The organism is Paenibacillus sp. NEAU-GSW1 (assembly GCF_009737085.1).
Classification (GTDB): domain Bacteria; phylum Bacillota; class Bacilli; order Paenibacillales; family Paenibacillaceae; genus Pristimantibacillus.
On record NZ_WOVL01000033.1, the window covers coordinates 1 to 55,173 of the forward strand.

The 55,173-nt window shown below is 43.0% G+C and carries 52 protein-coding genes and 5 pseudogenes; 14 read left to right on the top strand and 43 right to left on the bottom strand.

All coding sequences use genetic code 11. The annotated features are described in order from the left end of the window. Positions 1 to 383: 383 nt before the first annotated feature. From GOM71_RS20665 to pgsA, 5 genes are all read right to left on the bottom strand, one after another. A complete protein-coding gene (locus GOM71_RS20665) occupies positions 384 to 1,169 on the bottom strand; it encodes a helix-turn-helix transcriptional regulator (RefSeq protein WP_156284516.1) in 786 nt (261 codons plus the stop codon). Positions 1,170 to 1,272: 103 nt separating this feature from the next. Further along, positions 1,273 to 2,418 carry a winged helix DNA-binding domain-containing protein gene (locus GOM71_RS20670; RefSeq protein WP_156284518.1) on the bottom strand — a complete coding sequence of 382 codons (1,146 nt, stop codon included), beginning with the start codon at positions 2,416 to 2,418 and terminating at the stop codon, positions 1,273 to 1,275. A 43-nt stretch (positions 2,419 to 2,461) separates the two neighbouring features. After that, the gene (locus GOM71_RS20675) at positions 2,462 to 3,628 is read right to left on the bottom strand and encodes an epoxide hydrolase family protein (RefSeq protein WP_156284520.1); all 1,167 of its coding nucleotides are present in this window, start codon (positions 3,626 to 3,628) and stop codon (positions 2,462 to 2,464) included. A 248-nt stretch (positions 3,629 to 3,876) separates the two neighbouring features. Beyond that, positions 3,877 to 4,464, bottom strand: coding sequence for a hypothetical protein (locus GOM71_RS20680; protein ID WP_156284522.1), 588 nt, complete (start codon positions 4,462 to 4,464; stop codon positions 3,877 to 3,879). Positions 4,465 to 4,765: 301 nt separating this feature from the next. After that, on the bottom strand, positions 4,766 to 5,353 hold the full coding sequence (gene pgsA / locus GOM71_RS20685) for a CDP-diacylglycerol--glycerol-3-phosphate 3-phosphatidyltransferase (protein ID WP_156284524.1): 588 nt from the start codon (positions 5,351 to 5,353) through the stop codon (positions 4,766 to 4,768). 275 nt (positions 5,354 to 5,628) lie between these two features. On the opposite strand from pgsA, the pseudogene GOM71_RS20690 reads away from it, so the two are divergent. The 3 genes and pseudogenes from GOM71_RS20690 to GOM71_RS24550 all read left to right on the top strand — a co-directional run. Further along, a pseudogene (locus tag GOM71_RS20690) lies at positions 5,629 to 5,728 on the top strand (IS1595 family transposase); the annotation flags it as partial. 120 nt (positions 5,729 to 5,848) lie between these two features. Continuing rightward, on the top strand, positions 5,849 to 6,370 hold the full coding sequence (locus tag GOM71_RS20695) for a hypothetical protein (RefSeq protein WP_156284526.1): 522 nt from the start codon (positions 5,849 to 5,851) through the stop codon (positions 6,368 to 6,370). Positions 6,371 to 6,602: 232 nt separating this feature from the next. Next, positions 6,603 to 6,779 (top strand): annotated as a pseudogene (locus tag GOM71_RS24550) (IS110 family RNA-guided transposase); the annotation flags it as partial. Here GOM71_RS24550 and GOM71_RS20700 read toward each other — a convergent pair. The 9 genes from GOM71_RS20700 to GOM71_RS20740 all read right to left on the bottom strand — a co-directional run bounded on the left by GOM71_RS20700 (position 6,707) and on the right by GOM71_RS20740 (position 14,108). After that, positions 6,707 to 6,928 (bottom strand): transposase, encoded by a 222-nt coding sequence (locus GOM71_RS20700; RefSeq protein WP_156284528.1) that lies wholly within the window; start codon positions 6,926 to 6,928, stop codon positions 6,707 to 6,709. The pseudogene GOM71_RS24550 and the gene GOM71_RS20700 sit on opposite strands and share 73 nt — an antisense overlap. Before the next feature lie 139 nt (positions 6,929 to 7,067). Next, entirely contained in the window at positions 7,068 to 7,643 is a 576-nt protein-coding gene (locus GOM71_RS20705; RefSeq protein WP_156284530.1) for a hypothetical protein, read from the bottom strand. A gap of 294 nt (positions 7,644 to 7,937) precedes the next feature. Further along, a complete protein-coding gene (locus tag GOM71_RS20710) occupies positions 7,938 to 8,210 on the bottom strand; it encodes a hypothetical protein (RefSeq protein WP_156284532.1) in 273 nt (90 codons plus the stop codon). A gap of 164 nt (positions 8,211 to 8,374) precedes the next feature. Next, positions 8,375 to 8,866, bottom strand: coding sequence for an immunity 26/phosphotriesterase HocA family protein (locus tag GOM71_RS20715; protein WP_156284534.1), 492 nt, complete (start codon positions 8,864 to 8,866; stop codon positions 8,375 to 8,377). A gap of 357 nt (positions 8,867 to 9,223) precedes the next feature. Further along, a complete protein-coding gene (locus tag GOM71_RS20720) occupies positions 9,224 to 11,476 on the bottom strand; it encodes an ABC transporter permease (protein ID WP_216651791.1) in 2,253 nt (750 codons plus the stop codon). Continuing rightward, positions 11,470 to 12,168 carry an ABC transporter ATP-binding protein gene (locus GOM71_RS20725; protein WP_156284537.1) on the bottom strand — a complete coding sequence of 233 codons (699 nt, stop codon included), beginning with the start codon at positions 12,166 to 12,168 and terminating at the stop codon, positions 11,470 to 11,472. Before GOM71_RS20725 ends, GOM71_RS20720 begins: the two co-directional genes overlap by 7 nt. Continuing rightward, positions 12,169 to 12,813, bottom strand: coding sequence for a TetR/AcrR family transcriptional regulator (locus tag GOM71_RS20730; RefSeq protein WP_156284539.1), 645 nt, complete (start codon positions 12,811 to 12,813; stop codon positions 12,169 to 12,171). Positions 12,814 to 13,434: 621 nt separating this feature from the next. Beyond that, a complete protein-coding gene (locus GOM71_RS20735) occupies positions 13,435 to 13,638 on the bottom strand; it encodes a helix-turn-helix domain-containing protein (protein WP_156284541.1) in 204 nt (67 codons plus the stop codon). Continuing rightward, entirely contained in the window at positions 13,635 to 14,108 is a 474-nt protein-coding gene (locus GOM71_RS20740; RefSeq protein ID WP_156284543.1) for a DUF2975 domain-containing protein, read from the bottom strand. The genes GOM71_RS20735 and GOM71_RS20740 overlap by 4 nt, the downstream gene beginning before the upstream one ends. Positions 14,109 to 14,709: 601 nt before the next feature. Here GOM71_RS20740 and GOM71_RS20745 point away from each other — a divergent pair. Beyond that, positions 14,710 to 15,405, top strand: a pseudogene (locus GOM71_RS20745) (IS110 family transposase); the annotation flags it as partial. 392 nt (positions 15,406 to 15,797) lie between these two features. On the opposite strand, the gene GOM71_RS20750 reads toward GOM71_RS20745, so the two are convergent. The 5 genes from GOM71_RS20750 to GOM71_RS20770 form a co-directional block, all read right to left on the bottom strand. Beyond that, positions 15,798 to 16,223 carry a GNAT family N-acetyltransferase gene (locus tag GOM71_RS20750; protein ID WP_216651792.1) on the bottom strand — a complete coding sequence of 142 codons (426 nt, stop codon included), beginning with the start codon at positions 16,221 to 16,223 and terminating at the stop codon, positions 15,798 to 15,800. Positions 16,224 to 17,096: 873 nt separating this feature from the next. Beyond that, on the bottom strand, positions 17,097 to 17,591 hold the full coding sequence (locus tag GOM71_RS20755; RefSeq protein WP_156284545.1) for a GNAT family N-acetyltransferase: 495 nt from the start codon (positions 17,589 to 17,591) through the stop codon (positions 17,097 to 17,099). 318 nt (positions 17,592 to 17,909) lie between these two features. After that, a complete protein-coding gene (locus GOM71_RS20760; RefSeq protein ID WP_156284547.1) occupies positions 17,910 to 20,111 on the bottom strand; it encodes a protein kinase family protein in 2,202 nt (733 codons plus the stop codon). A gap of 4 nt (positions 20,112 to 20,115) precedes the next feature. Continuing rightward, positions 20,116 to 20,889, bottom strand: coding sequence for a hypothetical protein (locus tag GOM71_RS20765; RefSeq protein ID WP_156284549.1), 774 nt, complete (start codon positions 20,887 to 20,889; stop codon positions 20,116 to 20,118). Between the two features lie 11 nt (positions 20,890 to 20,900). Then, positions 20,901 to 21,731, bottom strand: coding sequence for a vWA domain-containing protein (locus tag GOM71_RS20770; protein ID WP_156284551.1), 831 nt, complete (start codon positions 21,729 to 21,731; stop codon positions 20,901 to 20,903). A 333-nt stretch (positions 21,732 to 22,064) separates the two neighbouring features. On the opposite strand from GOM71_RS20770, the gene GOM71_RS20775 reads away from it, so the two are divergent. From GOM71_RS20775 to GOM71_RS25205, 5 genes and pseudogenes are all read left to right on the top strand, one after another. Then, entirely contained in the window at positions 22,065 to 22,424 is a 360-nt protein-coding gene (locus GOM71_RS20775; RefSeq protein WP_156284553.1) for a hypothetical protein, read from the top strand. Positions 22,425 to 22,750: 326 nt separating this feature from the next. After that, on the top strand, positions 22,751 to 23,059 hold the full coding sequence (locus tag GOM71_RS20780) for an ArsR/SmtB family transcription factor (protein ID WP_156284555.1): 309 nt from the start codon (positions 22,751 to 22,753) through the stop codon (positions 23,057 to 23,059). 13 nt (positions 23,060 to 23,072) lie between these two features. Then, positions 23,073 to 24,365: an arsenic transporter gene (locus tag GOM71_RS20785; protein ID WP_156284557.1), complete on the top strand. Its 1,293-nt coding sequence runs from the start codon at positions 23,073 to 23,075 to the stop codon at positions 24,363 to 24,365. Between the two features lie 36 nt (positions 24,366 to 24,401). After that, positions 24,402 to 24,827 carry an arsenate reductase (thioredoxin) gene (gene arsC, locus GOM71_RS20790; protein ID WP_156284559.1) on the top strand — a complete coding sequence of 142 codons (426 nt, stop codon included), beginning with the start codon at positions 24,402 to 24,404 and terminating at the stop codon, positions 24,825 to 24,827. A 17-nt stretch (positions 24,828 to 24,844) separates the two neighbouring features. After that, positions 24,845 to 24,989, top strand: a pseudogene (locus GOM71_RS25205) (ArsI/CadI family heavy metal resistance metalloenzyme); the annotation flags it as partial. A 467-nt stretch (positions 24,990 to 25,456) separates the two neighbouring features. Here GOM71_RS25205 and GOM71_RS20795 read toward each other — a convergent pair. The 3 genes from GOM71_RS20795 to GOM71_RS20805 all read right to left on the bottom strand — a co-directional run bounded on the left by GOM71_RS20795 (position 25,457) and on the right by GOM71_RS20805 (position 27,384). Continuing rightward, positions 25,457 to 25,804: a ribonuclease E inhibitor RraB gene (locus GOM71_RS20795; RefSeq protein WP_156284561.1), complete on the bottom strand. Its 348-nt coding sequence runs from the start codon at positions 25,802 to 25,804 to the stop codon at positions 25,457 to 25,459. 309 nt (positions 25,805 to 26,113) lie between these two features. Then, entirely contained in the window at positions 26,114 to 26,725 is a 612-nt protein-coding gene (locus GOM71_RS20800; RefSeq protein ID WP_156284563.1) for a TetR/AcrR family transcriptional regulator, read from the bottom strand. A 302-nt stretch (positions 26,726 to 27,027) separates the two neighbouring features. Further along, the gene (locus GOM71_RS20805) at positions 27,028 to 27,384 is read right to left on the bottom strand and encodes a hypothetical protein (RefSeq protein ID WP_156284565.1); all 357 of its coding nucleotides are present in this window, start codon (positions 27,382 to 27,384) and stop codon (positions 27,028 to 27,030) included. A 49-nt stretch (positions 27,385 to 27,433) separates the two neighbouring features. Between GOM71_RS20805 and GOM71_RS20810 the strand changes: the two genes are divergently transcribed. Both GOM71_RS20810 and GOM71_RS20815 read left to right on the top strand, forming a co-directional pair. Beyond that, on the top strand, positions 27,434 to 27,847 hold the full coding sequence (locus GOM71_RS20810; RefSeq protein WP_156284567.1) for a DUF2231 domain-containing protein: 414 nt from the start codon (positions 27,434 to 27,436) through the stop codon (positions 27,845 to 27,847). A 70-nt stretch (positions 27,848 to 27,917) separates the two neighbouring features. Beyond that, positions 27,918 to 30,227, top strand: coding sequence for an MMPL family transporter (locus GOM71_RS20815; protein WP_156284570.1), 2,310 nt, complete (start codon positions 27,918 to 27,920; stop codon positions 30,225 to 30,227). 225 nt (positions 30,228 to 30,452) lie between these two features. Here the strand turns inward: GOM71_RS20815 and GOM71_RS20820 are convergent, their stop codons facing one another. From GOM71_RS20820 to GOM71_RS20870, 11 genes are all read right to left on the bottom strand, one after another. Next, entirely contained in the window at positions 30,453 to 30,815 is a 363-nt protein-coding gene (locus tag GOM71_RS20820) for a DUF5412 family protein (protein ID WP_156284572.1), read from the bottom strand. A gap of 231 nt (positions 30,816 to 31,046) precedes the next feature. Continuing rightward, on the bottom strand, positions 31,047 to 31,679 hold the full coding sequence (locus GOM71_RS20825) for a TVP38/TMEM64 family protein (protein WP_156284574.1): 633 nt from the start codon (positions 31,677 to 31,679) through the stop codon (positions 31,047 to 31,049). A gap of 848 nt (positions 31,680 to 32,527) precedes the next feature. Then, positions 32,528 to 33,019 (bottom strand): immunity 26/phosphotriesterase HocA family protein, encoded by a 492-nt coding sequence (locus GOM71_RS20830; RefSeq protein WP_156284576.1) that lies wholly within the window; start codon positions 33,017 to 33,019, stop codon positions 32,528 to 32,530. Between the two features lie 158 nt (positions 33,020 to 33,177). Next, positions 33,178 to 33,537 carry a hypothetical protein gene (locus GOM71_RS20835; protein ID WP_156284578.1) on the bottom strand — a complete coding sequence of 120 codons (360 nt, stop codon included), beginning with the start codon at positions 33,535 to 33,537 and terminating at the stop codon, positions 33,178 to 33,180. A 312-nt stretch (positions 33,538 to 33,849) separates the two neighbouring features. Continuing rightward, the gene (locus GOM71_RS20840; protein ID WP_156284580.1) at positions 33,850 to 34,905 is read right to left on the bottom strand and encodes a hypothetical protein; all 1,056 of its coding nucleotides are present in this window, start codon (positions 34,903 to 34,905) and stop codon (positions 33,850 to 33,852) included. Then, the gene (locus GOM71_RS20845) at positions 34,889 to 35,404 is read right to left on the bottom strand and encodes an RNA polymerase sigma factor (protein WP_156284582.1); all 516 of its coding nucleotides are present in this window, start codon (positions 35,402 to 35,404) and stop codon (positions 34,889 to 34,891) included. Before GOM71_RS20845 ends, GOM71_RS20840 begins: the two co-directional genes overlap by 17 nt. A 300-nt stretch (positions 35,405 to 35,704) precedes the next feature. Then, on the bottom strand, positions 35,705 to 36,742 hold the full coding sequence (locus tag GOM71_RS20850; protein WP_156284584.1) for an MBL fold metallo-hydrolase: 1,038 nt from the start codon (positions 36,740 to 36,742) through the stop codon (positions 35,705 to 35,707). Between the two features lie 34 nt (positions 36,743 to 36,776). After that, a complete protein-coding gene (locus tag GOM71_RS20855) occupies positions 36,777 to 38,468 on the bottom strand; it encodes an MFS transporter (protein WP_253944960.1) in 1,692 nt (563 codons plus the stop codon). 87 nt (positions 38,469 to 38,555) lie between these two features. Then, the gene (locus tag GOM71_RS20860) at positions 38,556 to 39,161 is read right to left on the bottom strand and encodes a TetR/AcrR family transcriptional regulator (protein ID WP_156284589.1); all 606 of its coding nucleotides are present in this window, start codon (positions 39,159 to 39,161) and stop codon (positions 38,556 to 38,558) included. A 641-nt stretch (positions 39,162 to 39,802) separates the two neighbouring features. Beyond that, positions 39,803 to 41,401 carry a xylulokinase gene (locus GOM71_RS20865; protein ID WP_156284591.1) on the bottom strand — a complete coding sequence of 533 codons (1,599 nt, stop codon included), beginning with the start codon at positions 41,399 to 41,401 and terminating at the stop codon, positions 39,803 to 39,805. 389 nt (positions 41,402 to 41,790) lie between these two features. Continuing rightward, positions 41,791 to 46,062 (bottom strand): carbohydrate binding domain-containing protein, encoded by a 4,272-nt coding sequence (locus tag GOM71_RS20870; protein ID WP_156284593.1) that lies wholly within the window; start codon positions 46,060 to 46,062, stop codon positions 41,791 to 41,793. A 605-nt stretch (positions 46,063 to 46,667) separates the two neighbouring features. Here GOM71_RS20870 and GOM71_RS20875 point away from each other — a divergent pair. Then, entirely contained in the window at positions 46,668 to 47,219 is a 552-nt protein-coding gene (locus tag GOM71_RS20875; RefSeq protein WP_156284595.1) for a putative immunity protein, read from the top strand. Positions 47,220 to 48,081: 862 nt separating this feature from the next. On the opposite strand, the gene GOM71_RS20880 is transcribed toward GOM71_RS20875, so the two are convergent. The 5 genes and pseudogenes from GOM71_RS20880 to GOM71_RS24555 all read right to left on the bottom strand — a co-directional run. Continuing rightward, positions 48,082 to 49,029 (bottom strand): methylenetetrahydrofolate reductase, encoded by a 948-nt coding sequence (locus GOM71_RS20880; protein ID WP_156284597.1) that lies wholly within the window; start codon positions 49,027 to 49,029, stop codon positions 48,082 to 48,084. Between the two features lie 247 nt (positions 49,030 to 49,276). Continuing rightward, positions 49,277 to 49,591, bottom strand: coding sequence for a DUF1048 domain-containing protein (locus tag GOM71_RS20885; RefSeq protein WP_156284599.1), 315 nt, complete (start codon positions 49,589 to 49,591; stop codon positions 49,277 to 49,279). Between the two features lie 9 nt (positions 49,592 to 49,600). Next, entirely contained in the window at positions 49,601 to 49,948 is a 348-nt protein-coding gene (locus GOM71_RS20890) for a DUF1048 domain-containing protein (protein WP_156284601.1), read from the bottom strand. Next, complete coding sequence (locus GOM71_RS20895) at positions 49,945 to 50,253, bottom strand: PadR family transcriptional regulator (protein ID WP_156284619.1); 309 nt, start codon at positions 50,251 to 50,253, stop codon at positions 49,945 to 49,947. The genes GOM71_RS20890 and GOM71_RS20895 overlap by 4 nt, the downstream gene beginning before the upstream one ends. Positions 50,254 to 50,527: 274 nt before the next feature. After that, a pseudogene (locus tag GOM71_RS24555) lies at positions 50,528 to 50,611 on the bottom strand (hypothetical protein); the annotation flags it as partial. On the opposite strand from GOM71_RS24555, the gene GOM71_RS25050 reads away from it, so the two are divergent. Both GOM71_RS25050 and GOM71_RS20910 read left to right on the top strand, forming a co-directional pair. Then, a complete protein-coding gene (locus GOM71_RS25050) occupies positions 50,607 to 50,735 on the top strand; it encodes an NAD(P)-dependent oxidoreductase (protein ID WP_367649732.1) in 129 nt (42 codons plus the stop codon). The pseudogene GOM71_RS24555 and the gene GOM71_RS25050 overlap by 5 nt on opposite strands. 237 nt (positions 50,736 to 50,972) lie before the next feature. Continuing rightward, complete coding sequence (locus GOM71_RS20910) at positions 50,973 to 51,698, top strand: YheC/YheD family protein (RefSeq protein ID WP_156284607.1); 726 nt, start codon at positions 50,973 to 50,975, stop codon at positions 51,696 to 51,698. 84 nt (positions 51,699 to 51,782) lie between these two features. Here the strand turns inward: GOM71_RS20910 and GOM71_RS24170 are convergent, their stop codons facing one another. From GOM71_RS24170 to GOM71_RS20930, 5 genes are all read right to left on the bottom strand, one after another. After that, complete coding sequence (locus GOM71_RS24170) at positions 51,783 to 51,944, bottom strand: hypothetical protein (protein WP_216651793.1); 162 nt, start codon at positions 51,942 to 51,944, stop codon at positions 51,783 to 51,785. A gap of 367 nt (positions 51,945 to 52,311) precedes the next feature. Then, positions 52,312 to 52,455: a hypothetical protein gene (locus GOM71_RS20915; RefSeq protein ID WP_216651794.1), complete on the bottom strand. Its 144-nt coding sequence runs from the start codon at positions 52,453 to 52,455 to the stop codon at positions 52,312 to 52,314. A gap of 109 nt (positions 52,456 to 52,564) precedes the next feature. Next, positions 52,565 to 52,804: a hypothetical protein gene (locus GOM71_RS20920; protein WP_253944957.1), complete on the bottom strand. Its 240-nt coding sequence runs from the start codon at positions 52,802 to 52,804 to the stop codon at positions 52,565 to 52,567. A gap of 91 nt (positions 52,805 to 52,895) precedes the next feature. Continuing rightward, a complete protein-coding gene (locus tag GOM71_RS20925) occupies positions 52,896 to 54,158 on the bottom strand; it encodes an acyltransferase family protein (RefSeq protein WP_156284611.1) in 1,263 nt (420 codons plus the stop codon). Positions 54,159 to 54,175: 17 nt separating this feature from the next. Beyond that, positions 54,176 to 54,757, bottom strand: coding sequence for a YdcF family protein (locus GOM71_RS20930; protein ID WP_156284613.1), 582 nt, complete (start codon positions 54,755 to 54,757; stop codon positions 54,176 to 54,178). Between the last annotated feature and the right edge of the window lie 416 nt (positions 54,758 to 55,173).

Genomic DNA, 55,173 nt, shown 5'->3' on the forward strand with positions numbered 1-55,173 from the left:
AAAGATACCTATCAACAGCAGCTTAGAAAACGGGAATGAATTAAAATTCCGACTCATCCGCTCCACATCGGAATCGGAATTTTAGTATATGGGTGTTTTCAAACTGCACTTTTTTTGACAACTCCACCCCTATTATCACCAACAATCTCCACAATACGGTAAGTAGTTTAAGTTGATTCATTTTATTCGCCCTCACTTACAAATACTCTTAGCACGAAAAACTAACCTTATTCCATAAGTAATGTACCCCAACACTTATTCAACTATCCTGCCAGTTAGCTTAATAAATCAAAGGAGCAGTTGCTGTAGCAATCTGCTCCTTCTGTCGTTGAACTATCGTCTCCGTTAGCTTAATGAAAAAAGCTTATTCTTCCCATGGGAACTTAAGTCCACCCATATCCATATATACTTTTTATTTGATCAATATAATCCTGTTTATCGAAATGGAACGTAGTTAGTGACAAGGTATCTTCCGAATTCATGAGGAGTTGGTCGAATCCGAATTCATCACGCACCCGGGTTTTCATCTCTGATTGAAAGAGTAATACCGCTTGTACTTTTTTAAAATCGGCTCGATTCATGAATTGTTTTTCGACATCTTGAAGTGTATAGTCTCTTCTCAGCTGTCCTATACGAGACAAGCGGAATACGCGGATGTTCATTCGTGTCAGACAATAGCCGTAAAGATACCAAATATATCCTTTAAGGAAAAGCCCCATCGGTTCAACTTTCCGCTCGGTCTCCGCACCATTGTTATCTAAGTATTTGAATGCCATATGCACTTTGTCGTTTGGTGCTGGCTTGAAATCGAAATCCAGATAATACTGATCTCTGGTATTTTGACCCGGCATTAACGCACCAATGCGTTCAATTAATCGATCTATTTCGATGTGATCCGTCGCGGACCGTACTCCTCTCAAGGCTGAATAGATTGAAGAGAAATCATCCAAAGATAATACCTGCTTTTCCAATCGGTAGCCCTGCATAATCTCATATCCTCCATCCGATCCGGCGAAAGACACAATGGGTATTCCTGCTTGATTTATAGCTTCCATGTCACGATAGATCGTTCGCAGAGAAACTTCAAATCGCTTGGACAGGTCAGTAGCACTGACGCGAGGTTGATTTAATAATGTCATGGTAATCGCGAGCAAGCGATCCAGTTTCATAGAACGACCAACCTCCATTATATTACAGGAATCCGAGAACAAGGAAATATAATCCATTCCTTATTCTACATATGAATGCCCGCACCTTCTTTGACCTCATGGGTTAGTGAAAAATAATTTCTGAGGCAGCCGATTGCGGAACTGCGAAATGTAGCATACGGGTCCCCTCCTCAAACAGAGCACCCAGCTCTTGTTTGGTAAGTTCACGAAATGGTTCTATGTGTAAAGCAGCATCCTTACTCCCACATGTCAGCTTCCAAGTTCCAGCGACAAAGCCGTCGATAAGAAAAGTTGCACGGATGATCCCGTTCGATGTGAAAACACGTTTACGGTACACCTCATCCATGATCCGGCTGCGGTCCGCATAGGACAGCAGCATATTATCGAACTCGCCAAGAAACCTAGGTTCAGATGGCGTATCAGCATTAGGACGAGGAGCATCCGGCAGATCGAACAATTCCTCACCACGTTCGTTCCGGAATGTGATGAGATTCGGACGAAGAGTTTTTATAACCTCAGAAATACGTGTGAGTCCAGACCAAGCCTGAATATCCTTGACTGTAGCCGGTCCAAATGCAGCCAAATAACTTCGGAAGAGCCTCTCCGGATCGGGTGATGAGGATAAAGGTTGGCCTAACCATACTTCAACCGATGTATGTATGGCCTGCCCACTTTCCCCCCATATGCCCCGTGGCGGTATTTGCACTAACGGCACCCTATTCCGAACCGCTCCCGCTGCGGCCTCCGGATTGAGCCCAGACCAATGTTCACATAGGCGCCTGCCCAATTCTTGAAAAGTCATTGGCTCCTTTTCGACCATCTCCCTTCCTGCTGCAACAAGAACTTCTTGGTCTATTCCATTTAACTGCTTTCCGAAGGCTCCCTTCAAGCCTCGGTCCATAACGGGCTGCAGCAAGGGACGCAGCTGCAATGCGTCACGCGCAGAGACCAGGTGCAAGGTCGAACGCATCAGCGCCATGCGAACAACCTGTTTTTCCTGCAATAGCCCGGACAGTTCTTCGTGCCGAAAAGCATCAATCCGCGACCACAATCCGAAATAAGGTGCAATCGGGGATTGTGCCTGCATCCCAGCCAGCTTCTCGATGACCTCCAAGACGGGGAGCTTCACACGAATAAGCAGCATTTGCCTTGCCAGCAGCGCGCGATTTAACTGTCTGTTACTGAATATTTTACTGGCTTCTATTTCGGTTGCTGCTTCTTGGATTTTCGCTTTTTTCACTTTATTCATGTTTATAGCCCCCCTCTTGTTTAAACATCAGTTTCGTTTACCGTTAACGGAATCTCCGGAAGAAAGCTTGGATGTCAGGAATTAGAAGATCCGGCGCATCCATTGCGGCAAAATGGGTTCCACGTTCAAATTCTGACCATTGCACAATATTCGTGTTGTCACGTTCAGCATAACGCTTTATTGATTTAAAATCATGTCCGAACACAGCCACTCCTGTTGGAGTCGTATTTGGTCCCTGCGGATCCTCCCCGTGATTGTGCGCATTCTCATAATACAAGCGACTGGACGATTCTGCCGTATTGGTCAACCAATACAAAGTAACATTAGTCAAGAATGCATCTCGATCGATAAAATCGACATGATCGCCAAAGCCGCAAAATAACTCGGCTATCCATGCAAGTTGACCTGACGGCGAGTCCGCCAGCCCATAGGAGAGTGTCTGCGGGCGTGTCGATTGGATTGAATTAAAGCCCGCCCGTTCATGAAAATTAGCCAGGAATTGAAGTTTCTGCTGATCTTCATCTGATAAGTCGGCCATCTCTGCCGGATCTCCGGAAGGGAAAGAAAACAGCTGCAGCACATGAATGCCGCGCAGACCTTCAGGCTTCTGAATTCCCAGCTCTCTGGACGCAAGTGAGCCGCAATCACTGCCATGTGCACCATATTCCGTATATCCCAAGCGCTTCATTAAGACATCCCATGCCCTTGCTATGCGAGCTATATCCCATCCGGCTTCAAGTACTGGCCCTGAAAACCCAAATCCAGGTACGGAAGGAATAACCAAATGGAATGCCTGAGCCGGATCGCCGCCATGGCTGCGCGGATCACTGAGCGGACCGATTAGTTCCAGGAACTCAACAATCGAACTCGGCCATGCGTGGGTCAACAGGAGAGGAAATGCGTCAGGTTCAGGTGAACGAACATGTAAAAAATGAATGTTTGCACCATCGATATTCGTAGTGAATTGATTGAACTCATTCATGCGAGATTCGAATTTGCGCCAATCATATTCTTTCTGCCAGTAGACTGCTAACTCTTTTACATAGTCCAGCGAAACCCCATATTTCCAGTCTGCTCCGCCTAACGCGTCAGGCCAACGAGTCCGAGACAACCGGTTCCGTAGATCCTCAAGATCACTTTGCGGCACGGATATGTGGAACGGCCGAATTTCTTGGCTTACCTTGGAAATCATATGACTTGAATTTGTCATGGGAATGTCCCCCTTGTAACAGGTATATTTGTTTTGCTTACAATACCTATCTTAATCCATGCACCCTGACAACATTATGTCAGGGTGTATGGATTGCGAAATTTTTTACCGTCAGATTCAGTAAATAAGTTTTTAGATCAACTTAGAAATAAGAACAGCGACAGCTGAGGACGAGAAAAAAGTCCTAGACTGTCGCTGTTCCATTTAACAAACGTTCTCCGTTAGCTCAATCATAAAGTATGGACAAGTTAATGTAACGGTTCTCCATCTGATTTTAAGAATTTGCGCATTAGCTTATCGGATAGCGCCAAAGCTTCCTCACGTGTTGATGCGGGTGCAGATAACATCATTCCATTCTCAGAACTCCATGCAGTTTGAGTATTTCCATCTTCAGAAACGGACTGTTGATCAGAATTGTTGAGAAGCAACGTAACCTGACTGAAGTCTTTGTTTGCGAATATTGAATGTGACTGATATATATCTGAACTTATTGTAGCTCCACGTTCGTCATATACAAAATAAGGGTATGAGATGGATCCCCAGCCATCTTTGGAGAAATGAATTTCTACCTTACGTTGATCCTGAGGCACTGGAATTTGTTCACCTACAATCTGAACTTCACCTTTAAATACTCGCTCATTTTTCAAGCTTGTATATAACTTGCCTTGAATGACAACAGTTGCAGGTTCCGTCTCCAATTTCGCCCCTTCCGAACCTAACTGATACTTTACACCTGCCAGCTCTAAATCAATGTTACGGGAGTGCTTAACATACATGATCCAAGCGACGCAGATGATGATCACAATCAAGCCGAACGGTAAGATCCATTTTTTCATCTATAACTAGCCTCCTAATTTTATGGAATCCGCTTACTTTTCATCTAAATTTATACGTTCATTGTTCACTGAAGTTGCGCTAACCTGCCCGTTAGTTTAATAACTCGATCTAATGTTTTTGGGGATCACGGCCTTGTATAGAAGTTCTTGTCTTGAGCTCACGACAAGAACTTCTATACAAAAACGACATGAACTTCTATACATACCTGTTACGCAATGAAGCTGCCGATTGAGCCGGCAGCTTCGTCCTGGTTGCTTATTGAACTAACGTTCCCGTTAGAGCGTAATGACATAATAACTTTTATAGTTCCAGTTGTAGTTTACGGTAATTGTTTTTCATATACTTGTAACCAGAATATACGGTCAAAACTACAGCCATAATCATGATAGTCAGGTCAATTGGAAACTTCGTAAAATACGAAAATGGGAAATTCCCTAATAACACAGCAATGATAGCGACTACTTGGAGTACTAACTTAAATTTTCCATGTTTATCCGCTGCAAGTGCAGTTCCCTTTGCTGCAGCCAGGACGCGGATTCCAGATACCATAACTTCGCGACCGATAATTACAACTGCAATCCAAGAAGGAATCATTTTTTGCTGTACCATCATAATTAAAGCAGCTGAAACTAAAAGCTTATCTGCGAGTGGATCCAGCAACTTTCCCAAATTGGTTATCTGGTTATATTTACGAGCTATGTATCCATCTAGTTTGTCCGTAGCAGATGCAAAAACAAAAATTCCAACTGCCCAATACAAACCATTATGATTTATGTAATTCAGAAATCCTACTTGCTCTGCTATCCACGATGGATATTGTTGAAAAGCTAAAAGAAACAGTGGAATCATACCAATTCTTACTATTGTAATTTTATTCGCGAGGCTCAATTATTCATCACCATCCACATATGTTTTATCTTACATCTTAAGAATACCACATTTATACAGGTGTTAATGCTCTTAATTTAAATGTATATAAAACTATTCTGCTCTTTTAATGCGATGAGAGAAAGAAACAGCTACCTATTATTCTTGCCGGTAGCTGTATTCTTGGTTGTATGAAGCTAACGTATCCCGTTAGCGTAAAACCGTTATCAAGGAGTTGGCATGCATATGTCGAAAGCGATGGGGGTATACTTTCGCTTCAATTTCTCGCCGATGACCGCTATAATGGCGTCGCAACCAAGTATTTGCAACATTATTTGGCTTGGTTCCGTTATGTAGACAGCAAGGAATATGAAAATACAACGTCGAATAAAAAAGCATGTTAGTTGAATCGTGTTTGTTTCCAATTAACGAAACAAATCTAAAAACTACGCCAAACGTCATGTTCTTTGTGAAAATTCGAGTGAGAGGTACTTATAAGAAAGTGAGTGTATAATCTTGAATAATATTAAGAAAGTTCTTCTTTATACTCTTGTAATCTTACTTATAGGTTTTGGAACATATTTGGCTTTCAAAGTTTATGTAAATTTGGGTCCTCGGAATGCTCATTATTTGACCGTAAAAACAACACATCTTGACCAAGAGAGTATTGGAAATTTGTCACTGAATCAGAGCATTAATGATTTGAAGCCTACCCCAAATGCAGATAAAAACAATTCTCTTTTTGAATACTACACTTGGGAGAATGAAACGAAATTCGCAACAAACTTTAACGATGATAAAATAATTCGAATTATTGTTTATAAGAGTAGTTCATTTTCAACTTCAAAGGGAATTCAAGTTGGAGATTCCAAAGAAAAAATCATTCATGCTTATGGAAACAATTTTTACAAAAGAGTTGAGCAAGGATTTGATATTATGGGCTACGTTGATAAGAATTTAAACCGAACAATTGAGTTTTGGTTAACAAACGATAATAATATTTATTCAATTCGATTAGACAAAGGCTCAATGGATTGACCGCCCTTAACGGGCGGTTATTTTTTTAGATATAATCAACATTTAAGTTAAACATAGCTTAATTTTAAAGGTCTCCAAACCTCCAAAAATCGAATTGAATAGCCTAAGAGTATGTCTAGTTCATCGCACTTGATTTTACCCTAACTGCCCTTTCCTGGATGGCTGAACTATCGTCTCCGTTAGCATTCCTGTAGATGGATTAATTCATCATTGCGAAAAGAAAAGCGCCTAAGAGCTGCGTGTCTATCTATCAAACCGCGACTCTGTCGTGACGAGACTCGTTAGTGCTAAAAACCAGATTCATCACTGGGTAGACGTTGTTTTCCCCGAACTGCGTCAGGTCTTTAAGAGCCTGATATGTGTCGGTTCGTTGGCAACTCTTCGTCTGTTCCCTACATCTGAAGAACTCTGTATGTCTTTCTTGTATTCTGCCATCCAGCGATACAGGGTGATTTCGCTTATCCCCAGTTCGCGGGCTACCTGCGCCACCGTTTTTCCTTCTTCTTGAATAAGTCGTACGGTGTTCATTTTGAATTCTCTGTCGTACTTTTTTTTCATGTCTTACACCTCGATTAAGAATGCATTTATTGTCGCACTCTCGGTTCGATATGTCCAATTAAAAGTCTAGCATCAAAATGGCAACTGATCACCTGGATCAGCTGCCATTTTGTCTTTCTTAATTTAATGCCCTGGTTAGTTAATCATCAGCAATGAATTCAAATTTAAGATCTTTTGCATCGATATAAATGGTTTCAAACTCACTTTCCCTTTTACTTCCTGTTACCTCGCTCACAATTTCAATTTCTACATAATTAAAATGGACTTTTGCGGTTTCTTCCTTTTTAATGCCTCCTGTTAAAAAGTTGATACCGTCACCAAATGATTTAAAAATTAAAAGTGCTCCCTCAAAATGTACCTTACTTATATTCACCCACTCAAAATTATTGAAAACAGCTAAAGAATCCTTGATCGGAATGCACTCTATATGGCATTTCCCATGATATGAAGAGAGAGTAAATTCATACGCATGTACATCTTCTGGGGTCAATGTTATGCCATATTTATAAGAGAAAGACTGATATACCATTTCATAAAATAATGGAATTACTATGTCATCCCATGCATCGTAGGCGAATGCATTAATGGGGATTAAATATGGATATAAGCTAGTTAACGCATTATTGAAATTAATAAGTATTTCAGTGTCGGAGACATGGTTAAGATCATCTTCAATATCATGATTAAAAAGCTTGATTTTCCTTCGATCGATCATTATGTCCTCCCATAGCCTATACTTATTTCAATACCATATCGCCACGCTATTGTTCTTCGTTAGAATTCCTGTAAAACGAATAATTTGGAGTTTGAACAAAAACGAGCGCCTCCAATAAAATGGGGTTGCACACGAGGTCAAAAGCCTCAAAAAGCCCATCAGGAGGTCGCTCTACTATTCCGCTCGAGTTCGGTAACCATCGTGAAGGGTTCAATCTGTTCGAACGCTGGAATCAAGATCTCGATTGTCTTTTTTGCCATGCAAATGAGTATCATATACTCGCCTCACCTTGTTTCATTGTCTATCTGGACGCTTAACGAACTTTATCATCAATACCCCCTCTTGCAGTTCGGCAGAATAACAATTTTCGTTTACATTTTCAGTTGAAAATTGATATTCAAGAATGGCATCAGCCATTTCTTGAGTGAATCTCCCTTTAAAATACGGTATATTTAACTTAGTTCCAACTTGAAATTCTTCATCACAACAATTAATATCAATGTGTTCTATTATCGTTTTAACTGGATCGTTTAGATCAGCCCATTTTAAATTACATTTATTATTCATTACTCTCCTTCTCCTTCTCTTATCTTTTTATTGTATACTAGGCATCTTCTTTTTGGTCGGATCTTCCACGTCTAAAACCGGATAACCCATTAACGAACGCCATTCCTCGTGCAAATCAGCACTACCTTTATGTCGGGTTGACAAGAACTCCATCTCTTACCTACTTAATGATACTCTTTTCCGTACAGCACTCGATGAACTTCTCTTCCGACATATCCATAACTTGCCAGGCCATGAAAACGTGTATAACGAGGTTTATAAAGCATGCGATCTCCTTCCAAATTGTAAAACTTATCTTGATTCTCGAAATCATCAAAAAAACCGAAGTCCATATTTGATTCTTTCTTTGTTATAGGCTGATTTTCCACCGTTTCAAAGTACCCCTGTAACCAACCTTGAAAATTCACTACAGTTGGCGGTAACAATAATTCAGACTCATCTAATTCAGAGGGTATCTCTTTATTAATTGAAAGACAATTATATACAAATATTAAGTTCATATTTGAAAACATGATATTTTTACTTACTATCTTCGTTTTGATTACCTTGCCAAAATAATAATGATTTTCCTTTGGTTGAATGACGAACACATCACCTTCCAACGGTTTCTTTCGAGACTTCTGCATGGCGATTAGTTCCGAAAACTCATCTGACATCCTTAGATTCTCCTCTCCAATAACTTATTTAGTTCTCCCCTTAATAAAACTTTCAGCCCATGCAACGAGTGGTCATTCTAATATTGGTTCTATAGATAGATATGCTATTTACTTTTATTCTGAAGTTGGCCGCCGTTCTTTATCATACCATTACTTATCAATATTATACTGCTCCATAGGCTCAACAGAAAGCAAGTCAACAGGCTCGACAAAAGGCTCGTAATCGTCTTAAATAGTATAAAAATGAGAAAAAGACGAGCAAGCAGCTCGTCTTTTTCAGACCATACATTCAGTTTACCCCACTACTGTTGGCTGAGTTCATTAAGAACTACTTCTATTTGATCGAGATCCTTTTCCCTATTCCACTCTCGATTTTAACGCATCTGCCATTGAAATCCGCGCGATTTTCTTTTTGCTTAATGCTTTTGATAATTCAAAGATCAGATAAATCATGACGAATCCGACAGCTACGTAAACATAATCTACCTTCACGGGCATAATAAAGCTCGTTGAAGCAGCTATAGAGCCGTACATTGCCTTTAAGGAAGAGAGCAGCAACGGTACACCGATGATGAATCCAAGCAGTACGATGATCGTGGAGCTGTTAAGAATAAGGGAATAAACCTCTTTCTTCCGATAGCCCAGCACCTTCATTAGCGAGATGTTGTCCTTGTTCTCCTCGATGATTAGAGATGTAACGACGTAGATCACGAACAGCCCGATGATAAAGGATAGGATGGAAATGACGCCGAACATCGCCTGCATCGGTCCGGTCAAGGATTTGAATGCCTGTTGAAGTTCGTCGGAAGACGAAGTGCTTAGCAGACTGTCCTCTGCCAATTCGAGCGGCTGCTGACTCCATAGTCCTAAATAGCTGTCCGCAGGGTACCCCAGCATCTCGTTAAATGCCGACAGAGGCAGATAGATAAATTCACCAATATAGCTGTCGGCTATCGCTTCGATCGTAATCGTGTAGGATTTGGAATCCAATTTGCCTGCGATTTCGATCGGTTCATGAAGCTTGATTTTCAGCCGGTCTGCCAACGGTTTCGTAACGATTACTTTATCGAAGGTCAACGGCTTGCCGTCCGGGTCTTTGAACGATAACGATTGCGAAGATGGTTCGACCCCATATACCGTAAAGCCGTCATTATCGCCCGATTCCCTCATAAACGGCGCCGCCGAGAATGCTTCGCCTCCCTCCATTGGTTTACCTTCCTGCAGTTTGTTAAACCAATACTCATGCTTAAACTTATAAGCCGCTTCGTAGGTGTCCTTCATCAAGAAATCCATCGAGCTCTTTAGAGTGAATCCCAGCAACAGCAGCATCGTAGCCATTGTTACGCCAAGCAAGAGGAAGATGCTTCTTGGTATGCTTCTCAACTGCTCACGGACTTTGAATTTCGTCGAGAACTTCAGCTTGTTCAAATTCAATCGTCTTTCTATAAAGCCGACCTTGCGTGTATCCTCTCCCCCTCGCAGAAGCTGGACCGGCGTATGGCCGAGCGATTTGCGGATGGTGATATAGACGCTTGCGAGCAGCAGAACAATAGGAAGCAAAAGACTAATCGCGAGATGTGCAGTATTGACTTTTACAGATGCAATCGGAATATTAAAATACCCTACCATGTAAGTAAGCATAGGATTTAATGCGGCGAGCCCAAGCGCCGTTCCGGCAATGCCCCCGGCAGCGGCGACAATGGACGGATACCAGAGATAATGACTCATGATTTCGCTTTTTCGATAGCCTTGAGCGTAGAGAGTTCCAATAATGACGGCCTCTCGCTTCATCATTCGCCGCATAACGACAGCCGTCAGCAAACAGGTTAAGAGCAGGATAGCGACCGGCATCAGGGATCCTATGTTTTTCATGTTATTCATCTTTGCAGTGGCCAACGTCACTCTTGGATTCTCGTTCGTGTTCGTCCACTTCAGTATTACGATTTGCTCGTTTTTCAGATAACTCTTCAATTCCTCGAGCCGATGCTCCTCATCCCCTTCATCGTCTACCACTTTCACGCTATAAAAGCGATTATCTGTTTGAAACTCGGTAAAATCGTCCTTTCCGATGACGGCAATCCCGAAAGAACCCGGTGAATTCAGCACGTCGGTTTCCTTTTTCACCGGATAAATGTAGTTCGGAAGCGACATGAAACCTGTTACCTTAAACTTCCTGTCATGGATGTCGATTGTATCCCCGATGTCAATATGGTTCGCTTTAGCGTATGCCGGATCGACCAAAGTATCGTTTCCGGCTAACGGCTTGCCTTCGATGACCGCATACTTATTGACCTTCGTCATTTCAGCAAATACTCGAAGCGTCCGTTCCTCCGAAGCGGCATAGTCGAATGATTCGCCTTCCTCGATCAGCAAGCCAAACTTTGATTCAAGCTCCGCGATATTGCTAAGCCTCTTATCGGCAACAAAGCTGGCGTCTTCCTGGACATAGTCATTCACGAAAGCCAAAGTGCCGGAATCTGTGTTGTAGCTGGTCTGATTCATCAACGTATAAAGCAGGCAGCTAAGCACAATCAACACGATCGACCCCAGATACTGGGCTTTGCTTTCCAGTATCGTTCTGCTTACCTTCTTGTTAATGATCATCACCATTCAATCCCTTCCGCAGGGACAATTGCTTCGTTAACGAAGCTTTCTACGATTTCTCCGCTTCTAACTTTGTACACCCTGTGCGCCATCGCGCTAATCGCTGTATTGTGGGTAATCATGAGAATCGTCGTGCCGAAATCTTGATTGATTTGCTGCAGAAGCTTTAGTATCTCTCTCGAGGTTTGAAAATCAAGCGCACCTGTAGGCTCATCGCACAACAACAGCTTGGGATTTTTGACGACCGCTCTGGCAATGGAAACTCGTTGTTGTTCCCCGCCGCTTAACTCCTTCGGAAATCGGGCTTTCTTCTCCAACATGCCAACGGCCTTCAATACTTGGTCAATATTTAAAGGAGACTTGCTGATATTCGAGACAACTTCCACGTTCTCGCCAACGGTCAGGTTAGGGATCAAATTGTAAAATTGAAAAATAAAGCCGACCCGCTCTCTTCGATACTCCACCAGCTGATTATCGTTTAAGCTGGAAACATCGACGCCGTCTACGGTCACTTTGCCCGAATTGGCACGGTCGATTCCGCCTAAAATATTGAGCAGCGTTGATTTGCCGGAGCCCGACGGTCCTAGAATAACCCCGATATCTCCACGATCGAGTCCCAAGTCGACTCCTTTTAGCACGGTTGTGATTACGTCCGCTGAATCGTAGCTTTTTGTAACGTTTTCCGCATGTACGAACATTTATTTCACTCCCATTCCGTTTAAGATTAATGCATACAGCGATTTAAGCTCACTTTTGTATTTCTCCAAGTGTTCATCGGATAGCTCTTTCCCGCTTTCTTTAACCTGGTTAAGAAAATATTCTTTAAACCGGAAAGTTGCACCAGATAGAAATAGGACTAGCATATGGTCGTCAATGTCTTTTCTAAAATAGCCATTAGTCTGACCGTCCTTAATCAATTTAAGCAATACAAGCTCCGAAGCCACTCGCATGGTATCCCTGGTTTCGGCTGCAACGGGATTGAACGTTCCAAGCAGTACTTCTTGCAGGAACAAGGCAATTTCATGCTCCTCTTTGACTTGAATCCATGCATGATCCAACGTAACATTGATCATCTCGAAGAATCCGCCATTATTGGATTGAAATGGCATAAAATGACTGTATTTCTTCATAAGCAGCTCCAATGACCAGCGGACCGAATGCAATAGAATTTCTTTTTTATCGTCGAAATATTGATAGATACTGCCTTTGGCAATGCCAGCTTGTTTTGCAATCGCCCCCACGTTCCCGCGTTCGAAGCCATACGTTAAAAATTCGTGAATGGCCGCCCTCATCACTTTTTCCTGTTTTTCTTCGCTCAAATTCAGAAATGTTTCTTTCGGCATCCTTTCACTCCTTCATGAACCGATTAAAAGCGGCCATGTCGTTGATTCGGCGTCTTGCAGCCATATGACCGGCCAGTCATGTGCTAATCATATCCTCCTTCGCAGTTCAATGTAAAACGCTAGAAAGTCGGACTAAATGGGAAAATCCGCCTTTTTGGTGAATAAATCCGTTTAAACACAATCGGCTCGTTAAGTTGGCCTATTCTCGCTTACTTTTTCGCCGTTTTTCAATGGTTAGAAAAAGCAAAAACCACATCCTCATGCGGATGTGGTTGATGTCGGCCAAGGCAGCAATAGGTGGATCATAAATTATCCGTACCGCATTATGTTGCGCCGCTAAACAAAAATATGAAAAGCTGCATCATTCCAATCGTATTGATGTAAACCGTGAAGAAGGTGTCCATGTGTAACCTTCTCAACAAATCTAAAACTCTTATCAACTAAGATACGATATGCTCTTCTTCACTTAAGAAACTTCTAAATAGCCTTACCTCTACCAAAGAGATTCACAGTCATAAAAACGATGATTATAGCTAGAGCTGTAGTCGTTAGGATTAATATAGCTTTCGAACTCTTCATCATTACTTACATCTGCGACGTTCGGCGGTTTTTGTATTTTATTCAATCCTGACGATACTCGAGAATATCTCCAGGCTGGCAATCGAGTGCTTTGCAGATCGCTTCGAGTGTTGAGATTCGAATGGCTTTCGCTTTACCGTTTTTAAGTATCGACAGGTTCGCCATTGTAATGCCGACTTTCTCCGATAGCTGAGTAACGCTCATTTTCCGCTTTGCAAGCATGACGTCAATGTTAACCACTATCATACGGTCAACTCCTGTTCTTCTTTGAGCTCGATCGCGTTTTTGAGCAGTTTCTCAAGAACTGCGGCAAATACTGCGATTACGACTGGCGCACAGGTTATAATTAGCCCGATGACCATTACGCCTGGTGCATCTGCGCCGTCAGCTACAAAGTAGAAAAGCGGGAGGTTACATGCAAACATGAGTGATACGACAACCGCCGCTCGCTTTATTTTCTTAAGCGCTAAAACAGAGGTTTGCGAAAAAGCGGTATTTGTATCGATGTACCTAAGTAGCTTAAATGCCTGAAGTAGCGTAAATAAATACGCAATAGACGCCACATACGCAGCCAAAGCGGAAAGATAAACTTTAATATCCGGGAAATCCGGCATCATACTATGCGCCATCGCTGGGAGTCCATAAAAACACATCACTAATGCAGGAATTGCCATAACAACCAGAACAACTTTTAAAAAGAGCGTCTCTTTTTTCATCTATTTCACCTCATTTTTGATCTTATCACTATATTTATCGTTTCACAATAAAAATGTATTGTTTACTCTGTTTGAGCCCAATAAGTAGTTAATCGCGAAAATGATTAAACTATCCTGACCTTTCATACAACAAAAAGCAGCCGTACGTAAAGCTCCGGCTGCTGTCGTGTTGGTTTAGATGTAAATTCTTATTCCTTTTAAAATTGAAATAAATTTTTAAAATGAGAAATAGTAAATTATTGTACCACATATTGGAACTATTTATGAGTTGTTTTACCTCGCTTGAAATACTAAGTTTTTTCTTATGAGTATCCCACCACCCTGGATATTCGTCGCAGCCAATGATTCTTTTTTCTTTCCCATGTAGAAACAAGGAGCAAGACCCACGGCGATCTTGCTCCTTGTTTGTTGGATTTGTGTCATTCAACTTCATCCTAGGATCACATGGCCAGCTGCCGCGGTGTACATTCAAATATCGTTTCCCGTTAGAATTCCTGTAAAACGAATAACTTGGAGTTTGAACAAAAACGAGCGCCTCTGTACGATGGGATTACGCAACGGGTCAAAGCCCTTAAAATCCACATCAGAAGGTCGCTCTATCATGAAGTTTAAAGCACAAGACAAGCAAAATCAACTCATTGAAAACATTACCGTTTATCATTTAGTCATCGGCGTAGATATCGCCCAAGAAGCCCATGTAGCCCGCGCTGTCAGTTTTCGCGGGATTGCTCTGGGAACTCCACTCGAGTTCGGTAACCATCGTGAAGGGTTCGATCTGTTCGAACGCTGGATCCAAGATCTACTCAAATCCTACAAACTTAGCAGCATCATAGTTGGCATGGAACCCTCTGGTCACTACTAGTTCAGCCTAGCAGGTTGGCTCCTCGATCAAGGTATCGATCCTGTTCTGGTTAACCCTCATCTCGTCAAAAAGAACAAGGAAAACCGGGATAATACTCCGTCTAAAAGTGACCATAAAGATGCTCTTGTCATTGCTCTTGGGCAATTGCTAGAAGAAATTGACATGGCCCAGCGCCAGCTTGAACAAATTAAACACGAGCTCCAACTCATTCTTGAGCGTATTCCTTATGCACAGAAGCTCCTTGAAATACGAGGCGTCAATGTAACGAATCTAGCTGGTGTACTCGGTGAGGCTGGTGATCTAAGCGGATATACACACGGAAATGCTTTGCTTCGTCATGCCGGGTTAAATCTAGCTGAAGCTTGTTTAGGGAAATGCCGAGGAAAGATGGTGCTCAGCAAACGGGGCCGGCCACGTTTACGTCATTTTCTTTATCGTTCCGTTAGAAAGACCGACCTCCACCCCTTAGTTAAGATGTGACGAAGGAATGAAAGGGCTATGACCCGTTGAGACATGGGAGCGAGAATCACTAAGGCGAAGTGGAGACGTGCGCATTATGGAACAATATGGGTGATTACTATTCACCCTTTATTTCCGCATGCCCAGTTCTCTATCCCGTAACCACAGTCTCCTCCACCATCCATTTCTTCAATTTAACTAGAGGATGAAATCCTGCGAATTCATGAGTCTGAGTGAGGAAACTGAATCATTTCGAGGGAGCTTAATGAAGATCGGATCGAGGGCCTAAGGGCCCGATGCGTGAACATGATGTTATCTGATGGTTGCGCCTTCTCCGATTAAACTACATTCATCTTTATTCATTATTCCTATCTGATACACATGGCTTTGAACCCATTGCTCTCTGCTTCAAATCCAAATTTCTTATAGTAATTATCATTACCAGGCGTTGCTACTAGCGTTGGAACTAATTCATTCTCTTTTAATAATTCCATAAGTTCAGTCATTATTTTTGATCCAATTCCATGTCTTCGATAATTGGGGTGAACGATCATCTTTAATATATATGCATGTCTTATTCCATCCGAAATTACTTGAACAAATCCAATTAATTGGTTATCGTCATATCTTCTTGCTGTTATCCATCCCCATGTACTACGAATTGAATTGTCCAATCGTTCATGGGGTTCGACTTGCCAATTATTTGTTCTAAAAAGCTCATTCAATTCTAATGAGTTCAATTCTCCATTTCTAGTTATTCTGATATCTTGCAACACAATCATCTCCAGTGCCAAAGTAATTGAATGGCTCTTGTTTATATAACAGCACTTGCGTAAGTTTCAGATAACATCTTATTCGTGAACTTCACAAATTCTCAGTACCTGAAGTATTCGTGAAGTGATTGAATTATCCTGCCCGATAGCTTAATAAATCTTGAATTTTCGGGTATCACGGGGCTGTATAGAAGTTCTTGTCCTAATACGGCTTTGTATAGAAGATCTTGTCTTGAGCTCACGCAAGAACTTCTATACAAAAAAAGCCGCAGTTTATGCGACTTCCGTTGTATATATGTTCTTGACGTCCGACATGGACTGTTTCACAATCATCCGTTCGTCTCGTGCACCTAAATAAGTTTAAATGCCACTCGATTAAATGTATCGCTCTCCTTTCTCCCGTTAAATAAGTAAGATGGATGTGCGACCGGACAAATCGTCACCTCGTTGTACGGAATCAAATCTAGTCCTCCATTCGATCCGACGCCTACCCATCCAACGACACATGCAGAACATTTAACTGAATGGGCTTAAGCCGCTTCCCATATCTTCATTCTCCATACACTAACCCTGTACATTATTACTTTTAATGAAGGGAGCCCAAAATGAAAATTCTTATAACTGGTTTGTAATGGATTCTGGAGATGATGATACTCAGCACTCACACAAACTATATATAACTTCTTTCAATGGAAACCCAGTTCATGTTCATTCAATTTCCGGTATAACATCAATAAATGACGGACATTCTCATCAATAAGAACAATTTCAAATCACCTTTTTTATCCAGTTCATTCCACTAAAGTGCCCTGTACTCCATTAAAAATGGCAGCTGATCCTCTGATCGGCTGCCATTCTGTTATTCTAAACTATCGTGTCCCGTTCGTTTAATAATCATAGTATTTTTTCGAGTTCAATTTCGTCATGAATGGGTATATCGTAATAACCCACTTTGGGGATTGTTGGCTTCAGCTTCCTAGCCTCGTCAATTGCGTTTTGATTTATGGCTGTTATTCGATACCCACGTCGTTGATAAAATCTTAACGCATCCAAATTATCATTTGATGTTATAAGCCAAATGCGATTTCTTCCCGATTGCTTTACCTTCTGTTCCACTGTAGAAATCAAATTACTCCCGATCCCTATGCCTTGTACAGTTGTATTAATACTCATTAACTCGCAATCATTTATACCTAAACGGTAAGTAGCTGCTCCGACTCGTAGATCATCGACCCAGGCGATGAATGCATCCAAATCCTGAATATGATGCTTCTTACCTTTGGTTATCATGGTTTCGCCGCCCCACTCACTTAACCACTGTTCTTTCTGCCATTCGATATCTTTTTCACTCATAGGAGCAAGAATTCTAACATTACCATTTTGACCCATTTTTATCACCCAATTCAGTATATTATAGAAAGAACCGATTATGACTTAATGAAAAATGGTACAGCTGCCGCCTAAGTACGTCCCCCTTATCGTATTAAAAACAAACCAAATATTCCCTTTTTTAATATACATGAAAGAATGGATTTCAACAATCCTGCCGGTTAGTTTAATAAAGCGTACATTTCCGGGAACACGGAGCTGTATAGAAGTTCTTGACCAACCTCTTTCGTTTGCTTATCTGATTCGTCGTTTATTTGGGCGGCCTAAAAATCCCCTCCCGGCTACCGGAAGGGGATACTATCTCAGGCTGATGGCAGTCTACCCTCGAAACAGGAATACTTGCTTTATGTACCTTACAAAATGAACATCCATGTACGATGCCATTCGTTTGTTTAGATCGCGATACTCCTCCAGTTTGTCTGAATGGCGTTTACTTCGTTCATCGATCTGCATATCAATGTGATGAAGCTCGATCTCAAGTCTGATTCTGGCAGCCTCCACTTCCTTCGTTAAGGAATCCAGCTCAGGATGGTGGGCCTGCTTGATCACATTTAACCTTTCCTGCGCTGCGGTTTTATACGTATGTTCCGCATCGGTTAATTTTGACTTCCGATCCTTATACTTTAACGCTATGGCGGAGATTTCCCTGCGAGGAAGGACTGCAGGAATTTGATTTCGATACCTGCGTTCGATTTTTCTTTTCCAGTCGACCAGCGCCTTCGCTTGAGATCGGCTCATGTCTACATGAACCGAACCTCCGTTTTTTAAAATCAAATATGCCCTATCGATTTGTTTGCGTCCATAGGACTGATTGATCGTAATGTCCATAAAATCGGCTGGCGTACGAATGCCGTTCGTTCTTAAACGGCGTTTCATCTCATCGTCGATATCCGGAATTTTATCCTGGCTAATCTTATGTTTGATAATTTGCTCTTCCAGCCATGTTTTTTGGAACGAGGCCAGTTTACTGGACAGCTCCGTTTTTTCCTCTTGGTCAATGGTCCGTCTTTCGCCAACTAACCCGCTTAAATGAATATGAAGCTCCTTCTCCACCGCTTCCGTTGCATGCCTTTCCCGATAAGCCGCTTCCTCGAGCCTTAGTACGCAATCGTGTATCAATTCCTCTTCAATTTGAATAATATTTTGCTTGATATCGTTCAATTCGTTCAGTTCGCTTCTCAATTCAGATAGGGCAAGCTCCAGCCTCTTTATGTTTTCGCACGTGGCTCTCTTTTCCTGGACGGCGCGAACCTTCCGATAACGCCAGCTTAAATAGGCCATCTCCGTTCCAAAACCTATAATCGAACAGAAGAGTAGCGCTGCGACCGGGGCACTGCTGTACAAAGTAGCCGCGGCTGACACTGCTGTGAGTAAAATCAGATAGGAAACGAAGCTTTCCTGTAAGAGCAAATACGTTGATCGCTTCTTGTGCGGCGGCGCTTCCAACGTAATATGGTCCAAGATCCACGACGCACCACCAGAATACGAAGTTTCAGGCGGCGAAATGGCGGAAGCCTTCCGCGGCTTCCGTTTTAAGAGCCGATCATACAAGACGGTTAGTGAAGTTCTAAATGCCGTATTATTAGAGAAGGCCGAGATATGGAGATTTGAAGGCTGCCCAGCCTTCCCCTCCGAATCGGGATCGGGGAGTCGAGGCACCTCCGGCACTTCCAATGTCGCGAATGCGCGAAGGGAGTTTGCTGACTTTCGTACCGCTTTTTCTTCAACAAGTGCCAGCAATTCGAACGCCCGTGATGCATCTGGACTAACAAAGTCATTCCGTCGAAAAAGAAGGCTCTCCTCCGGCTCTCCCGCTTCAAGAGAATGCCATAATGAAGGATCGGCACAAAGAGCTGCGATCGATATCCAAATTACCCATGCCGAAAAGTGATCGATATAGGGACCGAAATGACCTTCATTCCTTCCTGGGTGTTGATAGTTCCGATGACCGAGCTCGTTGCTTGTCATTCCGTTTAAAGCGGGTACATACATCCCATCGTAGTCGATCAGAATGATTTCATTCTTTTTGATCAATATATTTCCATGCTGCATGTCGCCATGCCCAATATTGGCCGAGCACAGCTCGCGGGTCATTATTATCCATTTATCGGAGAGTTCTTGCAGCAGGTCGGCACGATGCAAATTCCGCCCCATGTAATCGAGCAGCGGCTCTCCTTCCACCCAATGCATTTTCACGATCGGAAACCACTGACCGTTAATGTTGATGCCTTCGGAAAGATATTCGAATGGAACGAGATAAGGAAGAGGATTGAAGCGAAGATGCAAGCTGATGGCATCGTAACGGATCTTCTGATCCTTTACATTGTTAGTGAAGCACCTGACCGCCCACTCTTGCTCACCACACTTCAGTTTATATACGCTGGCGAAGCTTCCCGATATCGGGCGGGGCAGGCCGAGCTTATCCAATTCAGGGTGGCCGGCCTGCAGCTCGGGGTCCTTGAAGCAGATACGCGGATTTTGGATTGCTTCCCTATAATCCTGCGGAGTGGGCCAGAACATCGCCTCACTTCCCTTTAACCAGTTTTAGACGAATGAACGTAACGTCATCATTCCTTAAATAGAAATAGCCTTCACGGTGAGGCCGCCGTCTTTCTTCATGCACGAGATGGTTAAAGTCACGCTCGCCGGCTAGCTTATGTATTAGCCTTATCACGCTTCGATCTTCCTTGTAACGAGTCAACAGCCAACAGGCTAGAGCATCGGTCATCAACCAGAACACGTCTCCCGCTTCGGCTTTACCGCTCCATTTGTGAACAAACGCTTTAAGCTGGACGTTATTGGCCGCGTTACTCGAGATGAGAACCGGTCGACGTTGAAAATCATCAGCTGTACTTAAAGGAAAAGAGGCAATCATCGTATCCCCTCGAACATGAAAAATACAGCTGTCGCCGACCGCGATCGCGTCAAATGCGGCGGACTCGGCATCCATCGCAAATCGGAACGTGATCCCCGCTAATGTGGAAAACGCCCCGTTGCTTAGCTTCTCTTGTGCATACCAGGGGAGACTTTTGCCGTTAGTTTTTTTCTGCCAGGCTTTCGATAATGGGGAGACCGATCTATGGATCTGCATACCGCGGAATCTGCCAAAGCAATAACCGCTTGCGAGCAAATTCGCCCACAGTTCAGCATATGAGGACTCACTAGCCCCATCGGCTATGGCGAATCTACAAATTGTCGTCTCCTTGTGAACATGTGTGCTGCTATGGGAGGCATCCTCGTATTCATCGCTGCGATTTCCTGCCTTCGGCAATAAAAAACATTCGCTTTCGATTCGCATAACGGAAGCCCCTATCGCAGATTGGCCGGACGCGTTCCGATATCAAGCGCCTGGATGACGAGAGTTAAATCCGCATTGAGCACGAAGCCTCTCGCTCCATCAGATAAATTCAAGTCGTATTCCTGATTGGCGACTCGGATCATAAAAGGCGTCAGCGGACTTGAGCCTTCGTAAAGCACCCTGGAATACGCGTCGGGCAGTGCATCCGTAGTTTCCGGAAATCGGAGCTCCATCGCGCTCGGGCTATCGGAAATGTGCAGGTTGAATAGCAGTACATTTCCGTCATCCGTCGATAGCGCTCTTAGCTGTTCCATTTCAAGTGTCGGATCGCCGTCAGTCGATTCCCCGTCCGTGATATGAATGACAACCGGCGGAAAACAATGCGTGTACTCACTGATCCAATGAGTCAAAACGGTATGAGCCGTTCTCATCGCTTTGCACATCGGCGTGCCTCCGTTAGCTACGGGCTCAAACCAGACCGGAAACTTGACGAGTTGATCAACCAGCCCGCCTGCCCCATCCGGCACTTTTTTCAACCGTTTATCCAGCCTTGACGGGTTATCGGCAATTTCACTAATCGGGACCACTTCTTTCCCCGCTAAATCACCTCCGAACGCCGGACCGACACCTGCGCCATAGCCAATTACGCCAACATGATAGTAATCACGTATCCCTTCCGACTTCGCGCACTTGATAACGAGATTTTGCAATAACCGGTTGATGGCGTCCGAAACACTCTCGGACTTAGTGCTTGCCCCGAACGGATCAGACATCGATCCGGATTGGTCGATAATAAACAAAATACACGACGGATTCGAACGGCTGATTTCAGCTGAATACATGCGCTCACCCCTCACAATAGGTACATGTTTATTCCTATTCGAAAGGGGGCAAAGTATTGACAATTAAAAAGCAGCTGGCACAGAAGAACTGCGACAGCTGCTTAATCTATGGATATTACCGCTCTCGTTTACGCGATTGGTTTATGTCGCATTTATTATAAGGTATGTTAAATGTTGACCTAGCCCACCGCCAACTCAAGTGCTACCTTCCTCTATTCTATCTCTCTCACTCTAGAAAATTTTAAAAAGTAAAGCAAAATACGTTGTCCAATCAAAGTCAAATTCTCCTGCATTTATTGTATTGTATTTACAAAAATTGAAGGAGTGGTATAAATGACGTTTATTAAAGTATATTCAACTGGCCCGCTTGAGAATCAAGCACTCAATCGTTCAACAACAGTCTTTACAAAAGTGTTGAACAACAGCAGTAATAAAAGTACTAAAGTAAAAGTCTTAGTATTCAAATTAAATGGTAACAAAAAATTGATTAGCTCAAGACATTTTACTGTTCCGCCCAAATCTTCATCTTTTGTAGTTACTGACCTGAAATCAAATGTGGAGCAATTTGAAGTGAAAATTATAGTACTTGGCAACGCATTACTTGGCGTTTTTGGAAAAACTGCAAGAGGAAACCTTAATCCAAGCCACCGTTTAGTTCATAGTGAATTAACTCTATTTTCGAAATTCAAGTGATAGGATTGCCGCGCAAAAGTTGTTGCACATCCACTCCGAAGAGGATGACAATTCGACCAATCGCTGTATCAACCATTAGCAGTGGCTGCTGCAGTACTAAAAAAACGTCTACTTCATGTGAAACGGATAAAGGATGTTAAAGAAATGAGAAGCTTCTGCTCCATGCAGAAGCTTTTTTATTATAGATGCACTGTTATCTGTACGTTAAGGTTTGTTAATCCAATATTAAATAAGTATTCTCTAATATAATTGTTTACTTATATAATCGTCCGCGTATATAATAATCCTGTAATCAGCAAGCTAGTTACTGAAAGGGGGTCAAGAATTTGTATCCGATTGAGGAAATGTCCGATACCCTTAAGCTTCTCTCTGATAAAACCAGATTGACAATTATGGTGCTACTACGGCACCGGGAGATGTGTGTCTGTGATATCGTGGAGATTCTAGAAACAACTCAACCTAATATTAGCCAACATTTGAAAAAACTTAGAATAGGCGGGCTAATTAACGAGGAGCGCCGAAGTCAATGGATCTACTATTCGTTGAATTTAGATGACAAACTTTATTTGAAGCAGCTTATCGATCAACTTCCTTCTATGCAAGAGAAAATCAATACAGTAAAAGGCTGTACTTAAACCAGGAGGCATTATGCTGGCAATTGCATCAATTATTTTTTTAGTTACGTTAGTGTTCGTCATATGGCAGCCAAAGGGCCTTAATATCGGTTGGTCCGCATGTGGCGGTGCAGTATTCGCACTCCTCTTGGGTGTCGTAGATTTTCATGATGTCCTGGACGTAACTCAAATGGTTTGGAACGCTACTCTTGCGTTCGTTGCAGTTATTCTGATTTCACTTATTCTTGATGAAATTGGTTTCTTTGAATGGGCAGCGCTTCACATGGCTAGAGCTGCCAAAGGAAATGGTCATCTGATGTTTGTGTACGTCATTCTATTGGGTGCGGCAGTGGCTGCATTCTTTGCTAATGATGGTGCAGCGCTTATTTTAACGCCTATCGTTCTCGCCATGGTCCGGGCATTGAAATTTGACGAACGTATGATTCTCCCGTTTATAATGGCAAGTGGATTTATTTCCGATACCGCCTCCCTTCCGCTAGTCGTCAGTAACCTGGTAAATATCGTGTCATCTGACTTTTTCGGAGTAGGTTTCGCGGAGTATGCCAGTCGCATGATTGTACCTACTCTCTTCTCTATTGTGGCAAGCTTACTTGTGCTATTCCTCTTCTACCGAAGAAGCATTCCTAAGCAATACGACCTGGTACAATTAAAGAAACCGGTCGATGCGATTAAGGACATGCGCCTATTTAAGATTTCGTGGATTATTCTCGCTGTTCTTCTCGTCGCTTACTTAACAAGTGAGTTTATTGAAGTACCAGTATCTATAATCGCTGGTGTAGCGGCCATCGTCTTCTTGCTTCTTGCCCGTCAAAGCCGCGTGATTCATACCTGGAAGCTCGTAAAAGGTGCGCCATGGGCAGTTGTCACATTTTCCATTGGCATGTATGTCGTTGTATATGGACTTCGAAATGTTGGACTGACTAATGAATTAGGCGATGTATTTAAATGGGTCGGGGAACAAGGGTTATTTGTAGCGACTGTTGGATCTGGATTTATAGCTGCGATCCTCTCTTCGATTATGAATAACATGCCGACAGTCATGATTAATGCGCTTGCTATTCATAATACGAATTCTACGGGAGTGTTACATGAAGCTTTTGTGTATGCGAATGTGATTGGATCTGATTTAGGTCCGAAAATAACCCCGATTGGTTCACTCGCTACTTTGCTATGGCTGCACGTGTTGTCTAGTAAGGGAGTTAAGATTTCCTGGGGAGCGTACTTTAAAACGGGCATTATCCTAACGGTACCAGTCCTGTTTATTACACTATCCGGGCTCTATCTATGGCTTAAAGTTGTAGGTTAATGATAATCAAAATAACATAATAAAGGGGTTTTCAAAATGTCTAATAAGCCACTTATTTATTTTTTATGTACAGGGAATTCCTGCCGCAGCCAAATCGCTGATGGTTTTTTGAACGCAATTGGCGGAGATAAATTCGAAGTGAAAAGCGCTGGTCTTGAGGCACACGGTTTGAATCCTAGAGCCGTTCAAGTGATGAAAGAAGCCGGTGTAGATATTAGCAGTAATAGATCTGATGTTATTGATCCCGAAATTTTAAACCGTGCTACTTATGTCATTACACTTTGCGGACATGCTGATGAACATTGCCCTGTCATTATGAACCCCAATGTGATCAAGTGGCACTGGGGCTTTGATGATCCAGCCAAAGCGACCGGAACGGAAGAAGAAATCATGGAACAATTCCGTACGGTCAGAGACTCCATTAAGGCTCGAATCGAACAGTTCGTTGGAGCTGGTGAATAAATGTCGGCTTCGATCGTCGTCCATTCGAGAAAAATGGTGTTCTAAATCACCTGGGATTTCAGGTTGATAATACAGAGCAAGTACTTGCTATAGGAGAACGTCTTCGTGCATCAGGTCTTCTTTTTAATTGATGAAATGAACACCACTTGTTGCTATGCTGTTCACGTTTAGAGAGAAGCTTTGGAAAAGATATTCGGATAGTAAAAAAGGAAATGTTCCGACGGGACATTTCCTTTTATTTTTTACTTCTTCGATGGCCTGTTCGAACGGATACACATTATTAATTTCCGGCTTGAAATGGCCAAATGAGGATCTTTGTCGGAAATGTTATCAAATTCTTATCATTTCATTTTGACAAGAACTTGATAACATAAAACAAAAAATCCGCAATTTATGCGGCTTTAAATGTTACGATGTTATTGTCCACCCGACATAAATTAAAAAACATACAGCCGGCCCCCTATGAGTGTGTAGATTCGCGAGTTTGACAGTGTTTATATTTAAGCGCCTTGTTAGAATCACTGCCATTTCCGCAAGGGTAATCGCTCTTTCCGGTTTGAATGCCCGATGCGTAAATATGATGTTATACCCAGTAACTAACTTCTTGAAATACTTACTCTGATCTGAATTTATTCCAGTGGAAAGCCGTGACCATCATAGCCCACATTATATTCTTTAGCATAATTCTCGCTCTTGATATCTTCTTGGTTAATTTCGTCTTCAGTTACTTCTTTACTTGAATAGAAATACCATTCTGTTTCGCCACGTAATTCATATGACTTGAAATCATTTATTCCATATCCGTCTTTCTTTAATCTCTCAGAAAGCTCTCTTAAATCTTCTTCATTACTTGAATAAAAATACTGCTCTAATATCATCTTATTGTTTGTTACGTTTACGACCGATTGATTTTCTTTTGTGTTATTACATCCAATTAATAAGCTGAGGAGACAAACTATTAATAAATATTTGGTCATGTTTTTGATCTCCAAGTTTTATATGTTTTCAGTTATTGCGCAAAACGTACTTTTTTACGTACTTCATAAAAATTCGTCACACCTAAGGTATTCGTGAAGTGATTATGCTATCTGCCCGTTAGTTTAATTAAACGTGCATTTCTGAGGATCATGGGGCTGTAGTTCTTATCGTGAGCTCACGACAAGAACTTCTATACGAAAAAGCCGCTGTTTAAGCGACTTTCATTGTATATATGTTGTTGGAGCGTACAGTTCATTTCTATACGAATTGTCCAAGATTGTTTGTTAAAGAATCGCTCGACTGATTCGTTAGGACGTCGATGCATTGTCCGTGCAATCGTATAATACGGCCATCATGCCAGGCAACGTCACCGCCTGAAACATGTGATCCATCTCTTCCGCCGAATACGGCATCGATTGATCAAGCCACCAAGTAAGCAATCCTGTAAAGGAGTGAACGACAAATTGCTCGACAACCTCCATTGGGAACGGAGAGCTTATGTCCTGCTGACAAAACGTTAGCATTTCCGCACGAACCAGTGAGGCGAACAACTCCTTCATCTGCAATTGGACCACCACGCCGCTTTGTTTGCCGACTAAAGCCTGATACAGTTTATGATGCTCGTGCGCATGCTGAAACATCGGCAGGCTGAATGAAAACCGAGGTTTCTCATTGGGATGCTGCGATCTTCGCAGATATGGTTGCTGCTGCTCGGACAAATGCTCCTGCAGATAGGAAAACCCATACTGCAACAGCGCGTGCTTGTCATAAAAATGGGCATAGAACGTAGACCTGCCTATGTTGGCCCTGTCGATAATATCCTGTACGGTTACCGATTCGAAGCCTTTCTCTAATATTAAGCCTAACAACGCCTCATGTAGCATTCGTTTCGTACGCGATATTCTCCGGTCTTCCTTCATTGCCTGCCTGCTACCTCCATTCTCGAACAATTTGCCACTACCTGTAAGTAAATGAACAATTCGAATTCGTTTGGTTGTTGTGTAGATTTCATGCTCACATTATAATTTAGTCGAACAAATTATACAATATCGAACAAATAGTCCTATATTAGCGAGGAGGTATGCGATAAAGAATGAGTATTCTTCACTCCCCTGTACCCATTATCCGAATGGACATATCGTGAAGGTGTTCGATATGCTACAGGTCCATTCACCGCCTTGAAGGGGATTAACCTACACACGTACAGGGGAAGTCAACCCAGCTACTCATATTTCCCGGGAGGGCCTATACCATGCATGTTGTTGTTACGAGAATTCAGACTAGTAAGCTGACTTTCATCCAGCGAGTCATTTGGCGCCTCCTGTTTTTTATGACCCGCTTTCTGAAAGCTAAAGGACTTTATCACATAAGGTACGTCAATCAACAGAATAGCTATTGGCTGTTGCAGGTGTGGAAGTCGAAAACCGACATGATTCAATTTCGCCAAAGCAACCATCACCGCCATCTGTTTGGGAATGTACGCGGTACGATGCATGCCGTCCGCAACGTTTCCTTCGAGAATGACAAAGTGCCGAACTGGGAAGAAGCGCTTGCTCGTTTTCACGCTTCTCATCTCCATTCATACTCTCCCGTACCAGGGACAAATTAACTAGGGAGGCGTTTCATTAATGCCTGATTCACTGCATCCTATTATCATTCATTTTCCTATTGCCATGCTAATCCTTGGCTCTATCACGCTGTGGATTTCGTTGCGCAAGCCTGCTCTTTATTCCAGAATGACTGACTTGCTGCTCATTGGCGGCCTGGCAACCATGCTTGTAGCCATGATTACCGGCATGCGCAGTGTCGATTATGCGATATACAAATTCGGAGCAGAACGAGATTTGATCAATACGCATCAGACATTGTCGATGATCACCTTCGCTTTATTTCTCGTATTGCTGGCTTTGAAGTTCGCTTTACGCAAACGGCCTTCGCGATGGTCCGCCGCTTTATTCATTCTTCTCTCCGTGGCAGGAGTCGTGATGCTGTTCATTTCCGGAGATTTCGGCGGACAGATCGTCTATGGGGACCGCTCCTGATCAGCGATTCAACGCGTCAATGCAAATAATATAGTTGTATACCGCTATATATGGAAGGTAAGGTGATGCAATGCGCAGCAAATGGTGGAAGTGGAGCCAAGCCTTATACAAAGCAAGGTGGGCTATCGTAATCATGTGGCTCATTCTCGTCATTGCGGGCGGCTCTAACTTCGGAAAGTTACCAAGCGTTCTCAGCGGAGGCGGCTGGGAAGTGCCCGATTCACAATCGCAGAATGCCAGCCAGCTTCTGGCTTCCGAATTTGAGGGCAGATCAGACAGCTCCCTAACGCTAATCTTACGGGACCCCAATCATGCAGCCGGATCTAAGCTCTACAATGACAAGCTCTCGCAGCTCGTAGATCGGCTCAAAACAGAAGACGGCGTGAAGAGCGTCTTTAGCCTGCTGGACACATCTCCCGCACTGCATGCCGGATTGGTCGGCAGCGACCCGAATACGAGTATCGCTTTCATCGACATGAATATTGAGACTGATTATTTGATTAACCGGATGCCGGCATATCAGAACCGGCTTGCTGAGCAGGCCGAATCTTTAGGAGTAGAAGCCTATATGCTTGGGATGCCAGCCTTTCAGGGTGAGACGTCCGCCCAGAGCCAGAAAGGTTTGGCGCGTGCCGAAGCTATCGTTCTACCGCTTATTATAGTAATTTTGCTATTCGTGTATCGATCCGCAGCGGCTACTGCCACATCGCTTATTGTCACGATCGCTTCCCTGCTGGTCGCGATGGGGATCATTTACTGGACTGCATCGGCCGGAGTCCAACTGTCCGTATTTGTAACTAATGCCGCAATGATGCTGGGTCTCGGAGTTGGCATTGACTATACGTTATTCATGGTAAGCCGGTTCAAGCTGGAAATGGCCACAAGGGGCGATATACTCGATGCGCTCAGTCGGACAATGGAGACTGCCGGTCATACAGTGGTATATTCAGCCGTCACCGTTATCGTTTCATTGGCAGCCCTGCTAATAGTCCCGCTTACCGCAGTGCGCTCTATCGCTTTTGGCGGTATCACAGTTGTATTCGTAGCCGGATTGGCAAGCATGAGCTTGCTACCTGCGGTGCTTAGTTTGTGGGGCCAGCGCATTAATAGCCGCAAGCAGCGTGAACAGAAATCGACGAATATTACTGCCGGCAATAAGTGGAGAAGCTGGACAAGTGCTATTATGCGCAAACCAGCCCTGATTATCGTCATTACTCTGGGTGTGCTGGCGTCACTGGCTTTACCGGCTTTCAATATGAAACTTTATGCACCTGATTTCCGCGTTCTCCCAGCTCACACTGACGTCCGACAAGGATTCCAACTTCTCGAGGATTCGTTCGGCAAAGGCGCAACCAGCCCTGTCAGCATCGTGCTTCGCAATGACAACAGCGACTTGCGCTCGCCAGAAGCATTCGCTGCAATTGCTGCTCTGCACGCCGGTTTATCGCATGAAGACCACGTTGAGAGCGTATCGTCACCCGCCGCCCTATTTTCCGGCATGGCGCCAGCTAATGCATCGAAGCTGCTAATGAGCGACTCCTCTGCTCTTCCGGTTGATATTCGTACTATGGCTGCTCGTTATATCAGCAAGGATGGACACACGGCCGCATTCGAGCTTAAGCTCTTGGATTATGGCTCCAGCGACACGAGCCGGGAAATCGTCGAGCGGCTTCGCGACATCGTTCTTCCTTCCTTCCCGCTACCGGAAGGAACAAGCTTCCATATCGGCGGCGAAACGATGGCCGGTATGGAGACCGCCAAGGCGGTAACGGATAGTCTTCTGCCTGTTCTTGCGATTATGCTTATACTCATTTTCATTATATTAGTGGCCACCTTCCGAAGCATACTGCTCCCGTTGAAGGCAATTCTATTTAATTTGTTCTCTGTATCTGCTACTTATGGCGTTCTTGTCTTAGTGTTTGCTAATGGTTACGGAAGCGAAGTTTTCAATGTGGAGTCAAACGGCTACATCATTCATTTTGTTCCAATTCTGCTTCTAGCGCTGCTGTTCGGCTTAAGTACCGATTACGAGGTATTTCTCGTGAGCCGAATGAAGGAGGAATACGCCAAAAGCAGAGATACAATGCAAAGCATCACGGTGGGTATTGAGAAAACGGGCCCAATGATATCCGTCGCAGCGGTTCTTATGTTTGCCGTATTTAGCGGCTTTGCACTTTCGGGCGTACTGCCGATTCAAATGCTCGGGTTCGGAATGGCAGTTGCGATTGTCCTGGATGCTACGATTATTCGCTTGCTGCTAGTACCCGCCGCAATGAAGCTGCTCGGCAAAGGGAACTGGTGGTTCCCGGGCAAACGAAAATCTCCGTCTAACGCAGATGAGCAAAGCAACTCGGTAATCCAGCACGATTATTACTCATAAAATTGTAAGCAACAGCAGATCGGCGCCTTTCATAAGGCGCCGATATTATTGAGAATTCAAGAATGAAATAGTTAAATTAACCAAACCAAATGTGATTGTCTTTCCGAACTCAACACCGCGGTAGTCTTGAGCTTGAATCTTCTTGTCTTCCGACACGGGTTTATCATATACCCTCATGGTACAGTTAAGGGTGCATAATATCATAACTACATGATATTTTATACTTCAATCATATTTTATTTCTATTCCCCCTAATTTTGTTTCTTGTGTAAATATATCATGATTACTACTTAGAGAAACTGTTAACTCATCAGTATCGCTCCAAAATATGGAAACTCCATTGTATGAACTAAATACATTCCCACCGCTGTTTTTTAGTTCTTTTCCATTTTTTAATACTGAAACTTGATAACTTTTTTTTGTGGTTGCGCCGCAATCTCGTAGAAATACATAAGCTCTATAATCCTTATTCGGGGATTCAATGGAACTCACAACTTCGTTTGAGCATAAGTCCCCAGAACAGCCCGATATTGACAAAAAAAGCGAGCTGCTCATAAGTGCTATTATAAGAAGACTTACCAGTTTCATTTCAGCACCTCCCAATTATTTGTGCCCCTCATTATAGATAGCAAAACCCTGCTGAATACTTCGATAATCTCTAAGATCGTCTCCCTAAGTTGTCGGTTCTTCCCATTCAGGACTTGAGGTTCCTGCATGCTTTTGAGCATATCCCGTACCGTATAACAAAGTTTCAAGTGTTCTGACATCCGGGCTTGCGATTGATATCTCTTCGGCGAGCGTGTGAACATGGATGAAGAATCATCCAGCGTTTCTGCCCTCACGCTTTCGGATCCACCGATAGCAAAGATAAACGAATAAAAGAAAGAGCATATAAATTAGCGATATCCAAAAAACATTTCCTACATCAGTTAATAGCTGATCCCCGACAAAAGCGAATACGAACATCACAGGAATTTTACCAATTAATGTTGCTGCTGCGAAGGTACTGAATTGCATGCGGCTTATTGCCGAATAGACGTTCACTGCAACAGCAGGAACAAACGGAAGTAGACGAGCAAGTAAAACCGCAAAAAACGCATTTTGTTCTACAAGTCTGGTAAAATGGTCGACTCGTTTGAATTTATCCAAAAGCCGGATGCCCTGCTCCTGAAACACGAACCTTACCATTAAAAATTGCAGTGCTGCAGCAATCGTAGAGCTTAATACATTGAACAAACCACCCCAAAAGGGTCCATATCTAACCCCAATAATCCCTGCTATTACACCGTATGGAATAATAGGAATGAGGGCGAACAACACGGCCCCGCCAAATAAAAGTGTAAAGTTGTCTGCCTGGTCATCTTGAAGGCATTGAAGTATCGGTTCTTTGTACAGAATAATGGCGACAATCGAAAGAATGTATCCGAGAGATAGAAGCCATTTCTTCATCATCCGTTTGGCCTCCTTGCCGCGTCACTTCGTATAACTCTTCTTCAGTTAATCAATGAACGAATTTATTAACTTCACCCGCTGCAGACGGAGAAAGTTGAACCTCATCTGGTTTCTCAGCATCATTAGATATAACAGGACTATATACGTTAATTTATCACTTACGCTTTTTAGCAATATACAAAACTAATACGACAAATAAGAAAATACACAAAATGGGCCATACTGTAGCAATGAATGTCCACATTATCAATTTTCTCCCTTCTAATTTAAAGCTTTACTTCTTTGGTTCTGTCCATTTAATATTGAATAAAATTTGTGCCATTTCTGCCTACTTCTGCTGCAGCTTGAATTGGTTCGTAATACCATGCACCCTTCTTAACATCAGAAAAGTATGGTTGGACTTGACCTCCTGTTGCTGCGCTCTATAGGCTTTGAAACTTCCACTCGCGGCTGCCGGAATCAATCATCTTTAGGTAGTCAAGACTGATTGTTTTCCCCTTTATAGTTACACCAGCAGTACTACCGGCAATCTGCTTTACTTCATATGGCATGCTTCATAATTTAATATGCGAATGTAAGGATTTGTTGGTCTCGAACTGTCTTTCCAGGACAGTTTAGGCTCTTTTAGTTTCTACCCTATTTTACCACGCTCAACTGTTTGTTAGCTTAATAAATCTTGAATTTTCGGGGATCACGGGGCTGTATAGAAGATCTTGACCTAGTACGGCTTAGAAGTTCTTTTCTTGAGGACACGACAAGAACTTCTATATAAAAATAAAAAGCCGCTATTTAAGCGACTTTGTTGTATATATTTTCTTGTCGTCCGATAGAAGCCATCTCCTAGCTGCTTATTGATACTCTTTTCCGTATAGCACTCGATGAACCTGTCTTCCGACATATCCATAGCTTGCAAGTCCTACAAAGTCCAAATATTTGGGTTTATGTGAGATGCGTTCACCTTCCAAATTATATAATTTATCATGCGTTTCATAATCATCAAAAAAACCAAAGTCTATGTTTGACTCCTTAATAGAAATAGGCTGATTTCCCACCGTTTCAAAGTATCCCTTTAACCAACCTTGAAAATTTACTACAGTCGGTGCAAATAATAATTCATATTCATCTATATTTCTAGGTATTTCTTTGTTGTGAGATAAGATATTATAAATAAATATCAGATTCATACCTTGAAAATTCAAATTTTTCCCTTGGATATTCGTCTTAATTACTTTGCCAAAGTAATAATGATTTTCCATTGGTTGAATGACGAACACATCACCTTCCAATGGTTTCTTTCGAGACTTCTTCATGGCGATTAGTTCCGAAAACTCATTTGACATCCTCAGGATCTCCTTATTTATATAGTTGTTTACGTCCTATGTACGTTTTATGCTATTTACTTTATTCGGAAGTGGCTGCCGTTCTTTTGCATACTATATTAATGTTGTATAAATATTGTTGTCGTCTGGCACATGGCTTGTGTCAGCCCGTTGCTAGTTCAAATACCAATGTAAATGAGTAAATAAGCTCCTGTTTCAACCATCTTTGAAAAATCAATTAAACGATTTAATAAATTAAGGACTTCACTCCACACATACCGCCCCGTTAAAATTAAATCGTCAGGAGCTTCTTTAAACATAAGGTACCAGGCTTTAATAATCTTAATAAACTTTTCCGCACCGTTCTTTTCAATTATCGAGCGTCCGTAATAATTAAACCCTAACATACTTTCATTTTGCTTATCCGGATTTAGAGTTTCAATCCAATTCAATGAATCTTGGATATACCCAAACATATCATCATGTATTTGAACAACATTTTCCGAATTACATGCAATGTAACGATAAATACCAGCCATGGAAATTTCCTCGAATTCACGATTCGAGATAATAATAAAATCATGAACTAAAGTTATAATAAGTCCTCCTTTTCCAGTTAGTTTCTACCCTTTACCACGCTCAACTGCTTGTTAGCTTAATAAATCTTGAATTTTCGGGGATCGCGGTTGTATAGATGTCGCGTCTACCGCGGACTTAATTAGCTAACCTCGTCTCGTTACAAATTGTTCAATATCATGAGTATCATCAGGGTTTTAAACATAAATTTGTTTTAATAGTCTTCACCCCCTTGAGCCTGCAGAATAGTTTTTGGATGAAGACTCGATGTAATATTAATAGCCTTCGTTGATCACAATCCACTCCTTTGAGGCATCTTCTCTTGCAAGAACAATGTGTCTTGCTGCAGCATCGGGATACATCGATTTCTCATAGGCCTCGAAAGCAATGATTTGCCAATTTTTATATTCATCAGAAATAAAGCTGCTTAGGTGCTTAACATCCTTCATATAGTTTATCTTTACAATTTCACGATCCTTGGGAAATTTAGCGTAGTATTTATGAGCTACCTTTTCAGCGGTTTGTATTTCTACTTCCGAATACTTTGCATCAGCATATTCATTTGGCTCGATTACCTTTTCGGGTTTCCGGATTGGCAAAGGGACTTGGGATGGCTTTAGTATAAAAAAATCATTGTCTGTCACGGAATAATCCTGCAACTTGACCATCACTTTCCCGTTAGTTTGGATGGTAACGTACAGAGCTTTAGTTGCTGTTGTTCCATTCGTAAATGCTATTTCCATGACGATAATGTCTGACCGCAATTGTTCTGCCAACCCCGCAATTGTACGATTGGAGTGATCGGTAAGCTCGCGGATCGTAAGCTCCGGCTTCCAATCTACAACAAGATACTCATAATCTGATGAACGATCACCGTAGGCTATAGTAAACTGTTTTTCCATGCTGTGGCTCGGCCGGTTCTCCGTCCAATCCGTGAAGTCCATGTATTGATGTTTGACTGAGAAACGAATGTCCTCAATGTTTTTCCCTTTTACACTAAACTGAAGTAAATTCCCCTTCATGGAACCACTATCATCGATCATGCCCGTGGATAGCTCAGCTCCAGTGCTTGTTAATTCCGTATTCGTCTCGTACGCATATAACGCAAAAGCGGTATTTTCTTTATTGAGTAAGGTGAAGGCATATGTGCTTACCAATATAACAAACACTGAAGCTGCCAGATACTTAAGCCATCCTCCCCTTTTTCTATAGCGAATCGGTTCTATATTCTGAGATTTCTTATGGCTGTTCATAATCTCCCGGTACATCTTCGCTTTCTGTTGCTCCGTTGGTGTGATGGATTCGAATACTCCCTTAATCGGATCGGACATGATGAATCCCTCCTTCTAATCTTACTTTGAGTCGTTTTCGGCCATTAGCAAGCTGTGATTGTATTGTACTTTCATTCCGATTCAACATTGCGCTGATATCTTTAACCGAATAATCTTCGTAGTAATATAGATACAAGACATCCTTGTATTTTGGTGGCAATGCAAGCAGCGTCTCCATCAGTTCGTTTGCCTGCTCCTGATTTTCGCTGTTGAACAACTCTGGCAAGTGATCCATTCGAACCCGGCGGAACTTCCACCAGCTTTTCAACATGTCCTTGCAATAGTTCTTAGCCGTTACGATCAGCCAAGCTTTCTCATGCTCGTGATCGGCGAACTTTTTACCGATTTTAAGTAATTTCAAAAAAACGGATTGTACAGCATCCTCCGCGTCGGAAGCATTTTTTAGATACATGAAGCAAAGTCGATACACGGTGTCTACATGCCTCTGGTATACCTCAGCAATATCATCATCCGAGCAAACTGACGAACGGTCATCCATTCCCTCACCTCCTGATAAGAACACGATTGACGTACTGGAAATATCCTTTTACAAAAAAAATAACTGCCTGACGATTGTAGGCAGTCTTCAATGAGAAGCTGTACTCAGGATACAGCGATTCAGGTTCACGTTGATATTCGAAAAAAATATCTTTCCAAAATGCAAGCTCAAGACCGCCATTCTGGAAGTTCTCAATTTGTTGCATATTACCTATACACCGCTGGATATCGACGTTTCTCCGTTCGATAAATCTGGCACCAATAAAGAAGGCGTATCGCGCTCTAAAAAAGGCATTGACGTTTAGTCTGTGTTTCTCCCCATATCCTGCCACCAAAAATCCCGCTGTGGAGATAGCGGAATCTGATCCAGATAGACCGCTTCGCCGATTCTAGGAATATGGTATGGGATGCTCTGCTCTTCAGCTGCGGCCGATAACCTTCTTACAGGGTCGTTCCAATCATGCAGCGCCAAAGCGAAACCTCCCCAGTGTACGGGCAGCAGAACTCCTCCCCGGACGTCACGATGCGCTTGTACCGTCTCCTCCGGAAGCATATGAACGCCGCTCCACCGCTTGTCATATCGCCCACGTTCCATATATTGCCCGCATTCCATAAAGGACAGTTCGAACGGTCCGTGCTGACGACCTATTCGCTTAAAATGAGGACCGTAACCCCCGTCCCCGCTGTAGAAGAGACTTCTCTTCTCTGTCTTGATGACCCACGAGCACCATAGGGTAGAATCCTGATCGAACAGTCCTCTTCCCGAGAAATGTCTCGCCGGCGTGCAAGTGAAGCGAATGCCCTGAACGATCCGTTCTTCTCCCCAGTCCAGCTCGATGACGGTATCGGGCGACGCTCCCCTTTTCCGGATTTGCTTGCCGACTCCGAGCGGAACGAGGAAAGTGCCAACTTTCGGAATAAGCTTGCGGATAGAGGAAGACTCCAGATGATCGTAGTGATCGTGAGACAGAGCAACGATATCGATCGGAGGAAGCTCTTCAATTGTAATTGGCAATTTGACGCTGAATCTGCGATTGCGGGAGAAAGGAACCGGCGACGGGTTCTTGCCAAGCATCGGATCAAGCAGGATCGTTTTGCCTCCAATCTGCAGCAAGGACGCCGAATGTCCGAACCAAAAGATCTTGTCTTTTCCGTCGCTTAGCGTGCCATGCTGAAGGGGGACGATAGGAAGCGGCTGCTTCGGCCTTCTCTGAGTCTTAGCGGATAGAAATTCACGAAGCATGGATACAATGTCTCCTACCCTTAACTTCACGATAACTGGGATTTCGTTCTGGAATTTGCCGTTCTTATCTCGTCTCGATCGATTCCAATCGTCCATCTGCTTACTCTCCTCAACTTGTCCAATACCACATTTAATGTGAAATGACAGCCGTTCTCTTGGTTTCACCATTGACCTTTTTCCTTCGTTGATCCGAGAAGAAAGCGATGAAAATGCCTGGAATAAGCAAGAAACTAATCAAATGAAAAGTTGAGCTAAATCCCTTTGCCATATGCGATCGTAGTTCAGTATTGATACTTGGCCACAACTGTTCAATCTGTTCCCGATTATGATCAAAAGCTGCTTTCGTTTCCTGCACTTGATCTGGTGCTTGAAGCAATGCTTCCTTTTCACGTTGATCGACCTGCTCCAAAACTTTCTCTAATGTCATATTTTGCTGGGCGTTTCCTTCTTGCAGCGATTCATTGTTCATGGATTGAATACTTGTAATCATGCCGTCTTTCATAGACGCATCAAGTACGGAAGCTTGAATCGTTTGTATAGCTTTGTCAAGTGCAGTTGAAAGTTCGTTCTTCATATTACTGCTCAGCATCGTAGCTAATAAGGCGACACCGATTACCATCCCGAGTGTACGAGCCACATTGGTTACTCCTGAAACGATCCCAAGCTTGTCTGCAGGAATGTTGTTAACAGCTGAACCAAAAAGCGGCACAACCGATATACCAAGCCCTGCACCTAGCAGAGAAAGTCGCCACAACACATCAATGCGAGACGAATCCGCATCTAGGCTGCCAAATAAATAAACCGATACAGTAATAATGGCCAATCCGATACTTGCCAAAAAGCGGCCGCCTACTTTTTCAGACATCGGCCCGGAAACGATCGAAAATACTGTTGCAGTCAAAGAGCTTGCAATGATCGTCATTCCCGCTTCAAGCACAGACATATTGCGTAAACTCGTTAAGTAAAAGGCGAGTAAAAAGCTTCCGGCAGCCGTCCCAATCGAAGTAAATAATAGTGCAGTGGAAGAAGCGTTAAAGGTTGAAATACGCATCAAGGACAAGGGGAGCATCGGATCTTTTGATCTTCTTTCAACAACGATAAACAATGCAAGCGACACTAATGATCCTGCGAATAACGATAAGACGTAGAAGGAACTCCAACCATAATCCGAGGTCTCTATTAATCCTAACGTAAAGCAAAAAATGGCGACTGAAATCGTTAACATTCCTGCAATATCGATGTTTTTGCTAGCGGTTTTGTCGTAAGATTCTTTTATTAATAGGTAAGAAACGATAAACGAAATAAGAGCAATCGGAAGATTTACGAAATAGACAGACTGCCAATTGAAGTACTCGGTCAAAATTCCTCCTAGTGCCGGCCCGCTTGCACTGGCCACGCCTGCTATTGCTCCCCAGATTCCTAGAACAGCGCCATGTTTTTCTTTCGGAAACAGTTGAATGGCAAGCGGAATGGTGACGGGTACAATAATGGCCGCGCTTAAGCCTTGCAACACACGAAACAATATGAGTAGATCAAGTGTTGATGCGATGCCGCACAAAAATGAAGTTAACGCAAACAATAGGAGTCCGATGAGAAAAAGTCTTTTACGACCAAATTGATCTGCTATGCGCGAAGCTGTTAACATCAATACCGCAAATGCTATATTGTATCCATTCATGATCCAACTAATATCACTCACATCACGATTAAAATACTCAGCCGTTTTCGGCAATGCAATATTCACAATCGTTGTATCCAGCAGTGCGATAAAATATCCTAAAATAATGCCGATAAATGTCAGCATTGTTCTGCCCCTACTCATCTTGTTCACTCGCCGCCATCTCCATTTCTATAATATTGTTGTTTGCCTCCCTTGTTGTCCTGCAATCTCAGTTACCTGTAACTGCCGTCATTCATTCTTAGATAAATTAAACTTTTGTTTCGCCCCTAGCAATCGATTTAAAAAATCTTCCATCGCCGCAAGAACCTCTGGATCAAAAATACCCGATCGTAAACTGCCGTCGTCAAAAATAAAGTCAAATACCGATATGATCATAAAAACGGTTTGCTTTGGAAATTCCACATTGAATAAGCCAGCTTCAACACCTTCTTCGATAACAGATTGTACAAGCGGCTTAATCTCGTTATTACATCGAATTTCAAACAAATGATTCAGCACTAAACTTTCATCTTGATGGATGTAACGCATGAGGTCGCTATTCCAACCTTCAAAATAAATAAAAGATTTGGCCATCTGTTCAATTTTATGAGCCGCATCTATTTGACTGTTACGCGAAGTCATTTCCATTACGTGAATAAGGCGATCAATGTAACGCTGAAGCAGGTGATCCACTAACTCATCTTTTGATTTGAAATAATGATAAAACGTTCCTTTTGCGATGCCCATACGTTGCCCAATATCCTGAACCGTTGTTTTTTCGAAGCCTTTTTCCAAAAACAGACGTTCGGCCGTTTGTATAATTTCATTGACCCCTTCGTCACGTGTCCTGACCATCGATTATCACACCACTTTCTATTTTTTTCTAATTATAATCCAATGACCGACCCTCGGTCAATAATTTTCTAAAAAATGGATGGAGCTGATCGCTGTACGCCATTTAACAGTGGATTATGGACTGTGCTTATGGAGTCAATTGGGCATTTATATTTTAAATGCTTGCTTAAGCTACGACCGGAAGTCGTTCCGCCACCACAGAAACGTCATCGTTAGATTAAAGAAAGGGCTACCATACGGCAGCCCTTTCTTTGTCCAAAAATCGTTCCCTATTATTGGATTTTCTGTGATCAGCAAAGAGACCGGGACTTTCATTGATGAATCAACGCACTCTCGATTCTTACAAAGCTACTTCTCCCTCCTCTAACCTATCTCGCGCTTCAGAAAAATTTAGAAAAAGCTATTCTAAACTTATCCTTGTATTAATTCTAGATTTAGAAATAGACCCGTTCAATTTCATATGGCGATATAGAGAGCTGCTTCCAGTGTATGATCGAATCCGGCATTGTATAGAAGTTCTTGTCGTCAGTCAATACACAAAGTAACTTCTGACGACAATGTTGACATAGTATATGTCTCTGGCACACTATGCTGATTTCTCAAGCTTTCAATCACTCAATTGCTTCTCATTTATCCCAATTTTATACAAAATGATCTACCGCTGCCTGCTCAATTGCCAGCCCTTCCGTGTAACGCTCCAAAAACAAGGCAAAGCCATTCACATCTGCGCTGTCAGGATAAACCTCTTGTCCTTCAGCATTATTGAACACTCTAGTGGTAAGGTAATCAGCCAAGCCCTCGTGCTGCTCCCTATTAACCATATAGGATGCCAAAATTGCCATCCCCCATGCGCCGCCCTCACCAGCCGTAGACATGACCGAAACAGGAACATTCAATGCTGCGGCACACATTTTTTGACCGACTAGCGGCGTTTTAAACAATCCGCCATGCGCCAAAATACGGTCAATCGTTACCTGCTCCTTCTGTGTCAAAGTATCCATCCCGAGCCTTAGTGCTGCAAACGCGGTAAACAGATGTACTCTCATAAAGTTAGCCAGATTGAAGCGGCTTTCCGGAGAACGAACGAACAGTGGACGACCTTTAGCAAGACCGGTAATGTTCTCGCCTGAATAGTAGCCGTAGCTCAGCAAGCCGCCGCCGTCAGCGTCTGCTTCCAGCGCTTTGTTGAACAAAACGCTGAATAACTGGTTCATATCGGATTTCAGCCCCATTGCTTCATAAAATTCACGGAACAAGCCGAGCCATGCATTAATATCGCTGGAGCAGTTGTTAGCAAGAACCATTCCGACAGGGCTGCCATCAGGTGTAGTGACGATGTCAATCTCAGGGTATACCGTGGATAAATCTTTCTCCAGTACAATCATGGCAAAGATCGACGTACCTACGGAAATGTTGCCGGTACGCTTTTTGACACTATTCGTAGCGACCATGCCTGTTCCGGCATCGCCTTCTGGCGGACATAGCGGAATACCTGCTTTCAGGCTACCTGATGGGTCTAATAGTCGGGCACCTGCTTCATTAAGATATCCAGCATGCTCACCTGCTGTATAAACTTTAGGTAAAATATCTTTAAGATTCCACGGGTAGTCTTTATCGGCAATTAAATCGGCAAACTGCTTCACCATATCTTCATTATATTGCTGTGCAGATTCATTGATTGGGAACATACCGGAAGCATCTCCGATACCAAGAGCCTTGCTGCCAGTCAACAGCCAATGAATATAACCCGACAAAGTCGTAATATAATCTATGTTATTGACATGCTCTTCATCGTTCAAAATCGCTTGATACAAATGGGCGATGCTCCAGCGTTGAGGAATTTTAAATCGGAATTTCTCGGTTAGCTCCGATGCAGCAGTACCTGTTGTGGCATTGCGCCATGTACGAAACGGAACCAATAGCTCCCCTGCTCGATCAAGTGCAATATAGCCCTGCATCATGGCAGAACATCCGATTGATCCGATTTTTTGCAGTTTTACGCCATAATTATTCTCAACCTCTTGCTTTAATCGGTGATAGGTTTCTTGCAACCCGTTAATTATTTCGTTGAGATGGTAGGTCCAATAACCGTCGATCAATTGATTTTCCCACTCATAGCTGCTGGAAACAATTGTTTCAAAATTGTAATCAATTAGTACAGCCTTGATTCGTGTGGATCCAAATTCGATGCCAAGCGAGGTTTCTCCCCTGACTATCGCTTGTTTAATATTTTGATCCATGGCCTTGCTCCTCTCTGAATTTGAAATTGAACCGAATATAGCATAAGATTTCTCGTGTTTAAATAATGAATACGCTTACTAATAGAATAGCAATCGTAACTTTGTTTGTCTATTAAACAAACAAAGTTGTTTAAATGGTAAACAGCAGCTTTATTGAGCTCTTCTGCCCTTTAGTCGAACGGCATTTTGATTTTCAAATGACCGCCACTCGGGTAACAAAACGCCCATCTTCCTTTTACTCTGGAAGATGGGCGTTTAACGCGAATTTAACTCCAACTTATTTCGGGAGCTTGTTTAATTAAGGGACTTGAATGACTCCTCTCACTGTATTTTCGCCGGCTGCTTCTCGAGCTACCCTTCTTCACCCTATTTCGATCTATAAAAGGGGGTTAGATCGGACCAAGATTGACCAGCTTAACATCCGAGATCGTTATGACGGTATTGCCGGCATTGCCGCCTGCAATATTGCCCATGTCGAAGACAATACGTGAATTTGTATTGCTATCCGCTGTCACATCAAAGGCAAAGGTGAACGTCTGCTCCTCTGTCGTCAGATCGACTTGTTGGCCATAATAACCATGCCACTCGTAGCCCGCCGGTACATCTACCCAGCCAATGCCAAGACCTAGCTTTCTAGTGGTACCCGCTTTCGCTGTAAACGTAATTTCATATTTATGGCCCTGCTGAATGGAGAAGCCTTCCTGAATCACTTGCCGATCCCATGCGTTGGTGCCTACCGAGCCGATTGAAGCCTCAAGCCCTCCATTGTTTGCAGCGATAGAAAGCTCGCTTGGTGCTGGCGAATAAGAGAACCATCCGTTTGTTCCGTTCGTAAAATCACCGTTCTGCAGCAGGTTCACGTTAATCGGCTGTCCGCCACTTTCGGCAGAAGCATTCACCTCGTACAATCTGACGCGATCGATGGCAACCGTATGCTGTCCCTCATCTACAGCAGAATTGCCCAACCCAAACACCAGCACTGAGGAAGGATCGGTATCTGCTGTCATGGTGAACGAGTACGCATAATGTTCCCGGTCACTCGTCAGCTCCGCTGTGTCCTCCAAATATTTGGTGAAATCCCCGCTGCTCTGGGATACAACAACCTGAACTGTTTTCGGACTTGACGCGGATGCGTCAAACTCCAATCTGTACGATTTGCCTTTTTCGATATTCACATTGCTTTGCTGAACCGTATAGTCCCACCAGTTCGCGCTTGTTCCCGGCAGCTCTGCAATAAGTTCGCCTTCGTTGGAGCGGGTCATCGAAGCCGGCTCACCAGGGTTCAGGTTCCAACCGTTAAGATCGTTATCAAAATTTCCATTTACCACTATATTCGGAGATAAATCTATCCAAAGCGTGTTATAGTCATAGCCTTCAAAATCGAGGTAATAGCTGTTTCCAGTCTCTAGTTGAACCGACTCCAAATAAACCGTCTCGTACTTTTGCCAGCCTTCTGTGCTTCCAAGATCATACGAGGTGTTCGAGATGACGCCGCCCGATTCATCCTTCACCTGCAACCGGATTTGCGAATCACTCTGTCCGCTTGCCACTCTTGCGGAAATCGCATATTCCCCCGAACGCTCAACGTTAATCTTGTATCTGAGCGTATCTCCTTCATCCATCCAGGCAACATGCTTGCCGCCTTCACTTGAATTCTCGAGCTGCAGACCTTGCATCTCCCAAGCGCTTGCAGCAGGGATATGGGTATAGCCATCAAGCGTTATCGGGTTGCCGCGCTTCACTAACCGGACATTATCGACATACACCGTACCTTCCGCGCCTCCGAATAGCAGCTTCAGTTCCGCCTCTGCTTGATCCGCACCGTCGCCAATGGTGGTCTCTAAAGCATAGGTTTGCATCGTTGTGCCAAGAGAAATCGTCTTCCCGCCTGGGAACATGACAGGATGGCTGCTCACTAAATCCACCGTCATATCACGCGTCGTATCAGCCTTCGCATCGAAATAAATGCCGTATCCGCTGTTCTTCTCCAGTACGAGATCCGGCTGGGAGACGGATATGGACTCGGCACTTGTCCCGCCGTCAGTCACATCAACAACGAGCTGTCGTTCATATATCGGGAAGGCAAGAAAGTTATTCACGCTAAACTGTGCTGCTGCATCTTCTGCAGCCTTTGTTGACCAGAATGCCAGACGATTAGAGCCTTGATCAAAAGTACCGTTATAGATCAGGTTGCCATCCGGCAATGCCGACCGTTCAACTGTTATATCGGCATCCCCGATCTCTATCAGCTTCACATTGGCAAAATAAGCGCTTGTTTGCGCGTTATTGCCCAGATTGAATTCAAATCTAGCATTGTTATCGGTATTCTCCAGCATATCAAACGTATATTCATAAGACGCCCAATCTGTCGTCAGATCACTGTAATGCTCGCCTGAGTAGTTTTTCCAACTCTTCTCGAACTGGTTCACCTTCGACATTATTGTAATAGGGGCATCCGCTTTGGCATCGTAGGTTACTTTATACTTCTTGCCTTTCTGCAGATAGACAGGCATCTGGGTCAGCTGCACGGAATAAAGCTGGCTGCCTGCATTCGTGATCGATACTTTGGCTGCTTTCCCTTTATTCTCATCATCCACCACAGCGATTTGAGCGGTACCTCCTTCATTCAACAGGAACTTCCAATATTGCGGTACGCCCTCCTCATCCACGGTTTGCGTGAACTGTTCATTATAGAGCAAATTACCGTCCGCTTGCGGATTCCGTTGTGGCTCCGGCACAGGCGGTTTACCCGTCACGTCTTCCAAGCTATCCATTTTTTTATATTCATAGACACGGACAAAATCTACATTCATTTGTTCAGCTGTAAAATCGTCATTCGGCGATCCCGGCCAATCTCCGCCTACAGCCAAATTCAGGATCAGGTAGAACGGTCTGTCGAATGGCGCAGGATACGTATAATATTCCGGCTGATCTGGCGCCTTTGTCTTCCAGTCTTTCACTTCATGATACAGCTGGCCGTCGACATAGAAACGGATGACACCCGGCAGCCATTCTACCTGAAAATCATGATACTCATCAGCGAAGGTAGCTCCGTCTTGGAGCACATAGCTGCTCTGGTCAGAACCATGCGTCCCATCCGCTTGCACGCTGTCATAATGAATATTACCATAGATGCGGTTTGCATTGGCTCCGCCGATCAGTTCCATGATGTCAATTTCGCCGGAAGCCGGCCATCCGCCGTAATGAGCTTCATCGGTCGGCATCATCCATATCGCCGGCCACATGCCTTGCTGAATCGGCAGCTTGGCGCGTACTACCACTTTGCCGTACGTCCAATCTCCCTTATTCTGTGTAATAAGCTTCGCCGAAGTATAGTCTTTGCCTCCATATTCTTCCTTTTTCGCTTTAAGGCTGAGTACGCCGCGTTTACCGTCTTTTTCAATAACTGCATTGTCCGGCTTATAGTATTCCATCTCGTTGTTATAGACAAGACCGGTATCCATGACCGACCATTTGTTAGTATCAATAGATGAGCCACTAAATTCATCGTTCCAGACTAGCTTCCAATCCTTATCCGGGATCGTAGTGGATGGAACCGGCTTCTCTGCCGAGGACGATGGCGGGTTTGTTGTTGAATCTGTCCCGGATACCGAAGGAAGCACAGTACCTGCAGGCACGGATTCGCCATTCACCATAACGTTATCCGCCTCTACCTGTATGGTCTCAGCATCACTGTCGTCCGAGGATTCGAATTGGGCCGGCTGAAGAATATAGAGTTTACCCGCATGAGTTCGATTCCGGAATACGACACGGACCGGGCTGACCTGCTTGTTGATCGAGACATCCTTAAGCTGCGAGTTATCAAAAACAATAGAATGGATTCCGCCGCCTTTAATAACGGTACTGCCGTTCACAGTTACACCGTCCAGTGTTACATCTCCTTCTCCGATCCCTTCGGTAAGAAGCAAGCTGCCGTTAACTTTTGTACTGTTAACCGTAACTCCTGTAGTTCGGATAATGAGATTGCCGTCTACCTGAGACGCATTGTATTCACCTGGTTCTGTAATCAAATCGCCGATCATGCCAGACAGAAGAACGGCGGATTCGGCACGGGTAATCGAAGCTTTTGGTTGAAGCAACCCGTTATAGCCCTTCATTACCCCTTCACTTGTTAAATATGAAATCGCTTTTTTTGCATAGCTCGAAACAGCAGTATAGTCGTCAAACTGCTTTAATAACGCATCGGACTCCGAACCTTTCGAGAGTTCAAATGTCCGATCGAGCATAACCGCCGCATCTTCTCTTGTGATCATGGCATCCGGTTCAAAATGCTGTGTGTCCACACCTTTTACAATGCCCGAACCACTTGCCCGAGTAACGGCATCATAATACCATTCCCCGGATTGCACATCCGTAAAGCTTGAAGCATTGTGGCCGGCGAACCCGAATACGCGATCCAGCATCGTAATAAATTCCGCGCGGCTGATCTGCTTCCCGGGTTTAAACTCGCCGCCTTCGTAACCGCTTACAACGCCAAACGACGACATGCGGCTTACAGCGGATTCAGCCCAATGCCCTTTCATATCTACAAACGACGGGACTTTTGAAGACTCTGCAGCATGGGTCACCCCGGCTACCGGAGCAGCAAGAGAAACAAACAGACTGCAGGCAATTAATTGGGACAATCTTTTCTTAAACATCGTATCCTCCTTAGAATTTGGTCAAGATAAAACTGATTGAGCAGCCCTGTCTTGATACAGCTGTGATATTTATTCCTTACCTGCGCCGACGGCCATCCCTTTAACAAAGAACCGCTAAAGGAATGGATTGACTAACAGAATTGGAAGTGTACCGATAAAGATCTGTTCGGTGTCTTTTCAGATCAATTATTACGGAAGTAGCAGAGGAAGTATATATCACTTTGTAAACATTTATATAAACATTTTAATGAATATAAGTGAGGGACTGAATCATTACGAGGGAGAAATTATTTCGCGAAACTATGATTTATATTGGAAACCTCAAGTGTAATTTACATACTTATGAAAATGAAAAACAAAGACCAAAGAAAGCTATAATGAACCTGAAGTAAGCGTCAAACCTAGCACACCTTCAACCTCTGAAAGATCCGTGAGAAGATATATGCAACCTAGTACTAGGGGTTGCCTTGTGAACAAAAAAGAGAGCGGAATGAACGGCGTGATATAACAAAGACGCGGATGCCCGATATGAGGTAGCTCTGAGTCCCATTGAATAAAGAACATATGTTTTATATGATGTTAGTATTCATGGAAAGGATGATACTATGCCGAAAATTAAACGCAAAACCCTTGGCTACTCAGGCAAAGCATCAACGCTGATTTGCGAGCTACAGGATCTGATGGAAACCCAAAGTGAAGCGACTCTGCGCAAATGGTGTTTGGATTTCGCTGAACACAAGATTCTGGAAATATTTGAGAAACGTTGCCCTTTCGAAAACCGCCCGCGAAACGCTCTGCAAATGGCTCGCAACTGCCTCAACGGTAGCACAGATTTATTCGCGGTAAAGGATGTACTCATGAAGGATTGTGATGTCGCTGCCCGAGAATTGAACAGCGACCCCGCCGCTCAAGCAGCGGCACGCGCCATCGGTCAGGCAACGTCATCCATCCATATCCTGAACCACACGTTAGAAATGTTTTTTTACGCAGCGGCGGCAATTGCCTTTGACCGTGTTGGATTGAACGCGGAGAAAGACGTTTACGACAATATCACGGATGAAGTCTGCGCGGACTATACGGCGGACTTGCAAGCGATTGCTATTGTGAACGATGCAAATCCCGCAAAAATTGTATGGAAAAAATGCCAACAGCGTTGAGCGAACATAAATCGAATAAGGCAAGCCACGAAAAGGGGCTGATTTTCAGGTCTGTCGGTCATGCGGCAACCTCCTGTTAATGAGTTGCCTTCAATTTTCTCATGGATGATTGGGCTGTTGAAGGTGGGCTGGTTTTGACGCTTACGATTCAGTGCTCCGCAACAAAAAAATAAGCTGCCATTACAGCAGCTCATTTGGCATTCTTATTATCGATATAAATTGAATTCTCGCTCTCATAGTCTGCGAGTAAAACTCAATTTATCATCCAATTGAATGAATATATAGATATGGCAGCCACATAGACAAAAAGAATTACCCTGATCACAACATCCCAAATAGGAACTTTCCAAGCATTAGTGGCTTCGTCATATGTAAATCCAAACTGTCCTACAGCATAAGCATTGAATAGTCCTTTCTTTCGGTGAAACACTGGAACACAATCTTGTACATGACGATATCGGAAATAGGATAATACGGTTATATAGTAGCGCTTTCTTTTATAGGAATACTCTATGCGATTGTGTTTCCCATCCCCTACGATCTTCCCTTGAAGAAAAATTCCATCAACCAGAGTTTTATACTGCCCCACCGTTCTAGCTATAAGAAACAAGAATATAACACCGGTAACTATTGAAAAAATAGTCATGCTTGTAAAGGTTGCATATACGCGATAATGGTACTTTTGATCTACATAACCTCGATCATAATCTTCGAGTGTTTGTGATAACTGCAAAAAGAAAAACAACGCAGATGCTAACAATGGATAAGATAGAATAATCCGTGTTACAACCCAGCTATTTTTTCTAAAAATAGGATCAACTCCAATCTTGTTAATGTTAACCCAATATTACTACAAACGGTTCTATCGAACCGAAAATTCAACTTTCTTCATCTTCTTATCTAAAAGTTCCTTTATGTCACTCATCAACTGTATAGATGCCTCGATTTCAGATTTTCTAGTTGAAACACTTTCAATGCTGCAACCAATGGGTATCCCCTTCTCCAGCCCGAAATCTAATAGCTCTTCAAAGATTTTTCGAGATAGGTGAATTGATTTATCCAGTAAGTCATTCGTGTATTTCAACTCGTTTTCTAACCATTTCGGGATACTGATCCCCAACCACTTCATAAATTCCAATGTTTTTGTTGATCCGCAAGGTGCAAGATTAAATATTATGGGTACCATTTCAATACCGTTGTTTGTACAGTGATAATATAAATCTGACAATAAATTTTTTGACGCCTCCACATTATAAGTTGCCTGGGTGACGAAAAAGTCACATCCTTGTTTGATTTTATTGACAACCCGAATATGCTCATCATTCTTTAATATATGTCTTTCAGGTATAATAACTCCTCCAAAAGTTAAATTGTTATTTAACTGTTTGCTTAATGTATAAGCGGATGGTAAATCCAATTTAACCTCTTGCTTACTTGAAGATGCGCCTACGTACACGGAAAATTTATCTCGATTTATGTCAGCCTTAATCCAATCCTTGAACTGAGTTTCAGTATAGTTGCCGACGCACCGATAAATAATTCTCGGGATTTCCAATTGACTTAAATAATGATCACTATAAGTAGCAGGGTCAATCGTCGGTAAGTAGGGAAACGTTCTCTCTTGATCAACTCGTTCGGCTTCTTCCTGAACGTCGTAAAGTATTAAGGCATCAATATCAAGTTCTTTCAGTCTGTCTATCTGTAATTGTGCAATTTCCGCAATCCTTTCCGGACTGTTAGCTGCCTTTGGCGGTGTCATACCGTAAGTTAAAATACCAGACTTTTTATTCAATATTTTTTGTTTAAACATACTTCCTACCTCAATTCTTCAAAATGGGAATATCCCGCTAATCGGATACAAATTTCTCTTCTCTTATATCAAATATATCATTTACCGCTTGATATATAGTAACTTCTATTTACTATACCCAGTTATAGCTTAAATTTATAGCAAAACTTCAAAAATAACCGGTATTTAAAATACTTATTGGTAAATTTAAAACCCTAAAAAAGGACCTCATCTCCCACTTTTCGTGGAAAATAAGGTCCTTTATGTTTCATTTTTTTTTGCCGGCAGATTCTTGATAGATGTCAGCGTAAGTTTTGGAGTCTTTGATTAGATCGTCGCAGAAAGCCGCTACGTCACTGCCCGTCACTTCAAGCACGCCTTTCCCCAACGCCGCGCCCTCTTCAAACAGATCGACAATCCCCGAGAGCAGCCCCGTCCCTTCGGTTAGCTCGACAGGACCGACCTTAAAGAAATACTTTTGAATTTCTTTATAAACAATCTGATAATCTTGCGGGAGCGCTTTGACACGCGCCACATGCGCTCGCCACTCTTTTTTGCCTTGGATAATATCTTGTATGCTCATGTTATCCTCCTATTTTTTTAATTTTTTAGCGATATTATTGTTGAGTTGCTTGCGCCATTTGTCGCGAAAAGACTTAGCACCCTCTTCGCCGGCCAGCGCTGAACAGAAGCCATTAATATCGTCGCCCAAAACTTCATGGACTCTCTGGCCGTCCGCCGCCGTTTCTTCGAGCAGGCCGAGCACTCCGTCAAGAATTGGCATGAGGTTGCGGCCAGTGAAATCGGAATGCGGCCAAAGATTGGCATTAATTTTTTCCCATGCCGCTTGATAATCAGCCGGCAGCTTTTTGGCTCGCGAATCAAACGCTTTGAATGCTTTAGTCATGTCGCTGCCGGTGATTTTTTCCCAAAAATTCATTGTTTTTTCTCCTTTAGCTCGTTAATTTTTGTTGATACGAACTCCCATTTTTCCCAGAACCTCCGAAGCTCCCTGTGCCCCGCGTCGTTGATCGCGAAAAACTTTCGCGGCGGTCCCATGTCGGAAGGCTTCTTCGTGATCTCCACTAACTTGTTTTTTTCAAGTCGGACCAAGATGGTGTATACCGTTCCCTCCACAACGTCTGTGAAGCCGAGGGCGTTCAGATGCCGCGTAATTTCGTATCCGTAAGTTTCTTTGCGGCTTATAATTTCAAGGATGCATCCCTCAAGCACCCCTTTGAGCATTTCTGTTAGGTTTTCCAGCACAATCACTCCTCGCTATTCTGCAGCACCGGTATTCAGTAATACTAACTACTGCTATAAAGTATCACGCAGTAGGTTGTTTGTCAATAGCTTTGCTTGGGCATAATAAAAAGCCACAGTGTATGCGACTTTACACAGAGTCTTTCGCTTGGCTTATAGACCACGTTCGGTGGCTCGTTGACTAATTCACCCCGCTCGTCTTGTCGCCATACCCGCCTGTAATGCCGACCTCCTGTCCCGCCGCCGGTTCCGTCACCTGGATGCCGCCCTGCGAGGTGGCGACCAGCATGGCAAGCACCCAGAAGTCGAACGCCGACTTCATGATATACGCGTAGATACATGCCCGGGAGCAGTGTAAATGGATGAAGGATGGGACCATTTTCATTCATACGGCGCGAGGCAGTTTAGTCGATTATGATGCTCTTGAAGAGGCATTACTCATGATCAAGCGATTCATTATTTAAATTGCCAGACGAAATTTCTATAACCATAAAACCAATAAGAGCCGGTTCCCTTATCGTTCAAATATGGTATTTTCCGAGCGGCGAGGCACTTGTCCAGATTTTCCAACAACTTTAGCAATATACATATGTGTATGTTGCGGCATAGGCGGTCTATTCAATATGGACGAATCGCCTCTTATGCCAATCACTAATTTGACTTAGAATTACCGTAAAAGATGGAAAAGGCTGTGATTTTCAATGTTAATCAAGAGAGACAAATGGTTGCAGTATCGCATCCTTCGCAAGGGGTCCTCTCTCGCCAGACAGTTGCCAGAAACACAGTTGCTTAAGAAGAACGCTTTATCGAAAATGCTCCATCAATATGAAAGTGTCGTACTGAAACCTCGCGACGGGAGCTACGGAAGGGATATCGTGTTCATTAAACGGAACGGTGCGAATGCCTATCGTATTCAAAACGAAAATAATGCGGTCAACGTGAGAGACACCGATAAGTTGCTCAAATGGCTCCGTAAAAAAAACAAAGGTCTTCGTGGATATATTGTTCAAAGGCGTCTGCAGCTTGCTCAAATTCAACACAAGCCGTTCGACATTCGGATAATGGCTCAGCGAAAAAAAGGTTCTGCATCCGCTTGGAACGTGACAGGCTCCTACGCGAAAGTGGCAGCGAAAGGATATCTGGTCACGAATGTGACCAGCCGCCCCATTCCAGTACTTGAGGCGTTAAATTTAGCCCGTATTGAAGATCCGAGCTTGCTCGTCAAAGCGGAACGGATCGCACTATTGGCTGCCAAGCGATTGGGAGAGAGTTATCCCAAGCTTAGACAAATCGGGTTCGATATTGGCATCGACAGGGAACGTCGGATATGGATTATCGAAGGCAACTATAAACCGGACTTGCGCCCTTTCCGGCGCATGAAAGATTCCTCGATGCATCGCAGAATATTATGGTATAAAAAACACTAAAGCAAAAAAGACGACAAGCCTTTATTTTTGGCCTGTCGTCTTTTCATGTTTTGCATCTATTCTTGATAATAGCCCGCTTGGGATTTACTTGCGTCTTTTGGCACTTACAACGCGAGTCACTTGGAACCGATTTGCCCCTACCTGTATAATGGCAAATTGGCTGTAAGAAGTGCCGGAAGAAGTATAAGGTTCCGCTTCAATATTTCCACTCGGCGTTACAACCGTTGCCGTAATTTTAGTCAGCAAACAGACGCCACGGCTAGAAGCTCTCCAAGTCTGGTTACTCTGAACGCTATAACTGTCGTTGCTGCAAAAAATGGATGCATATTCAACTCTCCCAAAAGCATTATACGAAGTCGAGTTTGAGATCTGAACGGGGTCATAACCGTTAGGTCCTCTATTTCCCATGAATAAAACCTCCCTGTTATTGATAGTTTAATAGATTCAATTCAATTGTTTTTGGTAAGGTATAAATGTGGACGAGAAAAAAAAGTACTTTTGTCCGGTGGTTGCGAGGATACGACCGCTTATGATGCTGTATCTCAAACAAAAAAAGAACCACCCTCGTCGTTTAACAGGTGGTTCGAGCACTATAGGTCTGATCCAGAAAGCTTTAGAGCTTAATAATGGCTTCCAGAGCCTCTGCGGCTACTGTCTTGGCTTCCTCATTATCATCTTCAGCACACTCCACAATAGACTGCAGCGCTTTCTTCGCAATCTCCAGCTGTTCGGTTAATCGGTCAGCAATTTGTGCCATTTCGATAGTAAAATCGTCTGTTATTTCGCCATTACCAATTAAAACAACCGCAGTAAATTCGAATCTATTCTTAATTTTTATACATCTCCTTCAGGTGGGTGATCAATCGTTAATCAGGACTCAATAGCGAACCGTATTGGCGGACTCCTGCGTCATGAAACTGAACTCTTTTGCCGTGTAACCCCTTTGCTGCTGGCGAATCCAATCGTTTGCTCTCCTCTTCGTCACCGTAAAGAGCCAAGACTTTATTTTGCCGGGTTCTCGCAAAGTTCCAAGCTTCATGAAAGCCTTGATAAATACAGCCTGTCTGTCTGCTCGTCCCGGACGATGCGTCTGGCAACCATTTCATGATCACCCTCTCTACTATACTGACGTTTTAAAAGGGCAAAAACGTGCAGAGCAAATCATTATTGCAACTTTATTTTCTAAATAAATCGACGTTATAACTCTCTACTATGTTCGCCGCGCAGCGGAGCATAAATTGGGGTTGTCGATGATTTTTTCTCACCTAACATGCGTTCTACTTTTCGAGCCAGCTTTAATGCACCTTGATCGATATATTTCATGTAGTAATGCGACAAAATAAATAAGGGCACCACGGAAACTATAAACGTAACTGCATAAGCAAGATTGTAACTAAAATGATGAATCACTTTACTAAACAGAAACGCGGAGAACGTATTTAGGAAAGTGAAATGAATAAGGTATAGGGAAAATGAAATCTTCCCTAAATAAGCAAACGGTTTCCATCCAAAAACATGCTGCAGCACCTTTAAACGAAGCAATGCATACAAAATCAAAGCAGAACCTAGAGTTCGTGCAAGAAGTCGTGGATCGATGTTAAATTGAATCCATCCGTTAATATTTTTTGTCCACACTTCTATTGGTTCGTAAATAGTCCCCATTAATGCAGTATACGGTGCCGAACCTAAGTAAATCCCTATAACAAGCACAAGTACCGCTGTTGCTTTATTGTGGACCCATTTATGCTTGAGCAAATCGGCAAGCAGCATTCCCCACAAAAAAGCGACAAAATAGGTTTGAATAAACGCAATGGATAAGACCGCGTATACAATCCATCTTTTTTTCATACGTCCAAATAAAGCAAGAAAACCGAATATTAAATACGAACCTAATAGCTCATAGCCCATCGTCCAAAGGACTGGATTGTAAGGATGTGCGTTAAAACGGAAAAACGGATCAAAAATAGCAGCCTTAATTAGGACATACGCATTTGTATCTAAAGCGTAATAGTTCTTTTTCATATCCGTCCATGTCGTTCCCCATATATCTTGGAGATGAAAAGCATTCGTAATAATTGCAAGATATACAAGCAACACGGATACCGCTGCCGGAACGGCAAGCCGAATGTACCTTCGTATGGCGCTGGAGTGCAACCATTTTTGAAAGGTCTCGCTATCGAGCTCTTCATCAAACATTTTGACACTGAGCACATAACCGCTTAGCACAAAAAACAAACAAACGGCAAATTGACCATTATAAAATAAATTAATTGGAGAATGACCGTACCAGATATCCCAGTTCGAATGAGCTTGTTGCGGTCTTCCATTTAACGCGGCAGGATAAAATACTTGTATGTAATGCGATATCACTACGGCACATGCCGCGAGTCCCCTAATGCCATCCAAATAGAATAGCTTTTTTTCGGTTGTTTGTTTATTCATCTTTTCCTCTTCTTTCATGAAACAATCTATGATGATCAAGCGAATGTTTTAAAGAGATATTTATAAAATGCCGGAAATTCTCTTAAAATGGAGTAAATATCTCTAACCTCAAAAAATTTGGCATGAGCTGCATACACTTCTTTAATATCCATTTTTCTAAACGCTAATTTTGTTCGAGATACATGAAAATATTGAGTAATAATCATAACGGAGTCTAATTCTAATTCCTCCATAATCTTGCCGGTATTTTTGGCGGTCATATAAGAGTTGTATCCATTATTATCCTCTATAATTTTCTCTGCCGGAACCCCTCTTTCTGTTAAGTATGATTTCATGACCTTTGCCTCATCGAAACCTTCCTTACCTGTACCGCCGCTTACAATGATATAAGTAAAATAGCCCCCATTATAAAGCTCTAAAGACTTATTTAATCTTGCCCTTAACCGCTCAGAAGGCTGTCCATTACGTTCGACTTTATTTCCTAACACTACAGCTGCATCAGCCGGTTTCAATTCATCATTGAGTCCATCTATTATTACGAAAGCAGTGTGAATGATAAACCAGATGAAAGGAATTGCTGCTGCTATTAATAAACGCTTAATGAAAACAGAGTTCAATCTCTCACCTACATTCTCTCATCTTTTATCGATAAATGGTTATTTATCTATAGTCTTACACAAAATAAGCATCATATAAAGTGTTACATTGTACACCCACCAATATTGCAAGTTATAACTCGTAGCTCCCCGGATGAGATAAACCAGCTTGGTTCTCGACCTTGATTCAAGCACCGCTAATAAAATAAAGTCCAAATTTATAAAGAAGTTCTTGTCTTGAGTATACGATAAGAACTTCTTTATATAAAAGAGGCCGTCCCAAAAGTGGTTCGCTCGCTGAAAAAACGGCTCGCATCAGTAATTGAAGAAGCGGTATTCATGAAAATAGTGTTGCAGAGAGCTATCCCTGCAACACTATTTTTCGATTTTGATGCTTTGTGGCTTTCTTCAGCAAATGATGGGCAAGCGAAAGCCAC

Coding starts and splice junctions, on each gene's coding strand:
- GOM71_RS20920 (WP_253944957.1), bottom strand. CDS start 52,804: ATGAAATGGTTGCCAGACGCATCGTCCGGGACGAGCAGACAGACAGGC.
- GOM71_RS20885 (WP_156284599.1), bottom strand. CDS start 49,591: ATGAGCATACAAGATATTATCCAAGGCAAAAAAGAGTGGCGAGCGCAT.
- GOM71_RS20795 (WP_156284561.1), bottom strand. CDS start 25,804: ATGACCAAATATTTATTAATAGTTTGTCTCCTCAGCTTATTAATTGGA.
- GOM71_RS20890 (WP_156284601.1), bottom strand. CDS start 49,948: ATGAATTTTTGGGAAAAAATCACCGGCAGCGACATGACTAAAGCATTC.
- GOM71_RS20775 (WP_156284553.1), top strand. CDS start 22,065: ATGACGTTTATTAAAGTATATTCAACTGGCCCGCTTGAGAATCAAGCA.
- GOM71_RS20800 (WP_156284563.1), bottom strand. CDS start 26,725: ATGAAGGAAGACCGGAGAATATCGCGTACGAAACGAATGCTACATGAG.
- GOM71_RS20925 (WP_156284611.1), bottom strand. CDS start 54,158: ATGAAAGAAGAGGAAAAGATGAATAAACAAACAACCGAAAAAAAGCTA.
- GOM71_RS20705 (WP_156284530.1), bottom strand. CDS start 7,643: ATGATCGATCGAAGGAAAATCAAGCTTTTTAATCATGATATTGAAGAT.
- GOM71_RS20740 (WP_156284543.1), bottom strand. CDS start 14,108: ATGAAAAAAGAGACGCTCTTTTTAAAAGTTGTTCTGGTTGTTATGGCA.
- GOM71_RS20875 (WP_156284595.1), top strand. CDS start 46,668: ATGCCGAAAATTAAACGCAAAACCCTTGGCTACTCAGGCAAAGCATCA.
- GOM71_RS20760 (WP_156284547.1), bottom strand. CDS start 20,111: ATGTTCTGGCCCACTCCGCAGGATTATAGGGAAGCAATCCAAAATCCG.
- GOM71_RS20710 (WP_156284532.1), bottom strand. CDS start 8,210: ATGAATAATAAATGTAATTTAAAATGGGCTGATCTAAACGATCCAGTT.
- GOM71_RS20680 (WP_156284522.1), bottom strand. CDS start 4,464: ATGAAAAAATGGATCTTACCGTTCGGCTTGATTGTGATCATCATCTGC.
- GOM71_RS20770 (WP_156284551.1), bottom strand. CDS start 21,731: ATGTATTCAGCTGAAATCAGCCGTTCGAATCCGTCGTGTATTTTGTTT.
- GOM71_RS20720 (WP_216651791.1), bottom strand. CDS start 11,476: ATGGTGATGATCATTAACAAGAAGGTAAGCAGAACGATACTGGAAAGC.
- GOM71_RS20855 (WP_253944960.1), bottom strand. CDS start 38,468: ATGAGTAGGGGCAGAACAATGCTGACATTTATCGGCATTATTTTAGGA.
- GOM71_RS20715 (WP_156284534.1), bottom strand. CDS start 8,866: ATGTCAGATGAGTTTTCGGAACTAATCGCCATGCAGAAGTCTCGAAAG.
- GOM71_RS20755 (WP_156284545.1), bottom strand. CDS start 17,591: ATGGGTCAAAATGGTAATGTTAGAATTCTTGCTCCTATGAGTGAAAAA.
- GOM71_RS20830 (WP_156284576.1), bottom strand. CDS start 33,019: ATGTCAAATGAGTTTTCGGAACTAATCGCCATGAAGAAGTCTCGAAAG.
- GOM71_RS20765 (WP_156284549.1), bottom strand. CDS start 20,889: ATGCGAATCGAAAGCGAATGTTTTTTATTGCCGAAGGCAGGAAATCGC.
- GOM71_RS20810 (WP_156284567.1), top strand. CDS start 27,434: ATGCCTGATTCACTGCATCCTATTATCATTCATTTTCCTATTGCCATG.
- GOM71_RS20700 (WP_156284528.1), bottom strand. CDS start 6,928: ATGAAAAAAAAGTACGACAGAGAATTCAAAATGAACACCGTACGACTT.
- GOM71_RS20735 (WP_156284541.1), bottom strand. CDS start 13,638: ATGATAGTGGTTAACATTGACGTCATGCTTGCAAAGCGGAAAATGAGC.
- GOM71_RS20670 (WP_156284518.1), bottom strand. CDS start 2,418: ATGAATAAAGTGAAAAAAGCGAAAATCCAAGAAGCAGCAACCGAAATA.
- GOM71_RS20910 (WP_156284607.1), top strand. CDS start 50,973: ATGTTAATCAAGAGAGACAAATGGTTGCAGTATCGCATCCTTCGCAAG.
- GOM71_RS20785 (WP_156284557.1), top strand. CDS start 23,073: ATGCTGGCAATTGCATCAATTATTTTTTTAGTTACGTTAGTGTTCGTC.
- GOM71_RS20895 (WP_156284619.1), bottom strand. CDS start 50,253: ATGCTCAAAGGGGTGCTTGAGGGATGCATCCTTGAAATTATAAGCCGC.
- GOM71_RS20730 (WP_156284539.1), bottom strand. CDS start 12,813: ATGCCGAAAGAAACATTTCTGAATTTGAGCGAAGAAAAACAGGAAAAA.
- GOM71_RS20825 (WP_156284574.1), bottom strand. CDS start 31,679: ATGATGAAGAAATGGCTTCTATCTCTCGGATACATTCTTTCGATTGTC.
- GOM71_RS20725 (WP_156284537.1), bottom strand. CDS start 12,168: ATGTTCGTACATGCGGAAAACGTTACAAAAAGCTACGATTCAGCGGAC.
- GOM71_RS20815 (WP_156284570.1), top strand. CDS start 27,918: ATGCGCAGCAAATGGTGGAAGTGGAGCCAAGCCTTATACAAAGCAAGG.
- GOM71_RS20805 (WP_156284565.1), bottom strand. CDS start 27,384: ATGGAGATGAGAAGCGTGAAAACGAGCAAGCGCTTCTTCCCAGTTCGG.
- GOM71_RS20865 (WP_156284591.1), bottom strand. CDS start 41,401: ATGGATCAAAATATTAAACAAGCGATAGTCAGGGGAGAAACCTCGCTT.
- GOM71_RS20880 (WP_156284597.1), bottom strand. CDS start 49,029: ATGTTTAAACAAAAAATATTGAATAAAAAGTCTGGTATTTTAACTTAC.
- GOM71_RS20870 (WP_156284593.1), bottom strand. CDS start 46,062: ATGTTTAAGAAAAGATTGTCCCAATTAATTGCCTGCAGTCTGTTTGTT.
- GOM71_RS20915 (WP_216651794.1), bottom strand. CDS start 52,455: ATGGCACAAATTGCTGACCGATTAACCGAACAGCTGGAGATTGCGAAG.
- GOM71_RS20665 (WP_156284516.1), bottom strand. CDS start 1,169: ATGAAACTGGATCGCTTGCTCGCGATTACCATGACATTATTAAATCAA.
- arsC (WP_156284559.1), top strand. CDS start 24,402: ATGTCTAATAAGCCACTTATTTATTTTTTATGTACAGGGAATTCCTGC.
- GOM71_RS20845 (WP_156284582.1), bottom strand. CDS start 35,404: ATGGATGACCGTTCGTCAGTTTGCTCGGATGATGATATTGCTGAGGTA.
- GOM71_RS20850 (WP_156284584.1), bottom strand. CDS start 36,742: ATGGACGATTGGAATCGATCGAGACGAGATAAGAACGGCAAATTCCAG.
- GOM71_RS20675 (WP_156284520.1), bottom strand. CDS start 3,628: ATGACAAATTCAAGTCATATGATTTCCAAGGTAAGCCAAGAAATTCGG.
- GOM71_RS20860 (WP_156284589.1), bottom strand. CDS start 39,161: ATGGTCAGGACACGTGACGAAGGGGTCAATGAAATTATACAAACGGCC.
- GOM71_RS20840 (WP_156284580.1), bottom strand. CDS start 34,905: ATGTCCGATCCGATTAAGGGAGTATTCGAATCCATCACACCAACGGAG.
- GOM71_RS20835 (WP_156284578.1), bottom strand. CDS start 33,537: ATGGCTGGTATTTATCGTTACATTGCATGTAATTCGGAAAATGTTGTT.
- GOM71_RS20820 (WP_156284572.1), bottom strand. CDS start 30,815: ATGAAACTGGTAAGTCTTCTTATAATAGCACTTATGAGCAGCTCGCTT.